Source organism: Algoriphagus oliviformis, from assembly GCF_017254915.1.
Taxonomy (GTDB): domain Bacteria; phylum Bacteroidota; class Bacteroidia; order Cytophagales; family Cyclobacteriaceae; genus Algoriphagus; species Algoriphagus oliviformis.
On record NZ_JAFKCT010000013.1, the window covers coordinates 1 to 57,671 of the forward strand.

Annotated in this window: 46 protein-coding genes (1 of these 46 running past the window's edge); 33 read left to right on the plus strand and 13 right to left on the minus strand. The window is 45.2% G+C overall.

All coding sequences use genetic code 11. The features are described 5' to 3' along the window. Nucleotides 1–701 precede the first annotated feature (701 nt). The 3 genes from J0A68_RS20800 (at nt 702) to J0A68_RS20810 (ending at nt 2,639) form a co-directional block, all read left to right on the plus strand. Nucleotides 702–1,250, plus strand: a complete 549-nt coding sequence (locus J0A68_RS20800; protein ID WP_206580183.1) for a TIR domain-containing protein — start codon at nt 702–704, stop codon at nt 1,248–1,250. A gap of 129 nt (nt 1,251–1,379) precedes the next feature. Continuing rightward, nucleotides 1,380–1,994, plus strand: coding sequence for a Crp/Fnr family transcriptional regulator (locus J0A68_RS20805; RefSeq protein WP_236025701.1), 615 nt, complete (start codon nt 1,380–1,382; stop codon nt 1,992–1,994). A gap of 57 nt (nt 1,995–2,051) precedes the next feature. After that, nucleotides 2,052–2,639: a DinB family protein gene (locus J0A68_RS20810; protein ID WP_206580184.1), complete on the plus strand. Its 588-nt coding sequence runs from the start codon at nt 2,052–2,054 to the stop codon at nt 2,637–2,639. A gap of 207 nt (nt 2,640–2,846) precedes the next feature. Here J0A68_RS20810 and J0A68_RS20815 read toward each other — a convergent pair whose 3' ends face one another. After that, nucleotides 2,847–3,251 (minus strand): hypothetical protein, encoded by a 405-nt coding sequence (locus J0A68_RS20815; protein WP_206580185.1) that lies wholly within the window; start codon nt 3,249–3,251, stop codon nt 2,847–2,849. A 271-nt stretch (nt 3,252–3,522) separates the two neighbouring features. Continuing rightward, nucleotides 3,523–4,518, minus strand: a complete 996-nt coding sequence (locus J0A68_RS20820) for a tyrosine-protein phosphatase (RefSeq protein WP_317195139.1) — start codon at nt 4,516–4,518, stop codon at nt 3,523–3,525. Nucleotides 4,519–4,788: 270 nt separating this feature from the next. On the opposite strand from J0A68_RS20820, the gene J0A68_RS20825 reads away from it, so the two are divergent. From J0A68_RS20825 to J0A68_RS20835, 3 genes are read left to right on the plus strand one after another with little or no spacing between them, the layout of a single operon-like run. Further along, nucleotides 4,789–5,958, plus strand: coding sequence for an HD domain-containing protein (locus J0A68_RS20825; RefSeq protein ID WP_206580187.1), 1,170 nt, complete (start codon nt 4,789–4,791; stop codon nt 5,956–5,958). Continuing rightward, complete coding sequence (locus J0A68_RS20830) at nt 5,955–6,755, plus strand: glycosyltransferase family protein (protein ID WP_206580188.1); 801 nt, start codon at nt 5,955–5,957, stop codon at nt 6,753–6,755. Before J0A68_RS20825 ends, J0A68_RS20830 begins: the two co-directional genes overlap by 4 nt. Nucleotides 6,756–6,782: 27 nt before the next feature. Continuing rightward, the gene (locus J0A68_RS20835) at nt 6,783–7,556 is read left to right on the plus strand and encodes a hypothetical protein (protein WP_206580189.1); all 774 of its coding nucleotides are present in this window, start codon (nt 6,783–6,785) and stop codon (nt 7,554–7,556) included. A gap of 113 nt (nt 7,557–7,669) precedes the next feature. On the opposite strand, the gene J0A68_RS20840 is transcribed toward J0A68_RS20835, so the two are convergent. The 4 genes from J0A68_RS20840 to J0A68_RS20855 all read right to left on the minus strand — a co-directional run bounded on the left by J0A68_RS20840 (nt 7,670) and on the right by J0A68_RS20855 (nt 13,157). Then, nucleotides 7,670–8,593 (minus strand): AEC family transporter, encoded by a 924-nt coding sequence (locus J0A68_RS20840; RefSeq protein WP_206580190.1) that lies wholly within the window; start codon nt 8,591–8,593, stop codon nt 7,670–7,672. Beyond that, nucleotides 8,577–10,100 (minus strand): FAD/NAD(P)-binding protein, encoded by a 1,524-nt coding sequence (locus tag J0A68_RS20845; RefSeq protein WP_206580191.1) that lies wholly within the window; start codon nt 10,098–10,100, stop codon nt 8,577–8,579. The genes J0A68_RS20840 and J0A68_RS20845 overlap by 17 nt, the downstream gene beginning before the upstream one ends. Nucleotides 10,101–10,352: 252 nt before the next feature. Beyond that, nucleotides 10,353–10,682: a carboxymuconolactone decarboxylase family protein gene (locus tag J0A68_RS20850; protein ID WP_206580192.1), complete on the minus strand. Its 330-nt coding sequence runs from the start codon at nt 10,680–10,682 to the stop codon at nt 10,353–10,355. Between the two features lie 156 nt (nt 10,683–10,838). After that, nucleotides 10,839–13,157, minus strand: a complete 2,319-nt coding sequence (locus tag J0A68_RS20855) for a type IA DNA topoisomerase (protein WP_206580193.1) — start codon at nt 13,155–13,157, stop codon at nt 10,839–10,841. A gap of 560 nt (nt 13,158–13,717) precedes the next feature. On the opposite strand from J0A68_RS20855, the gene J0A68_RS20860 reads away from it, so the two are divergent. From J0A68_RS20860 to J0A68_RS20900, 9 genes are all read left to right on the plus strand, one after another. After that, nucleotides 13,718–14,089 (plus strand): endonuclease domain-containing protein, encoded by a 372-nt coding sequence (locus J0A68_RS20860; RefSeq protein WP_206580194.1) that lies wholly within the window; start codon nt 13,718–13,720, stop codon nt 14,087–14,089. Between the two features lie 348 nt (nt 14,090–14,437). Further along, the gene (locus J0A68_RS20865; protein ID WP_206580195.1) at nt 14,438–16,819 is read left to right on the plus strand and encodes a hypothetical protein; all 2,382 of its coding nucleotides are present in this window, start codon (nt 14,438–14,440) and stop codon (nt 16,817–16,819) included. A gap of 16 nt (nt 16,820–16,835) precedes the next feature. Further along, nucleotides 16,836–17,405: a hypothetical protein gene (locus tag J0A68_RS20870; protein ID WP_206580196.1), complete on the plus strand. Its 570-nt coding sequence runs from the start codon at nt 16,836–16,838 to the stop codon at nt 17,403–17,405. Nucleotides 17,406–17,526: 121 nt separating this feature from the next. Further along, entirely contained in the window at nt 17,527–18,387 is an 861-nt protein-coding gene (locus J0A68_RS20875; RefSeq protein WP_206580197.1) for a DUF4007 family protein, read from the plus strand. Continuing rightward, the gene (locus J0A68_RS20880; protein WP_206580198.1) at nt 18,380–21,604 is read left to right on the plus strand and encodes a hypothetical protein; all 3,225 of its coding nucleotides are present in this window, start codon (nt 18,380–18,382) and stop codon (nt 21,602–21,604) included. Before J0A68_RS20875 ends, J0A68_RS20880 begins: the two co-directional genes overlap by 8 nt. Beyond that, nucleotides 21,605–22,726, plus strand: a complete 1,122-nt coding sequence (locus J0A68_RS20885) for a phosphoadenosine phosphosulfate reductase family protein (RefSeq protein ID WP_206580199.1) — start codon at nt 21,605–21,607, stop codon at nt 22,724–22,726. Between the two features lies 1 nt (nt 22,727). Continuing rightward, nucleotides 22,728–24,368, plus strand: coding sequence for a hypothetical protein (locus J0A68_RS20890; protein ID WP_206580200.1), 1,641 nt, complete (start codon nt 22,728–22,730; stop codon nt 24,366–24,368). 3 nt (nt 24,369–24,371) lie between these two features. After that, a complete protein-coding gene (locus J0A68_RS20895) occupies nt 24,372–25,484 on the plus strand; it encodes a hypothetical protein (RefSeq protein ID WP_206580201.1) in 1,113 nt (370 codons plus the stop codon). A 3-nt stretch (nt 25,485–25,487) separates the two neighbouring features. Then, entirely contained in the window at nt 25,488–26,402 is a 915-nt protein-coding gene (locus J0A68_RS20900) for a hypothetical protein (protein WP_206580202.1), read from the plus strand. Here the strand turns inward: J0A68_RS20900 and J0A68_RS20905 are convergent. The 4 genes from J0A68_RS20905 to J0A68_RS20920 all read right to left on the minus strand — a co-directional run bounded on the left by J0A68_RS20905 (nt 26,399) and on the right by J0A68_RS20920 (nt 29,309). Next, nucleotides 26,399–27,532 carry a cysteine desulfurase family protein gene (locus J0A68_RS20905; RefSeq protein ID WP_206580203.1) on the minus strand — a complete coding sequence of 378 codons (1,134 nt, stop codon included), beginning with the start codon at nt 27,530–27,532 and terminating at the stop codon, nt 26,399–26,401. The genes J0A68_RS20900 and J0A68_RS20905 overlap by 4 nt on opposite strands. A gap of 335 nt (nt 27,533–27,867) precedes the next feature. Further along, the gene (locus tag J0A68_RS20910) at nt 27,868–28,518 is read right to left on the minus strand and encodes a hypothetical protein (protein ID WP_206580204.1); all 651 of its coding nucleotides are present in this window, start codon (nt 28,516–28,518) and stop codon (nt 27,868–27,870) included. Nucleotides 28,519–28,547: 29 nt separating this feature from the next. After that, complete coding sequence (locus tag J0A68_RS20915; RefSeq protein WP_206580205.1) at nt 28,548–28,724, minus strand: hypothetical protein; 177 nt, start codon at nt 28,722–28,724, stop codon at nt 28,548–28,550. A 372-nt stretch (nt 28,725–29,096) separates the two neighbouring features. Further along, nucleotides 29,097–29,309 carry a helix-turn-helix domain-containing protein gene (locus J0A68_RS20920; RefSeq protein WP_317195140.1) on the minus strand — a complete coding sequence of 71 codons (213 nt, stop codon included), beginning with the start codon at nt 29,307–29,309 and terminating at the stop codon, nt 29,097–29,099. A gap of 1,409 nt (nt 29,310–30,718) precedes the next feature. Between J0A68_RS20920 and J0A68_RS20925 the strand changes: the two genes are divergently transcribed. The 3 genes from J0A68_RS20925 (at nt 30,719) to J0A68_RS20935 (ending at nt 36,854) form a co-directional block, all read left to right on the plus strand. After that, nucleotides 30,719–32,233, plus strand: coding sequence for a TlpA family protein disulfide reductase (locus J0A68_RS20925; RefSeq protein WP_206580207.1), 1,515 nt, complete (start codon nt 30,719–30,721; stop codon nt 32,231–32,233). Then, on the plus strand, nt 32,230–35,415 hold the full coding sequence (locus tag J0A68_RS20930) for a SusC/RagA family TonB-linked outer membrane protein (protein ID WP_206580208.1): 3,186 nt from the start codon (nt 32,230–32,232) through the stop codon (nt 35,413–35,415). Before J0A68_RS20925 ends, J0A68_RS20930 begins: the two co-directional genes overlap by 4 nt. Before the next feature lie 122 nt (nt 35,416–35,537). Beyond that, nucleotides 35,538–36,854, plus strand: coding sequence for a RagB/SusD family nutrient uptake outer membrane protein (locus tag J0A68_RS20935; protein ID WP_206580209.1), 1,317 nt, complete (start codon nt 35,538–35,540; stop codon nt 36,852–36,854). A 57-nt stretch (nt 36,855–36,911) separates the two neighbouring features. Here J0A68_RS20935 and J0A68_RS20940 read toward each other — a convergent pair whose 3' ends face one another. Both J0A68_RS20940 and J0A68_RS20945 read right to left on the minus strand, forming a co-directional pair. Next, nucleotides 36,912–37,172 carry a DUF6520 family protein gene (locus J0A68_RS20940; protein ID WP_206580210.1) on the minus strand — a complete coding sequence of 87 codons (261 nt, stop codon included), beginning with the start codon at nt 37,170–37,172 and terminating at the stop codon, nt 36,912–36,914. An 818-nt stretch (nt 37,173–37,990) separates the two neighbouring features. Then, entirely contained in the window at nt 37,991–38,467 is a 477-nt protein-coding gene (locus J0A68_RS20945) for a MauE/DoxX family redox-associated membrane protein (RefSeq protein WP_206580211.1), read from the minus strand. A gap of 926 nt (nt 38,468–39,393) precedes the next feature. Here J0A68_RS20945 and J0A68_RS20950 point away from each other — a divergent pair. Together J0A68_RS20950 and J0A68_RS20955 are read left to right on the plus strand one after the other, a co-directional pair. Then, nucleotides 39,394–40,521: a histidine kinase gene (locus tag J0A68_RS20950; protein ID WP_206580212.1), complete on the plus strand. Its 1,128-nt coding sequence runs from the start codon at nt 39,394–39,396 to the stop codon at nt 40,519–40,521. Nucleotides 40,522–40,718: 197 nt separating this feature from the next. Then, nucleotides 40,719–41,444 carry a LytR/AlgR family response regulator transcription factor gene (locus tag J0A68_RS20955; RefSeq protein WP_206580213.1) on the plus strand — a complete coding sequence of 242 codons (726 nt, stop codon included), beginning with the start codon at nt 40,719–40,721 and terminating at the stop codon, nt 41,442–41,444. Between the two features lie 245 nt (nt 41,445–41,689). On the opposite strand, the gene J0A68_RS20960 is transcribed toward J0A68_RS20955, so the two are convergent. Then, the gene (locus J0A68_RS20960; RefSeq protein ID WP_206580214.1) at nt 41,690–44,260 is read right to left on the minus strand and encodes a thiopeptide-type bacteriocin biosynthesis protein; all 2,571 of its coding nucleotides are present in this window, start codon (nt 44,258–44,260) and stop codon (nt 41,690–41,692) included. A 1,888-nt stretch (nt 44,261–46,148) separates the two neighbouring features. Between J0A68_RS20960 and J0A68_RS20965 the strand changes: the two genes are divergently transcribed. The 13 genes from J0A68_RS20965 to J0A68_RS21025 all read left to right on the plus strand — a co-directional run. Further along, nucleotides 46,149–46,895, plus strand: a complete 747-nt coding sequence (locus tag J0A68_RS20965; RefSeq protein ID WP_206580215.1) for a hypothetical protein — start codon at nt 46,149–46,151, stop codon at nt 46,893–46,895. A 1-nt stretch (nt 46,896) separates the two neighbouring features. Further along, on the plus strand, nt 46,897–47,343 hold the full coding sequence (locus tag J0A68_RS20970) for a DUF5675 family protein (RefSeq protein ID WP_206580216.1): 447 nt from the start codon (nt 46,897–46,899) through the stop codon (nt 47,341–47,343). Then, a complete protein-coding gene (locus tag J0A68_RS20975) occupies nt 47,343–47,549 on the plus strand; it encodes a hypothetical protein (protein WP_206580217.1) in 207 nt (68 codons plus the stop codon). The genes J0A68_RS20970 and J0A68_RS20975 overlap by 1 nt, the downstream gene beginning before the upstream one ends. A 102-nt stretch (nt 47,550–47,651) precedes the next feature. Next, a complete protein-coding gene (locus J0A68_RS20980; RefSeq protein WP_206580218.1) occupies nt 47,652–47,903 on the plus strand; it encodes a hypothetical protein in 252 nt (83 codons plus the stop codon). A gap of 660 nt (nt 47,904–48,563) precedes the next feature. Then, nucleotides 48,564–49,682: a GDP-mannose 4,6-dehydratase gene (gene gmd / locus J0A68_RS20985; protein ID WP_206580219.1), complete on the plus strand. Its 1,119-nt coding sequence runs from the start codon at nt 48,564–48,566 to the stop codon at nt 49,680–49,682. Between the two features lie 148 nt (nt 49,683–49,830). After that, nucleotides 49,831–51,366 carry an MATE family efflux transporter gene (locus J0A68_RS23040; protein ID WP_206580220.1) on the plus strand — a complete coding sequence of 512 codons (1,536 nt, stop codon included), beginning with the start codon at nt 49,831–49,833 and terminating at the stop codon, nt 51,364–51,366. A gap of 27 nt (nt 51,367–51,393) precedes the next feature. Beyond that, the gene (locus tag J0A68_RS20995; protein ID WP_206580221.1) at nt 51,394–52,290 is read left to right on the plus strand and encodes a polysaccharide pyruvyl transferase family protein; all 897 of its coding nucleotides are present in this window, start codon (nt 51,394–51,396) and stop codon (nt 52,288–52,290) included. Further along, complete coding sequence (locus J0A68_RS21000; protein WP_206580222.1) at nt 52,283–53,863, plus strand: hypothetical protein; 1,581 nt, start codon at nt 52,283–52,285, stop codon at nt 53,861–53,863. Before J0A68_RS20995 ends, J0A68_RS21000 begins: the two co-directional genes overlap by 8 nt. 7 nt (nt 53,864–53,870) lie before the next feature. Beyond that, nucleotides 53,871–55,004 (plus strand): glycosyltransferase family 4 protein, encoded by a 1,134-nt coding sequence (locus tag J0A68_RS21005; protein WP_236025702.1) that lies wholly within the window; start codon nt 53,871–53,873, stop codon nt 55,002–55,004. Beyond that, entirely contained in the window at nt 55,001–55,666 is a 666-nt protein-coding gene (locus J0A68_RS21010) for an acyltransferase (protein ID WP_206580223.1), read from the plus strand. Before J0A68_RS21005 ends, J0A68_RS21010 begins: the two co-directional genes overlap by 4 nt. Nucleotides 55,667–55,700: 34 nt before the next feature. Continuing rightward, nucleotides 55,701–56,861 carry a glycosyltransferase gene (locus J0A68_RS21015; protein WP_236025703.1) on the plus strand — a complete coding sequence of 387 codons (1,161 nt, stop codon included), beginning with the start codon at nt 55,701–55,703 and terminating at the stop codon, nt 56,859–56,861. Then, nucleotides 56,845–57,399 carry a WcaF family extracellular polysaccharide biosynthesis acetyltransferase gene (locus J0A68_RS21020; protein WP_206580225.1) on the plus strand — a complete coding sequence of 185 codons (555 nt, stop codon included), beginning with the start codon at nt 56,845–56,847 and terminating at the stop codon, nt 57,397–57,399. Before J0A68_RS21015 ends, J0A68_RS21020 begins: the two co-directional genes overlap by 17 nt. Nucleotides 57,400–57,415: 16 nt before the next feature. Then, a protein-coding gene (locus J0A68_RS21025; protein WP_206580226.1) for a capsule assembly Wzi family protein crosses the window boundary here: on the plus strand, nt 57,416–57,671 show its start. It continues 1,355 nt past the right edge of the window; the window shows 256 of its 1,611 coding nt (coding positions 1–256); its start codon is at nt 57,416–57,418; its stop codon lies beyond the right edge, outside the window.

The window sequence follows — 57,671 nt, forward strand, 5'->3', positions numbered from 1 at the left end:
TCCCACATTCCCACACTTCTTGAAAATCTAAATAGGGATTTTCAGGTGTGGAAATATGGAAAACTCACGCCCTTCCTGTATACTTGACCTCAAACCATTCCTGTCCTAAAGATTGGGGAATGCTCAGTCCACGATGTAGATCTTGGCATTCAACGGCATTAAAAATCAAGAGACGGTTGCACTTTCTTCGCTCTGGATGGGTACTTGTTTAAAACGTATTAGTTTTAAATTAAGTAAGTTGCCGTTATTTAGCAATTGTTTTTAGTCCGTCTGGTCGTTGTAAACTTTTTGTAGTTTGTATGTTGGCATCCGTATGTACTCCCCTTGAAGTTTGAGATGCAGAATTGGGTTGTTGAAACTGGGAAAAGGGTATTCGAACCGGATATGGCTTGAGCTGCTTGGTTTTTTTTCGTAGTTGGATTGTCTGAAAACTTTTTTTGTATCGAGTATGGGAACCCAATTCTAGAGCTTGGATGCCCAAACCAATACATGAAGACATTGCCGCTCCCCCAAAAAGGCCAGACTTTTGGATAGTCTGTAGAAATAGATTGGAGCCGGTTTGCGGTTGGTTGAAAAATACAGTCGCTGTGTATGTCTCAAACCGCCGGAGAAACTTGGGATGCGGGGTGGGAACTCCTCCTTGCCGGGGTTGGCAGTCGCTTCGTTTTTTCGTATTTTCAGAGCCTTTAAATGGGACAGCGATGGTCAAGCAGGCAACAAGAAGGAATTTTTTCGTTTCCTACCACCATAGATCCAATTTTCAATTTCTGATGGATCTTCGGGGCACGTTACAGGATAGCCACATGAGGGATTACGGCTTTAGGGATCTAGACTTGTCCGAAAGCTCCAAGTACGGCATTTCCAGGCAGATCCAACACCGGATTTGGTCTTCGTCGGTTACCTTGGTCCTGGTGGGAGAGAAGACTGGGGGGAGTGATTGGGTGGATTGGGAGATTTGGTATTCTTTGCAAAAAGTCAAGGCCTCGGGGCCTGCACGAAGGGTGTCCAACCCCAAGGGGCTTGTCGCGCTTTTCCTGCCGGTGGGCCAGCACCACGTACCCAAAAGACTCCTGGAAAACCTGGATTCTGGCTATGCGGTAAGGCTGGATTGGAAGGATATCGCGGAACGATTTTATCCAAGCTTGGAGCAAGCCTATAAAAATCGGACGTCGTTCCATTTGATCAGAAATATCCAAAAGCCGAAAATCAATCCGCAAGGACTTTTGGGGAGGATCATTGAATGGTTTTAGGGAAAGGTACTTTTTTGGAAATTAGGGGCAACCTTTCCAAGCCTTGGGGCGATTATACTAAGGTTGTTTGGCGTGTTCGGAACCAAAGCTGAAGAATTTTGAACGACACGTTTTTATCGCAGGTGGAGTATGGGGTTCACCCAGTGCCTTTTGACCCTGTCGGAGAGCAGCGAGGTGACAGGTTTCAAATCAGAGACAGATTTCAATATGGATGCGATTAAAATTCTCTTTGACCATATCGAAAATGGGGGTTTCTGGGACAAAAGTCTTACGCTTAAAAGAAGCGACTATCTAAAGACTGCCGGTACTGTTGAGACAAACCTTTTCTATATTGTCTCCGGCAGTATGAAGATATCGATATTGGATGATTGCGAGGAGCATGTCGTTCGGTTTGGATACAGGGGTAATTTCATAGCTTCATTGGACAGCTTTATCTCGGAAAAACCATCCGATTTTTATATCCAGGCTATCAAATCCACCACGCTGAAAGTCATATCAAAACGCAATTTTCTTAGCCTGCTTGGGCAATCGGTAGAATTGACCAGGCTTTGGAACGATTTGCTGCAACAGCTTATCTTGCATCAGATCGAACGTGAAAAGGATATATTGATCAGCTCGCCAAAGGAGCGATACGCTAGGGTCTTGCAGAGAAGTCCCCAACTGTTCCAGGAGATACCCAACAAACATATCGCGTCCTACCTGAGAATGTCCCCGGAGACGCTTTCCAGGCTCAAGAAAACTTGATCTGGATCAATGTTTCAACCTGGCGGAGGGTGTTTCTTTGCATCAAAACTTGATATTATGAAGACAGCGGACTTGATCGACGAATTAAAGGGATACACCAGCCAGCATATCAACGATGCATTGTTTTTTCTATCCCTTCCCTTGGAACAGCTGCGCCATAAGGACCACGCGGAAAGTTGGAGTGTTTTGGAGTGCATAGAGCACCTGAACCGCTACGGAGATTTTTATATACCCGAGATCAGACGCCGATTGGAAAGGTCCCCGTACCCAAAGTCCGAAGATTTCCAAAGCGGCCTATTGGGAGGTTATTTCGCAAGCATGATGCTTCCCAAAGAAAGGCTGAACAAAATGAAGACTTTTCGGTCCATGAACCCCTTGAATTCCGACTTGGATGTTAGGGTTTTGGACAGGTTCATCAGGCAGCAAAAAGAGATTTTGGAGCTGCTGGAAAAGTCAAAATACACCGACTTGGTGAAGGTGAAAACCTCCATTTCCATTTCCAAATGGATTAGGCTTAGGCTGGGAGATACCTTCAAAGTTGTCGTGTATCACAACCTCAGACATATCAGGCAGGCAAAGAATAACCTAACCGAGACGCCAATTCATAGTCCGCAATTCCGTGGGTTGGAATCCACGGTCGGGTAGCGTATGGTTTCCGGGAATACCTTACTTACCCGAATGGTCAAGCAGCCATGTGCTGTATATAGGAAGGCTATTCTTGGATTGCTTACTTTGTGGTATCGGCAATGCAGGCTTCGATGAAAATTTGCTTTTCCCTTAGCTGTACAAAGACCAAGCTTGGTTGCGTAAATGGAACACCAATCCGTTAGTCATCCGGATTTCCGAAAACGATCAGCTGGAAATCCTTCCGACCAACCTGACAAAGTTGTGGACGCTGGGTTTATAGGCCTTTTTGTATTCCTCCAGCGCGGCCATGATGTCTTCGAAGACATCCTTGGACTCCTCCATGAATCCCCTTACCAGCAGTGGGTCAGCATTCAGGTCGATAAACTGCATGGGTGACTTTTCCTTGCCACCCGTTTCTTCGACAAGGTCGAAAACAACTATCCACCTCCCGAATGCACTGATCAAATGGCTTTGGTCTTGTCCCGCCAATCGTTCAAAATAAACCTCCTTTCTTTTGGAAGCTATTTCCGACAGGTTGAAGACTATGCTTTCGTTTTTTTCCGCAATCGCGAACATCTGGTCCATCGTGATAAAATCGACCTTTAACTGAACCTCCTGGAGGGTTTTCATGGATAGGTTAAATGGGTAGGCTGTTGTTTCGCTTTGGCTGGCCTAAATAGGTTTGTCTTTAGGTTTTTGAGGTATCAAACCAGCAAAAGGAATGGCGGTTATTGGATTAATGCCAATACATCACTACAATGTACAGTTAAATTCACAGATTATATAGTTTTTATAACATTGTTTAGGTTAAGATGTTCATTATCATGACTTGCCTCTACGAATTTTTCGCTTTGTCCTTCTTTGGGTTTGCCGTATCCGCCTGCCAGGCATTGGGTATAGTTTAAGCTGCTGCAAGCTTCTTTTTCAGAGCGGAGATTTTCCCGGAATCCATGCCACAAAACAACAGGTAGTTTTCTATTCCCCCTTTTGCCGCCAGGATACGCAGTGCCACCTCCAGGTTTTCTGTTTTGGTGTCCATTCCGGATGCGAGAAAGTCCGCGTGGATCATATCCCTGTCTGCCCCGGATAGCAGGTGGATAAGGGCGGCAAGAAAACCGGTTCTGTCCTTTCCGGAGTGGCAATGCACCACACACGCCCCTTCCGCGTCCAAAATCCCCTCCAGGGCAGTTCTGACGGCTACGGCGGCACACAGCGCAAAGAACCGATAGACCTCTTTGGAATCGGCTTCGCGTTTGTCGATTTTCATGATCCCTGCCGAGAAAGCCAAATGGTCGATTGGGGCTTCGATTCGCTTGACAAGCCGGAGACTGTCGGCCGAATAGCATTTTTCAACTGCCTCACGCGTGGACCTCAGATCAACCACGGTTTTGATTTTGGTATCCAACAACATTTTGTTAAAGAACGACTCTTTTTGAACCAGGGTGAGGGTGGCGCTTCGATACAGTATTCCGGGCTTGATCAACGGATTGAAAAGACTGAAATCCCTAAAATTCCAAAGTCTGTCCCTCTTGAATATGGCCTCACATTCTTGTTTGGTCTCTGCCAAAAGCGGATCCGAAAGAAAATCCGCGGCGGAAGAAAAAAAGAACTCAAGTAATCTTCTTTTTTCGCCGTTGGCCTTGTGAAGATCTATGGGGCCATCCAGGGGCAGCGGCCCACGGCCATAGGCTGGGGGATGCGATGGAGCATGGGAATCCAAGTGCCTGCCGGTAGCGAGGCATCGCATCGCATTGGCAAACCGAATGGCCTCGTTGTACTTCTGCCGGTATAATTCCGGGTCACCTTTCCGGTGGTGTTCGGAACAGGCATGGAAACAGGCCATAAAACGATCCGTGATTTCCGATGGTGACCAGCTCTCGGGATATTGGTTTTTCATGCGCAGCCTATAGCCAAACAATGGGGTTTGGATAATTTTGGTATCATTAAAAGTATCGAATAAATGCAAAAAAAAGTAAATTGAATTGAGTCCCCACACGGGTGATCAATTCCTCTGTCCCCCAAAACAAACCGAATGGCTGCCAGCAAATCTGTCATTGAATGGGTTGGCACGGGCCTACGGCTCGCTGCCGAGACAAACCGCCGGACTAGGCCGCAAGAGCTGCCGGGTAAGGGGCCCGAAAGGGGAGAACCCTGTTTTCGGGCGTTGGTGGCCCAAGCCTTTCTGCTCAGCCATCTCCCGGCCATGCACGGGGAGTTTGCCAGGATTTCCCCCCTGGAGTCGATGGCTACACCTATCTCGACAATCGGGACGCTGACCAAGGTGTCCTTTCGCAATATCCGTCGGTTTTTGCACCCGGACTCCGACCGGGTGAGTCTTCGGGAGCTTCGTGGCAGATATTTGACCGCGTCTGTTTACATGGATGTAGCTACCTCCTTTCTGGTGGACAGGCTGGAAATACCCAGAGCAAACCGCGTGTTTTGGGGTTTGGGGGGCGGAATGTTCCTGATTCCCCGCCACTTTCGGCAAAAATTGCACGATGGCCTTCTTGAATTCAACAAAATACACGGAATACCGGAAATCGGATTTGAACTGCATATCGACCATGGTGATGTGGAAGGCCAGGCAAGGGAAACCTCCGAATCCCAAACCGGCCTTGAACAGCGAAAGCATTCCAAGGATAAACTGGCTGGATGGAAAGGCTTCAGTGGGAACTCCGGCGAGGCTGAGTCCGATTACGTCGTACGGTTTGCTCGGGGACTGGCGAATTCCGACTTCTGGAGTTTTCAGTACGGGGGGCGAAATCTCGCCAACCGGAAAAGCGGACTCGAATCAGCCCTCGAAAGCCTGCCTTTTTGGGTCTATCCCGCCTCCCGATACCCAGACGGGGAGAGCGTTCCGCGGGGCAGCTATCTTGCGGACTTGGGTGGGGACTGCCCTTTGATGGATACTTCCCTCGTCGATCTCGCTTCGGGGCAGGGGAATGCCATGGTCACCTATTTCCGCTTGGATGTATCCGGGATGAGCGGTGTTCTGCGACGGGCGGCAATGGAAGGCGTAGGCGAAGTGTATGGATTATGCCGAAGAATGGAGCTCTTTTTTAGGGAGACCATTCCGGAGATCTGCCGGGATTTCAACGCCAACCCGCAGCAGGGGCTGTCGGTAGCACTGTTGCACGCCACCTGTGACGATGCCATACTGGTGGCCAGGGGTGAAAATCCCAACCCCCTGGCAGAAAGGCTGGTCGGAGCTTGTAGGGAAAGGACGGGACAAAAGCTAGTCTACGGAGGGATACAACTACGGCCGGGACATACTTCCAGTGACCTGAGCCATGGGGCGATGCTCCGGCTGGCAGCTAACAAACAGCTCCAAAAATGACCGACCCGAGCCGACGCATGTACTGCACCGTCACCAATGACGCCTTTGTTCCAGGTACCTTGGTGATGCTCCATTCCCTGGCCAAACATGTCGCCGCATTCGGGAAGAGCCGTTTGAAGGTTTTTTTCAACCGTACCTTCAGCAGCCTGAGTGCCGATTACCGCAGGGATATCCTGGAAATCTGTCCCCATGCGGAATTGGAAGAGGTATTTCAGCCCCGGTATGAACTGGGACGGCTGGAAGACGAGTTTCACCGTCCGGCATTTTTGACCCTGGAGGCATTTCGACAGACGGAAGCAGACCAGGTGGTATTTTTCGATTCGGATATGATGTGCCTCAGGGATTTTTCGGAAGTGCTGACTATAGGCTTCGATTTCGCGGCAACCCGGTGCAGGAGCAACGGAGGAGTTTGGCTCAACACCGGGTTTTTCGTTCTCAACAGACGGCTCATCGGGATGGAAGTTTACGGCGAATTGCTCGAAAGGCTGCCCCTGGACCACGGGCATATGGTGGATCAGCCATTGATCAACCAATACATCTCCGAGATGAACATGGAGGTCCTTGAATTGGAGCGATTTTACAACTACCTGTATGTCGGTGGACATCCTGAGATTCCCGATGACAGCAGATATCTGGAGGACCTGCCCGAAATACGCATACTCCACTGGGCGGGGAGGGTCGGTAGAAGGATCAAGCCGTGGGATGGATCCGCACCCGATTTTCCCTCGCTTCGCAGTTGGAGAAGGGAGGAAGCCGAAATGCTGGGACGGTTCGGTCGCATGCGGCTGGAGTCCTGAAACAATCGACAAACAGACTTTGTGCAAATGCTGACAACGAAGATTTTCACTTTTTGGCTCGGGCCGATGCCCGCATACATCAGGATGTGCCTTCAGACCTTCTCGAAGTCCGGGTACGATTGGGTGCTGTTGGACCACTCCAATATGAACGAATTCATACCGCGGGATGAACTGCCGGTGGAGAGGCTGATGGCCTTTCCACCGGCTGCGCAGGGAGACATCGTGGCAGTTTACATGATGAACCGGTATCGGGGCTATTTCATCGATGCTGATACGGTGTTTTTCGGCAGCATTCGCTACCTGGAGGAACTGTTGGACAGCCACGAACTGGTGATGGTCGGAGATGAGAACGTGCCGTTCTGCCATGCGGCGTTTATCCTGGGTAGGGGCGACAGCCTGATTCTCCGGGAATGGAAAAAAAGGATCGACGAACTGTTGGCGGTTTTTGAAAATCCAGGGACTCTGGGCTTTGACGGGATGTATTCCGGTGGGGTAAAACCCACCAGTTTTGGCAATCCACTATTGGCGCCGCTGATCCGCAAGTGGACGGATCGTGTGAAAATACTGGACAAGGATGTTTTTCTTCCCGAAAACCTGGGTTTGGTGGATGTTTCGCCGGAAGGCAGAAAGCGAGCCTATGTAGAATATTATTTCAGCGAAAACTCCCAAAAAAAGCCAAATACCCATTTTTTGGTTTTGCACAACTCCTGGACACCGGACTGGTATAAGCTATTCCGTACCGAGGACATCCAAAAGGACGGGTGTTTTTTGAGCAGGCTTTTGGCTCAAGCTATCCGCTGAAAATGGCAGCCCTTCCGTTTGAGGCCTGCCGCTTGTCGTTGTTTTTTTAGGGATTGAGGCGCCGCTTGCGGTCCGTCTCAGTCACCTCTTTTTGCCGATGGCTCCTGCCGGCCTTAGCTTGGAGAAGGGATAAACTGCGCCACCACAGGCACCACGGCCAAAGACAGCAGGATGGAAAAGAAGACCACCAGGGAAAAGCACTCTTCCTCCGTTTCCAAAAAGGAAGCGAACAGGGAGATGTTGGAGGCGACCGGAAGAAAGGGGAGAAGGGCCAATATCAGATAGTCCTCCATATCCAGGCTTTCCCATAGCAGGTATTCTCCGCCGATGACCAAAAAGGTGAAAAGGGCCGCCGAAAGCATCCTGAAACCCAACAGTTTTCCGAAGTAGGCGATCTTGGTGTTTTTGAAGTCCACCTGGTCCAGATGCACTCCCACGATCATCATCCCCAGTGCGGAAACCACCCAGCCCACTACGTCCATGACGGGGGAGAAGCTGTCCGGTATTTCCAGCCCCCAGATCTTGATGGCTATAGCCACGATGAAAACATAGATAAAAGGCACTTTGAGGATTTCCTTCACAGCTTCCTTGGTGGACAGCTTGGTCTTGGCTACCTGGAAGAAACCGATGATGTCGCCATACACGGCCGTGCCCAGGTACACGCAGATCAGTATGCTCGTAGCCTCCTTGCCAAACAGGGCCGAGACCACGGGCAGTCCAAAAAACAGGACGTTGAAGAACGTGAATGAGGATTTCAGAAGGTTGGTGTCTTCCCGCTTGGCAAGCGTTTTCTTCGCCAACAGCGCAGGGAGGTTCATGGCCAGGGAAACCATAAACGAAAGCACGGGGATGAGGGCGATTTTGGATGAGTCTGCCTCCGAGACATTGTACACCACCAAAACGGGGATGAGTACAAAAACCAAGGGGGTAGAAACAAGGGCAGGGTTGATGCCAAGCCGCTTTCTGAGAAACCAGCCCACTCCGATAAAAGCCAATACCGGCAGGAGGTTTTGGAACAGCTCAATCAGTACCTCCATGCGCCAGCTTTTTGGTGATGTGCTTACAAAGCGTGGCAATACACCGGACATTAAACCAAACGGCGTTTACGTCCAGTAAAACCCCATTGCAGATATGCCCCACGGCATAGAGGTTCCCATGGGATTGGTGCTTGCCGATCACCTCCATCCGGTCGGGATCCACCCGGATTCCCCACACCGGATAGGCTTCCACGACTCCGCTTTTCAGCAGGTTTTGCATCAGGGTGGATTTCATTTTCCCGACCTCTGTCGCGGGGCCGGTCGCGTTGATCAGATACGAGCCCTCATGGCGCTGCCCGTTGCCGTATTCCAGCACAAATTTTTCCCTCTCCCCGTCATAGCTTACCCGATGCATGGGGAAGTTGACTTCCAACCTTCCGCTTTTGAAAAGCCCACTTAACCGTTCGGCATTGACCAGGGGCATTGCATGGCGTGTGACCGTCCAATACGGTCCCAGCCATTGCTTAAACCTCTGTTTTTCGGAAATCGACAGCCACTCCCACATCTGGGAGGATTCATAGCGCAGGTCATACAGGATGTTGATGAAAGCATCCCCACCCTCCAGGGCAATGCGGATGTCCCTTTCGAGCAGCTGGTCGGCGGGGAGCCCCACACGTCCGGTGGCCTTCCAGTCGATGGGCCCGCCTTGGTAGTGCTCCGCTTCCTGCTGAAACAGCCGAAACAATTCCTTGACCTTGGGTTCTCTCCAATCCGTACGTCGAATCCGGTGTACGCGGGAAAGCGTCAGAAATTTTCGCCGATAGGCGGCTTCTTCCTTCGGCTGTACCCGGGGCAGCAATCCATCCAGGGAGAAAAGGCGGATCTTACCCCGGTGGCCGCTGTCTGTCAACGTCATGATCGTGTCGATTGCGCTCAGGCTGGATCCAAGCACGCATACCTCCGTGTCCTTTGGGATGCCATTGACAATGGGTTCACTCGGCCAGGGGAAATCAAAAAAAGAGCTCAGTCCTTCAAATTCAGGGAAGTCGTTTGGCTTGGGGGTTCCGGGGACGAGGATGACGTGGTCTGCAATCCTGGCTGGCCCAGTCGCCAAATGTATGCGCCAGCGGGCATCCTTGGGAATCAGGTCTATGGCCTCTTCGTGGAGGACGGTCACGTCCAGTCCGATTTTCCCGGCTTCCTGGAGGTAGTGAAGGGCCTGCTCTTTGATATACTCCCCATAGAGACGGCGCGTGGTGTAGGAATCGTCGAGAGTAGCTCCGCCTTTCACTTCCCCTGAACTGTCCTTTCGATGCTTTTTGAGCCAACGGGAAAAATGGTCGGGTTCAAAGGAATGGATGCCCATCAAGTCTGCCTGGGTATTCAGCAGGTGGCCCGGTTGATCGGTGCCAAACGCCAGCCCTTGCCCAACTTCTTTCCTCTTTTCGATCAGGAGGATCTGGGTGTCGCGATGCCGGTCGGCGATTTTCAACTGTACCATCAGCTCTGCCAGGGCGGCAACACCGCAAGCTCCACCGCCGATTATGGCAACCGTAGTCTTTTCCATGCTTTTGGTTTAGATTTTCTTAACTGTCTTTTTCGGCTTGGGGTTTGCCATGATGGCCGGTTTATGGAGGTTCAAATGGGATCGTCGTAGATTCCATGCCTCATCCTCCCGCTCTTGGATGGAAGAGGGGGATAAACCCCTGTTTTTTGATCGCAGGGCTGCTTGGACATTAGTTCAGGTAGGACTGCCCCAGACAAGTGGCGACAAAATTTCCCGTCCTTTTACCGCAAAGCCAGCGTAGCTTCCGCGGTTTCAAACCTCGTCAAAAATGCGCATCGCCAGAAGCCCGTTTCCCACGGCACCGCCAGCCCGGATGGCGGAGGCGATGAATACCGCTTCCGCGATTTCCTCTTTGGTGGCCCCGGCCTTTTTCGCGTTTTGGATGTGGGATTCCATGCAATAGGCGCACTGGGTAGTCAATGCCACTGCTACGGACATCAGTTCCCGGTATTTGACCGGGATCAGTCCGTCGGCCCGCTCCGCGGTGTGCTTGAGGTTCATAAAAGCTGCCGACTCCTTAGGGGCGGATTCCAGTAGTTCCCTGGTGTAGCGTCGGTCTTTTGGGTTTTGGTATTCGTCCATTTGCTTGTGGATTAGTGGTTTGAGCGTTTATTATAACCAAAACCCAGTCAAATAGCCACCTTCAAATGACGGGACTGCCCACCTTTTCCATTAAGGCTACCCATAGCCTAAATGGCATGGTCTCTATGGTTTTGCCCAAGCCGGGAGGACAGGGGCCTAGCCCGCCACGCTCTCCTTCAACAGGGAGATAACCAGCTCTTTGCTTAGCGGCTTGCCTTTCGCCTTTTCCCGAAGGGTGTCAAAGGGGTATCTGAAGCCGCAGCCTTCCTTGTAGGCGCTGCATCCATAGGCCGTTTTCCCCCGGATGATGTCGCCTTTCTGGCATTGTGGACAGGGAATAGCAGGCGGCGTGTTTTTTGGCTCCTGCGGAATCGCTGTTTTCTTTTCCTCCAGCACCAGTTGGAACTGACTATCCAACCGCAGCAATCCCTCTTTGTCGCCCGACTGGGTTTTGAATCCCTTCAGGTTGACCGTAGACCCTTTTTGCAGTAAGCGCAGGTACTGGTTCTCCGAGATTTTCTTTCCTTCGAAAGCAAAAGGCAATAGGAAGTCACATCCCTTTTTGTAGGCACTGCATCCGTAGCTGGATTTGCCTTTCAGCAGCGAGCCTTCCTGGCATTTGGGGCAGGCATATCCGACCAGGGCAGCCGCCGTCTTCTCTTTTTCTGGGGGCTTCCCCTTATCGGCGGCTTTCGCTTCCGACGGAGGGGCGATGATCGTTTGCCTGTTCTCCCGAATCACCTCATAGACCAGATGCTCCACCATGACCTTCATGTTTTTCACAAAAGAGCCCGCATGGTAATTCCCCTTTTCTATTTCCCTCAGTTGCTTCTCCCATTGCCCGGTGAGCTCTGCTGAGGTCAGTAGGTTGTTGCTGATGATATCGATCAGCTGAATCCCGGTTTCCGTCGGCAGGATCAGCTTTTTGTTCCGCTCGATATACTGCCGCTTGAAAAGCGTCTCGATGATGCTCGCTCGCGTGGAAGGTCGACCGATGCCGTTTTCCTTCATCAGTTCCCGCATCTCCTCGTCGTCCACCTGCTTTCCGGCAGTCTCCATCGCCCGCAATAGGGTCGCTTCCGTGTAGTGCTTGGGGGGATTGGTTTCTTTCTGGAGAAAGGAAGGCTCATGCGGCCCTTTCTCGCCTTTGGTGAAAAGAGGAAGCTCGTCTTTCTCCTTCTTCTCTTTTTCCAGGGATTCAAAGACCACCCGCCAGCCCTTGTCCAGGATTACCTTTCCGGTGGTCTTAAAGGGAACGGTATCGACCTTTCCATGGACGATGGTATTGGCTACCAAGCAATCCTCATAAAAAACCGCGATGAAGCGTCTGGCGATGATGTCATATACTCTAAGGTGGTTCCCGTGCAAGCTCCCCTGCACGCCAGTGGGGATGATGGCATGGTGGTCGGTTATCTTTTTGTCGTCGAATACCTTGGCAGACTTTTTTAGTTTCTTGCCTAGGATAGGTCGGGTCAAGTCCTCGTATTGGCTAAGCTTCTCCAGTATGCCGCCTGCTTTGGGGTAGATGTCGTTGGGTAGAAATGTGGTGTCCACCCTGGGGTAGGTGATCACTTTCTGTTCGTAGAGCTGCTGGGCGATTTTGAGCGTTTCGTCGGCGGAAAGCCCAAACTTGGTATTGCAGTACACCTGCAAGCCGGTCAGGTCAAACAGCTTCGGCGGGGATTCCCTGCCTTTTTTCTTTTCGACGGAGACCACTTCAAAGTCATGCGCTTTCACCTGGTTGGCAAAAGCTTCACCGTCTTCCTTTCTTTGGAATTTCCCTTCCTCGCAATTGAAGGTGGTCTCCCGATAGACGGTCTGGAGTTCCCAATAGGGCTGGGGCTGGAAATTCTGGATTTCCTTATACCGGTTTACGATCATCGCCAGGGTAGGCGTTTGGACCCGGCCTATGGAGAGCACCTGTCCATAGCCTCCATACTTGACGGTGTAGAGGCGGGTGGCATTGATGCCCAGCAGCCAGTCGCCTATAGCCCTGGAATAGCCTGCGTAGTAGAGGTTGTCGTACTTGGAGGAGGCTTGCAGTTTTTCGAAGCCTTCCCTGATGGCCTCCGTAGTCAGGGATGAGATCCATAGCCGCTTGACTTCTCCCTTGTACCCGGCCTGCTCGATGACCCATCGCTGGATCAGTTCCCCCTCCTGACCGGCATCACCACAGTTGATCACCTCGGTGGCAGTTTCGAAGAGCTTTTTGACGATGTGGAACTGCTTCTGTATCCCGGCATTGTCCACCACCTTGGTTTTAAATTTTTCGGGCAGCATGGGCAAGTGGCTGAGGCTCCAGCTCTTCCAAAAGGGCTCGTAGTCATTGGGCTCCAAGAGCGTGCAAAAGTGGCCAAACGTGTAGGTGACGATGTAGCCGTTTCCTTCGAAGTACCCGTCCCGCTTGGAGTTCGCCCCGAGGACGGTGGCAATTTCACGGGCGACGCTTGGTTTTTCAGCAATGCAAACTTTCATCTGACGCGAAACTACCCAAAATCACCTAAGCCCACCAAGATGCCGGGGCCGTTAGGGGATTGGAAATGACTGATCCGCTGTGCGCCAAGGGGATAGAGATTGCTAAAATGAATACGGAACTGGGTCTCAAATGTCTTTTTCTGGTCAAAATACCCTGTATAGGAGGACAAACCGTTAAGAAACAGCCCGGTGGGCTGTTTTAGGTTTGGGCCAGTCCCGACCACTGTACGGGGGCAGGATAGGAAATGTCAACTAACTATATTTTCTTAGCCTTACCAGCTCACTACCACGGATTTGCAACCCATTTGTCCACCCGTTGATCCCTGCATTCCGGTTTATTGGTTGTAGTCTATAACCTGCATGGACTCGGCGGAAATGAAAACTTCGTTCTATTGCTTCACAAACTCCCTCTCTTTTAGGAGAGGGTTGGGGTGAGGTAGAATCCCGAAGAGCGCAGCGATATCGGGAAGGGCTGGGGTGAGGTAGTATAGAGGGCATCATTTAGCAATAGATTTATTGTCAAATTGTTTAACAACAGATTTTTTGTCACTTCCTAGACCATGACATATTCCGATAACCTTTTCTACGGAGCATCATCCCTGACTCACCAAAGGGCAAGGGAGTTGAGAAAGGTTCTCACACCTGCAGAAAGGCTACTCTGGGAAGTCCTCAAAAACAGGCAATTGGGTGAATACAAGTTCCGTCGCCAGCATCCAATCTACCGATATATTACCGATTTCTACTGCCACGAGCTCCGTCTAGTGATCGAGCTCGATGGCGGAGTGCATGATGGGGTAGAGCAGCAAGAGCATGACTTTTATAGAGACCAAATTATCCAAGAATTTGGGATTCGGGTCTTAAGATTCAAAAACGAGGAAGTGGTGGATGGGCTACAGAAGGTATTGGAGAAAATAAGGGCGGTTCTGCCTTGATTTACCCCACCCTAACCCTCCCCTTAAAGGGAGGGGACTAGATCCGTGTTGCATGGAATAACCTTCTCCAATTTTCTTATCTCTTGTGAGATACTTCGATTTCTGTGATCTTCTAGCTCGACTTTTAGCAGAATTGATCGCCCTCTCCATGTGGAGAGGGAGGGGTGAGGTTGTAAAAATACCCAGTACTGGGTATTTTCCGTTTTTTATTTTTTCGTTTCTTAGCCCTACCAACTCACTACCACCGTTCTGCAACCCATTTATTTACCCGATCCCTGCATTCTGGTCTTGCCGACTCTTCTTGAATCGTTTGTAACCGGTATGCTGGACTAGGAGCTAGTAACAACAATGTCCCAAAATCTATTCTTAGAGCTTTTCAAAGCTGGAACCGAGTCCGAAGTAGACTTGGTGATTTCCAAATATCCGAACGTCTTTCAAAATGAAAATTGGAAACCCATCGGAGGCTTGGAGTCCAATTTTAGTATCATCGAAAATCAGCAGTCAAACCCTATCGCCGCTTTGGTGGAGAAGGTGACCAATTCCATCGATGCCATTTTGATGAAAAAATGCTACGAGAATGGCATTGCACCAAAAAACCAAGATGCGCCTAAGACGATGGATGACGCAATAGATCTTTTTTTTGGAAATGCGTCGAAGTCTTGGGATTTAACAACAAATAGAAAGAAACAGGCGGAGGAAATTCAAATTCTTGCTGACGGGCCTACCAGGGAAAGTGCTGTGATTATTTATGACAACGGTGAAGGCCAGCATCCTCAAGACTTTGAAAATACTTTTTTGTCGCTTGTAAGAGGCAATAAGAATGAAATCCAATTTGTACAAGGCAAATACAATATGGGAGGTAGTGGAGCGATTGTATTCTGCGGAAAAAAGGGGTACCACTTGATAGGATCAAAGCGGTATGACAAAACGGGAGAGTTCGGATTTACCTTGATTAGGGAGCATCCACTTTCTAAGGAGGAACAAGTTTATAAAAAGAACACCTGGTATGAGTACCTATTGATCAAAGATCTGATCCCTTCCTTTCCGATTGAAAAGCTTGACCTGAATCTTTACAATAGGACATTTGAGACAGGGACAATAATCAAGCTGTACTCCTATCAAATGAAGGGAGTCTCTGGTTTTGCCCAGGATTTGAGTCAAAATCTCAATGAATTTTTGTTCAAGCCTGTACTTCCGGTATTGGCTGTAGATAGGAAGGAGCGTTATCCTAACAACAAAGTTCTTGAATCGTCGGTTTTCGGATTGCAGCGCCGCTTGGAAGACGAGAATGACTATGTCGAGGACAAGTTCTCAGAGATTTACAGTGACAGTGTCTTTGGGAAGATGAAGGTGACATGCTATGTTTTCAAAGCAAAGCGTGGTGACCGCACGGTTAAGCAAACAAAAGAGGATATCGCTAGGAACTTCTTCAAAAATGGAATGTCCGTACTTTTTTCTATGAACGGGCAAGTACATGGCTACTACACGACCGAATTTATAACCAGAAGTTTGAAGTTTAATTTGCTTAAGGACTACCTGCTTATCAATGTCGATTGCAGTCAGTTGAATTTTGATTTCAGAAAGGAACTTTTCATGGCTTCTAGGGACAGACTGAGACAAGGAGAAGAGTCTAACAAACTGAGGGAGTTTTTGAAGAACAATTTGGTGAAATCCAAACTTCTTGAGATTAACAAAAAGAGGAAGGATTCTATTGGATTGGAATCTGAGGATACCACAGAGCTTGTGAAATCATTCGCCAAAAATCTTCCCAAAGATGGCGAGTTGTTTAAACTCCTCCAGAATACGCTTAGGCTAGAAGATCGAAACAAGGCTGTAAAGCCGTCTACAAATCATTCCCAAAAAACGCAGAAAGTAGAAAAGGACTTTAAGCCCGAACGATTCCCGAGCTTTTTTAGACTTTACAATAAAAAGGACTCAGACCAGGTCTTCAATGTGCCTATAGGTGGAGAAAAAGCCTTAAAGTTCGAAACAGACGTAGAGGATCATTATTTCGACCGAGTCGAAGAAGCAGGGGATCTGCAGGTTTCGGTGCTCAACTTTAAAAGGAAAGACAACAACTCAACCGGAGGGACAGCAGCCGGAAAGGGGCAATTGGAAACTACTGACCTATTGAATATCGCTGTGTCAAGCCCAAACAAGGGTACAATCAAAATTACGGTCAATCCGAATACAGAACTTCGTCAAGGTGATGAAGTGGAATTGAAGGCTTCTCTCAAAGGTCCGGGAGAAAGCTATCAGGATGAGATTGTTTTCCTGAAAATCGTTGCTCCTGAAGGTACGTCCAAGTCCAAGGTCGAAGAGCCCAAGGAAGATTTTGAAAGTTTGGGGCTTCCGGAATTGGTGAAGGTGAAGGAGAACGAGTGGGGGAGTCTTGAAATGGATCGCAAAACAGTAATAAATCTGTTAGCTGAAGGAGACAAGTTGGAAAAAATTTACATCAATCTCGATAGTGCAGTCTTTCTAAACTACAGAAAGAAACTCACCAATGCCGAGCAGATCGAGGTGGCTCAGCGCAAGTATTTGGCGGCCGTATATTTCCACGTCCTTTTCTTATACATGACCACAAAGAGTAGGGGAGTAAGTCTTCTAAATGAAGATGGGAAGGACTTGCAGGTTGACGAGTACGTCAAGGACATTTTTGATAGTTACTACTCTGACTTCTTGTTGAATTTTGGTATGGAAAATCTCATCTCAGTTCTAGAAGACTAAGATTCAATATTTCGCAATGGGAGAAATAGAGGCCTACATAGAACAGTATCTCGCTAGCAAAACTAAAAATCCAGACACATGGATTCTCCATTGTTCTAGACAAAGCGATTTAACCAAAGCCGTTTACTATGCGGCTTTAGCAGAAAATCATCTCGGGAAAAGACATCCGCACCAATATAGAAGAAGCAAACGTACCTTGGAAGATTTCTCACAGTCGATTATTCTACAAGCTGATAGTTTGGAAAAGGCGGTTTCCTTTGATGAAATTTATCGATTGGTGGAAGCAAGCAAGGTTTACGATGTGGGTCCACTAACGATCTATGATACAGCGCAACGGATTGGGGCCTTTGTACAAGTGTTCCCGGATAGGATCTACCTTCATTCCGGGACAAAATTAGGTGCTGAAAAGATACTGGGACGGCGCTTGAAGCGAGCAACTATGGACCGCGCCGAACTTCCTAAGGCTTTTCAGGATCCAAGGCTTACATGTGCTGACCTCGAGGATATTTTGTGTCATTTGAAAGAGAATTTCTTTTTGGAAAGGACGCGGATTTCTGTTAAAAACAGCGGTAGAAAAGGGTGCTGAATTGCAAAGAGTTGATAGTAAGCTTTTCACATATTGTATTTCGATAAAAAGAAGGTTTTCCAATATTTTCACTCTGCTTTCCTTTATTTTGTAGGCACTTACAGCAGACTTAGAACCTCCAATGCAGCCCGAAAAACTCACTTTTACCGGTCATGATACCTTCCATTGCCGAAGCTTTTGGCTCAAAAAAGGGGTTGATTTTCTGGAAGATAGCGGGGATTTCGGTGCCGATGAGGCGGTTTCGCGTTTGGGTGTTGGGAAAAACATGGTTGCCTCTATCCACTTTTGGCTCAAGGCTTTTGGGGTGAAAGACGAAAACGGAGACGTGTCTGAGTTGGCCAATTTTATGCTTTCGGAGGGTGGCTGGGATGAGTTCTTGGAAAACCCCGGAAGTCTTTGGGTTTGGCAATATCACTTGGTGAGTTTGGGAAAGGCAAGTATCTACCAACTGTTCTTCAAGGAATTCCGAAAACTCCAGCGAAGAAATCAGTTTCAGAAATCTCAACTGGAAAAATTCCTTCTTCGAAAAACAGACGGTAAGGTCTCCGGCAAGACGCTGGAAAGCGATGTGAAGGTCTTTGTTAAGATGTACCTAGTCGAGGAGAAGTCTGGAAAGGGAATTGAGGACGATTTATCATCCATGTTCGTCGAGCTGAATTTGCTTTCAGAGATTCCAGCACCTGGCAAAGAAAAGACTTTCCAGCTCCGCGTCGATGCCAAAAAGGAAATACCGGCTCGGGTTTTTCTTTATTGCGTTTTGGATGCTTTTCCAGGGCGCGAGTCCATTTCCGTTGAGGAGATCATCGATGCCGTTGGGGATGCTTTGGTATGTACCAATGAAGGAGTGGAACGACATATAGGACTGCTATGTGATTTATATCCAAAGGAAATCACTTTCAAGGAAGACGCAGGAAGGAGAGAAGTACAAATTGATCCCACCCTCGACAAGTGGGAAGTTTTAATAGCGTATTACAATGGCTGAATTTTCAGTTTCCACCAATATCATTCGGGATCAGAACAGGGATATCCATTACATTCCCACGCCAAACGCCAAAAATGTATTCGAGCGTATAGCAAACAATTTCCGGACAGGGCACAGGGCTTTCAATATCGTAGGGTCTTATGGTACAGGTAAATCCAGTTTCCTGTGGGCATTGGAGCAAAACTTGGGTGGTAAAACTGATGCCTATTTTGGCGCAATGAATGGCCATTTCAACGGGATCAAGTCATTTGATTTTATCAATTTGATCGGGGAGAGTCGTTCCTTCAAAGAGGCCTTTGCCGAAAAAGTAGAAGCGAAAGAAGATTCAACGAAGTCTATTTTGCTTGGCTTGGATCAGAAGACATCCGATGACTCCTGCACAATGATTGTGGTGGATGAGTTTGGGAAATACCTGGAGTATGCCGTGGCTCACGATCCCGGATCGGAGCTTTACTTTATCCAAGAGCTTGCCGAGTTTGCCAATAGCCCGGATCGAAATGTCGTGCTGATCACCGCGCTTCACCAGAATTTCGGTTCCTATTTCTATAGCCTCAAGGCTGCTGAAAGAAATGAGTGGGAAAAAGTACGGGGCAGATTGCTGGACATCAGCTTCAACGAACCTATAGAACAGCTACTTTTCCTTGCCGCTGAGCGCCAATCTGAGAAGGGTTACCGAGTGCTGGATGAAGCGAACTTCGCTGCGTTAAAAGACCTGATCCAAAAATCCAATTTGATCAACAATACCGGAATATTGGATACAGATTTGGCGAGAAAGTTATATCCCTTGGATTACCTGTCTGCCTATGTTTTGGTGAATGCCCTCACGAGATATGGGCAAAACGAGCGCTCTCTGTTTACTTTTCTGTCCTCCAACGAAAAAGTTGGTCTAAGGGGCTGGAATCCCGATTCCGGTCAGGGGTTTCACTTAGGTAAGGTCTACGATTACCTCTACACGACACTTTCACCTTTTCTTCTCGATAGAAAGTTTAACCAGGATAAAGCATCTTGGGAAGGAGCGTTTTTGGCTTTTGAAAAAGTCAATTCCTTCTCCACTAAAGAGGGGGAATTTGAGGACATGGAAAACCTCCTCAAGACGGTTTTGTTGGTCAACTTGTTTGCCAGGGATTTCGGCACTTGGGATGGGGACATTTTGTCCGAGTACGCTAAGTTGACGATGGGGATTTCAAATCCCAAAAAGTTGATCCAAACCCTAAAAAATCAACGGGTAATCTCATTCTCCTACGCATCCAACAAGTTTCGGTTTTCCACCGGAACCACCCTCAATATCGAGGAAGCAATTGAGAATGCGGGCAAAGACCTGAACCAGAATATTGCGGTTACGCAACTTCTCAGGCAATATATTGAGCTGCCTGTGGTACAGGCAAAGGCCTATCAGTATAAATACGGTACTCCCCGCCTTTTCCAATACCGATTCGTGGAGGAGCTGGATTTCACAGAACCGGTGGCGGAGTTGGACGGCTATGTGAATATTCTGTTTACAGAGGAGGACATCAAAAGTAAACTGCTGGAGATTTCGGAGGGACTGAAATACCCGCAGTTTTTTGTAGTGGTCAATGCTTTGGGAAAGATCCGGGAGCTTCTTTTAGAAATCGAAAAGATAAAGAAGGTCATCGAGACTGAAGCCAAGGATGACGATGTGGCCCGAGAGATGCTTTTTGAGGAGCTGAGTTTTCTCGAAAACGGGGTTACCGAATTGATCGGTACCTATCTCTTTACCAGTTCTCCCGACAGCTATTGGCTGTATGGGGGAGATGAGATCACTATAGACTCCAAGACCAGCTTCAACAAAATGCTTTCGGCTGTTTGTGAGGCAAAATACGGATTGGCTCCCCGATTCAGAAATGAAATGGCCAATCGGGAGCACCTAAGTTCACCGATCATGACCGCTAGAAAGGCGCTCCTAGTGGATCTATTAGAGCGTGCACACATGGAGGATTTGGGTTACGATCAAGACCGCTTCCCGCCCCAAAAGACCATCTACCTCTCCCTTTTGAAAGACACGGGAATTCACAGGGAAGGAGTAGGCGGAGTCTTTGAATTGGGCGAGCCGTCGGACGTAAGTTACTTGCCTCTCTGGAAGCAGAGTTTGGAGTTTCTGGATTCTGCTGTGTTTTCCAGGCGAAATATTGACGATTTCTATACCGGACTTAGGACGGGGTCCCTCAAACTCAAAAAAGGATTTGTGGAATTTTGGGTGCCAATCTTCCTGATCAGCACGCGGGAGGACTTTGCATTGTTTCACAACGAGCGTGGCTATGTGCCTTATATAGACTCGGATGTGCTGGATCTAATTCACAAGAAGCCTTCCGATTTCAGTATCAAGTCGTATCGGGTCGAGGGATTGAAGCTCGATCTTTTCCATCAATACAAGGAGATCACCGCGGTCTCCGACGGGGTAGGACAAGGAAGTAGTTTTATCAGGATTTTCAGCGCCTTTGTGCGATTTTACAGAAACCTTCCTGCTTATACCGTCCAAACTGACAAGCTGACGCAGCAGGCGAAAGCATTTCGAAAGGCCATCAACAAAGCCGAAGATCCCGCAGCAGCCTTGTTTGAATCCATCCCTGTTGCATTGGGATATGGTAAGATCAGTTTCGAAGAAGATAGTAATACGCTAAAAGGCTTTGTGGATCAATTGAATGGAGCGATCTATGAGCTGCGTACCGCCTATGACGAACTTCTCAACCGAATAGAGTCTCGACTTTTGGAAATTGTTGGTGCTGAGGGTCGGGTGTTTGCGGAATACAAACCTCAGATTCAGAAGCGGTACCGGGCTGTCAAATCCCATCTGTTGATTCCGAAATTCAAAGTATTTCATACCCGCTTGATGTCGGCGCTTGACGATCGCGACAGCTGGCTGAAATCCCTGGCTGATCAGCTGTTGGGCAAATCCATCGACCAGATCAACGACCAAGAGGAGCATATTCTGATGGACAGATTTGAGGAGGCTTTTGCAGGCTTGGACAAGGTTTTGCTGGTTCACGATTATCTGGGAAACCAGGAGGAAAACGAGGCCTATTCCATTGACTTGATGGATAAAACCGGAAAAATCCTTCACGTTAAAATCAGGCTTTCGACCGAAGAACAACAACAGGCCGAGGAACTTTCCAGCGCTTTGGCTAAGTTGATTGACAAGAAGGAAAACCGCTTGCTTGGTAAAGCGGCGTTAATTAAATTGTTAAAAGATTTTTTATAAATGGCTCAAGTAAGACATGTGTTAGGGATCTCCGGTGGTAAGGATTCTGCCGCATTGGCACTCTACCTTCGGGATCGCCATCCCGGCTTGGACATCGAATACTATACCAGTGACACAGGACGGGAGCTTGACGAGACTTACGCTCTCATCGACCGCTTGGAAAGTGCTTTAGGAAAACAAATCAAGCGTATAGATCCCATCAAAGAAAATCACACCAATGCGCCTAGTAATTTTGACCATTTTCTGGAGCTTTACGGTGGCTATCTGCCTAGCTCCATGGCACGCTGGTGTACCAAAAAATTGAAGCTCGAGCCTTTTGAGGAATACATTGGAGAGGAGCCTACCATATCCTACGTGGGCATCCGGGGAGACGAAGACCGGGAGGGATACATCTCCAAGAAACCCAATGTGCAATCCATCTTTCCCTTCCGGGAAAATATCTGGAGTGAGGACGTGACCAAAAAGGTACTTTCCAATTCCAATATTGAGCAGCTCTTGGATTATTATCGAGAGCTATTTCCCACGGAGGAGTTTGAGATGGCAAAGTCTACCATTGCCAAGCGTATTGCCCCGGATTTTACACAAAAGCAAAAGCTCGAGACGCTACTTCGTTTGGGGATTAAGGAGTACAATCAAGCGGTATTCCGATATCTGAAGACGACCGACTATCCCGTGGGACAGCTGCATGAATTCCCGTTGCTTGATAATGAAGAGGTGATCAAACTCGCTGATGTTTTCAGGATCTTGGACGAAAGTGGAGTAGGCGCTCCCGGCTATTATAGACAGCTGAAGTACGAGGTGGAGATAGACGGAGAGATCAAGCAGGGAGTTTACTCCCGTAGCCGTTCGGGATGTTTCTTCTGCTTCTATCAGCAGAAGATCGAGTGGGTATGGCTACTTGAGCAGCACCCGGATTTGTTTGCGAAGGCCATGAGCTATGAGCAGGAAGGCTATACTTGGATGGAGGAGACACTTGAGGCGCTTGCCCAACCCGAGCGAGTTGCTGCCATCAAAAAAGAACATTATTTAAGAACTCACCGCGAGCAAAGAAAATCTTCTGGTAGTTGGCAAGATGCTATCTTGGAAGCGGAAGGTGTAGGGTGTGCTAGCTGTTTTATTTGAAATGCAGGAAGTTTTTGAACATTATTTTAAGTTTTGTAATAGTGCATGGATACATGAGGATAAATTGGTGTTTGAATATGGCCAATATTGCATTTATTATTTATTTGAAAGAAACGAGGAGCTAGAAGAAGATTTAGAAGAAGAATATTGGGACGATTACTATTCTTTTTTTTATATTGATACTAGTAAAGATTTTGAAAGAATTTTGTCCGGAAATTTGAGTTTCTCATCGTTTTCGGTAAGAAGAATTGAATTTTTAGGAGATAGAGAATATAGTGATGATGCGAGGTCAATTACAAATGAACTTTATATATGTTTAAAAAAAATTATATCATTTTTTCCTAATATTATACACAGTACTTTGGTTGACGTAGATTATGGGGATTCAATGTGTGAAAGTCCAGGAAACTACTATTTTTCTATAGAAATTAAAGAAGAGAAGTGGTGGGATTTGGATTTTGGAAAGTTCTTTACGGGTGTTTTGTTGGAGTATGAAACCTCTTTCAAGGTGCCAAGTTTTTATGTTTCCTTTTTTAATAGAAATCAATTAATTAGGGATGATAAGAATATATCAATTATTTCAACAAATACAAAGGTTAGGAGATTAGGGTATTTTAAAGTGTTGTCATGGTTTGTTGGTGAGTACGGTCGGGTTCCAGTGTTTTCAATGAACAAAAAATTTGAAAATTTTTGTTTGTCCTATCAATCTTCTTTAGATATAAATAAATATAGAAGAGGCTTAGTTGTTGAGAGTAGGACGGGAGTGTCGGCAAAACCATACATTGATGTAGCTGTGAATATGGGGCTATTGACAAAGATTAATAACTTATATCATGTTGGTAAAAATTTCAAGGTATATCAGGCCGTTCAAAATCAGTTTTCAGTTAAAGAGAATGTTTTTGTACTAGATGATTTTGATAGATTGTATTTTCTAGAAAGGATTTTAAAAAGTGATTATTTATATTTTAGTAATCTTTTGGAATTGATATTTATAGAAGAAGAAATTGAGTATTCAAGATTGTTGGATTTGTTCCAAGGTAAGTTATTGTCCCGTTTAAGTGAATTTAAAGAAAGTTTGTATGGCTATGATATAAAAGTGTCTAGAGAGATAGCTCACTTAATTACTAGAATTAAAAGTTGGGATAAACCACGAGTATATCTAGAACATGTTTTGATGCCTAGGTTAAATTGGATGCTGGATCTAGGGCTGATATCTAATTCATTTAAGACTAGATATGTTTTGACAAATGCTGGTAGAAAAGTTTTTTCCCATTTTGCTATTTGGAATGATCTAAATAAATCGAACATTGTTTCCCCTGATTTTTTTATCGACAAGTTTATAGTTCATTTGTATGATGATTGTTTCAATAACGGAGAGATTGTAAATCCTGTAGATTTTGGGTTTATTGAAAATATGATATTTAAATATGTAGATGATAGTTTTGAATTGTTTAGGACATTAGCTCCCAATAGAGTTACGATTTCACAAGCTGCAAATTATGCGAAATACATGTTGTATTTTTCTGATAAGATTTTGGTTGGATATGAATTTGTTTTAAGGGTGTTGAAAAGTAATAGTAGGGGTTTTGTATTTAAATATCAAGAACAATACAAAGATGGATATATTCAAAAAGGTTTTTAAATTATGACTGATTTTACACAGAAATTTAAGCTTAAAACTAATCCTTTTAGACTGACCCCTGCTACAAATCCAAATGAATTGGTCTGGGCAGGTTTCGTTGATATAAAAAGCAAGTTTGAAAGAAGGATAGAGAGGAGTATAAGAATTCCTAATTCTACTCTTGTTCTCAATTGGGGAGAGTATGGAAGCGGTAAGACTCACGCGGCTAGATATTTTTCTAAGTTGGATGTTTTGCAGGATTTAGCAAGTAAAGCAGATAGGGCAGTCCCATATTCTTTCGTGTTTTCATTGCCAAAAGGAAAGGAGCCTGTTTATAGTGTTTTCATCTCTATTATAGATAAGCTCGATATTGATCATATAAGAGCTTCCTTTCAGCATATATTGCCAAGGCTGAATGATTTTATAGATTCGATTACTGCAAATATTCATATTCGTAGTGTTATTAAGGCTGTTTTTGAATCCTCAGTTCCGTTCTTAGATATTAAGAAATATTTGTACGGTACTATGAATTCCTCCGAATTGAAGAGTTTGAATTCCGTTGGAATATTAAGATTATTAAAGGATGATACAGATTATGCATCTGTTATTTCTTTGTTGTTTTCTTGTTTGACATTCAATAAAGAGGTTTTTTCTTGTATTGTCGTTTGGATAGATGAATTTGAAGACATTGCTGTTTTAAACAATACAAACATTGATAAAATCAATAATTTTATTCGTGAGATTCTAGATAACGTTCCTAATAATTTGTTGTTGTTTTTGAATTTAACTCAATCGGCTTTGATTTCAGTGGAGGATCTCGGACAATATGTTTATGATAGTGTTAGATCAAGGATAAAGGAGAGGATTAGTTTTGATTTGCCTTCTAAGGATGTGTTGAAGTTATATTTAAAAGATTTATTGAGTTTTTTTAGAGTTGGTGAAGATGTAAATTTATTTTTTCCATTTGATGAGAATGTTGTAGATAGAATTATTTCGGAGCAAGGAAATGTTTCGATACGGCAGTTTAATGAGTCGCTTTCTTTGCTTATTGAATTGGCTGATATGGATGATAGATCACCGATTACTATGGAGGTGTTTAGAGAATATGAGACTGATATTATTTGGCATAAAGATTAATTCATGGGTAATATTTGTTGTTTATTGGATGCATGTACAGTTATTAGTTTGATTTATATTGATAGTGATGGTAGCCTTTTGAAAAGAATGAAGAAGGTTGAAATAAAAATTAATGATTTTGTTTTTTCTGAGATTAAAGACAATGTATATATCAATTTAAATAGTCAATTTAATTCAAAATATATTAATAGAAATGCGTTAGATAATTTTAGGAAGGAGATTGATCAACGACTTACTTTTTTTAGAAGTTTGAAAAATGATAATGAGGAACTTCTTAGAGATGTTGGTGATGACTATTTTGATAGGATTTCTTGCTATACTGCTTATTCAAAAAAAAGAAACGGCGAATTATGCTCTGCCGCATATGCACTCTACTTGAGTAGGGTGTTTGAGAAAAAGGTTTTTTTTTATACGGAGGATTATCCTGCTAGAATGTTTTTCTCTCGTTTTTTTAATTTTCAACAAATTGGCCATATTAAGGATACGGTTGATTTTTTGATATTGTTATATTGGCTAGATGAGAGTTTTTCTCGTAGAATGCTTGAAAATTATTTGAGTGAGCTATACTCTCATAAGATATTGCCAGTTGTAGGTTTTAAGCAAGTACTTAGGGAATTTCAGTCAACTAAAGTAGATGGGAGATTTGCGAGAGAAAATAGAAGTTTGGTTGGGAATATAAAGGAGTTGGTAATTAAGTTGGATAATTTGGATTTTCGTTCTATAAATGGACATTTAGATTATTTTAAAAGCGTAAGGAAAAAGCATGGCGTTTTTTTTAACTCGATTGAGAAATTTTTTCCGATATTTGAATTGGAAGTTGGGGGAGATTCTCCTTCACTTTTGGAAAAGATAACACATGTTAATGATGAAATTAAAAAGAATCAAATTTTTAAGTGGAAAGATATATTTCCTGCTTAATTAAATAACTTAAAAAGTTTTTTGTTGATAAAGTCTTTTGCAATGTGCGGCGATCCGAAACTTAATCTAAGCGAATTCTCGCCTTCTTTATCTCCTAACCCCATCGCCTTCAAAACATGCGAAGGCTGAACAAGTGCGGAATTACAAGCTGATCCTTGCGCTACTGCGATTTTGTTTCTGTTCCGAAGGATAAAGGATTCTGCTTCTTCATTTAGTAATTGGAAGTTACTGAAGTGGGGAAGTCTGGGAGCATTCTTTCCGTTGACTTTGATTTTTCTAGCTTTTTCCATTTCGGTTTCAAAGTCATCCCGTAGCTTCCTTAAGCGGGTACTTACCTCTTCCATTTCCTCCAAACACAGCTGGGTCGCTTTGGCCAAGCCTAGGATTCCGGGAACATTGAGTGTCCCTGATCGTAGCCCAAACTCATGACCACCTCCATGGATTTGTGGGGTAAGCTGTATTCCTTTTTTAACATAAAGTCCTCCAATTCCTTTAGGGCCATAGATTTTGTGCGCACTGAAGCAAAGCATATCTACAGATTGATCCAATACATTCAAAGGGATTTTGCCATAGGCTTGGGTTGCATCAGTAAAGAACATAACTCCTTTGGATTTGCATATTTCTCCAATGCTCTTGATATCCTGCAGGACTCCCGTTTCATTATTCGCGGCCATGACGCTGACCAAGAGGGTGTCTTTTCGAATGCTTGAATTCAGTTCATCTAGGTCAACTAGGCCTTCGGAATCGACGGGGAGATAGGTGACTTCTGCTCCGACCTCTTCCAAATAGCCACAGGTGTCCAAGACGGCCTTGTGTTCCGTCTGCACAGTGATAATATGTGGTTTGGATTGCCCAAAGGCAAAGTAGGCGCCTTTAAGTGCCAGGTTGATAGCCTCTGTTGCCCCGGATGTAAAATGGATCTCGTCGGCTTGGGCGTTGATCGCGTCAGCGATGGTTTGGCGTGATTCCTTCACTGCTCTTGCGGCACGCTCTCCGAAGATATGGGTTGTGCTTGCCGCGTTTCCATAATCCTCCAAGAAATAGGGAGTCATTGCGTCGAAGACTCTGGAATCTAGGGGAGTGGTGGAGGCATTGTCTAGGTAAAGCGGTAAGTCAACTGATTTTGGCATCCGGAAATTGGAGTAATTTTGGCTGAAACGAATAAGCCGAAATCACTAATCGAATACACGATTTTCGTGTACTTTGGCATTCGGCATGCAAATTATTCTCAGCCAAATTTGCTAAAAATTTGCGTCAAATAGGCCGAAATGTGCCTTCATTTGCCAAAAATGATAGAAGTCTATCACTTGGCTTTAGTGTGTTGGAATATGCGAAAATTGAATGTGTGGCAGGGGGGCTAGCGTCTTCCTCGTTCAAATGTCTAATTTTGGCTTCGGTGTCCCAATCCTCCCGAACTAATTCAACGTTTTGTTAATCGATATAAATCGTCACAATCGTTACAGGGCTAAAGGCCATCCTGCTTTTGAGGGAATATTACTTCCTCCCTGGGAATGAAAAATCCCTTGATACAATTTGGATTCCGTACACAAACCTGAATATGGCTTTTCTCGAAAAGTCCGGCTCCCTCGAAAGCAGGGCCACCTTCGGTAAATACGCCTCTGGTAGTATCAAAATTTCGAATGGAACTATTTCCATCTTTTTCAGTTTCCTTTTTCCAGTTTTCGAAAATTTGCTGGTGCATATGTTCAATGACCGCACAATCCAGATTTCTCAAAAGCATATCCCTATTGGGATCACTTGGGACATCTTTATTTTTCGGAAGGTCATCTCCTAAAATTTCAGAACGATCCTTTAAGGAGGTATAATAATATTGGATTAACTGAATGTACTTGGAGTCCAGAAAATCACAGCAATAGCCTAAGTGGATGACTGCACCAAGGACTGAAGGTTTTTTTATGCTGCCATTTCGTCTTTTCTCTTCAGCCCAAAGCAGAGCTCTGGTATAATTGTTTTCCCAGAAATACATGCCGTGCCCGAGCCAGTCATACGGCTTCGTAGAGAATATCAGTTCATTGGGACTTGATAAAAGTTTGTTTCTTGTTGTTTCCTCACACCCATGAAATCCGATGATAAAATTAGGTCTTACATCATACATCAAAAAAAATGATTACATCAAGAATTGCCCTATTTCCGCTTTGAGTGAGCCTTTAATGCAGGGTAGTTTTTAGTGAATTCCCCTTTTTTCGTAACAATCCCCGCCCGATTCAAGGAAGCTATCGCTTCTTTTTTGGACATGGTCTTTGCCGCCTCGATGCTTTCCTTGGCAATCTCCATCAATTTTGCAAAATCCTTATCACTCATTTTTACCTCCTTTTCTATTGCAATTCAATCTAGCAAAAACTGGTTCAATTTTTACGATTTACGGCTAATATTCCAAGCGACCCATTCGTTGCATCAAATATTCCTACTCAGGCACTACCCAACCCTATACACATACACCGTCCCTTCCCACTCGCATCTTTCCTCGCCAAAACTTTTTTTGCCAGCCTATATCCCCTCCGGCACCTCCATCCCCCCAAAAAACTTCGCCACCGTCATTTCACGATAGCATAGGATAATCCAGACAAGTGTAGAGACCTGCAAATCTGATTTGCCATTCTCGTATTTGACGTACTGGCTGCGATTGATCCCTTTGTAAAAAGCAAAGACTTCGTGATTTATGTATTCTCCCCCTCACTTCAAATCCTGGCACACATACTCCAGCAGCTTGCACGGATCCTCGTCTATTGCCTTGGCGATCAGGTAAAGCTCCGCAGCGGTGAGTTTGGTGGCTGGGTTATTAGTAAGCTGTCCAATTCTTGAATCGCTTAGTCCAGTTTTCCTGGCTACTTCAGCTTTATTGATTGATCGACGATTGAAAACTTCTCCGAGTCTGGTCATTTCCATTTTTTCTATACTCTAAGGTATAAATTCTACAGATAATTGTTAAAAATCTTCATGTCTTTGTTTTGATATGTAGAAAATCTACATATATTTACCTAAAATCTACATGAAAGAAGAGCGAAACAGAGGAGATACACAGGAATCTGTAAAATCAATCCTGATCCCACGAGACCAAGCCTTTCGGTTTAGGGATTCCTTATTGAGGATTCTGCAGCTGGTTGAACTTGAGGAAAGCGATAGGGTACAGCAGGAAGACATAAAGAATGTCTTTCAGCTGTTGGAATGCATTATTGAAAACGAAAAGAAATGAATCAATCCAGTCCAAGAATACTGAGTATGCTTGCAGAGGGAGATCACTCCAAGAAGGGGAGTGGCTGGACTGGATCGCTTGCCCCTTGGGCAAGGATGGAAAATTTTTGCTTGGCTTGTCGGGGTGCTTTCGATTTTGATCGCCTCTATCCCCTGAAGCCCAAGAATCCGATCTGATCGCCAGATTCGAACTTAACACTTTTTCTCCCCGATTGCTCCCGTGCGGACCTTGTACACTCCGACGGGACTACCTCTACTAATCCGGGAGTGACGAAAGCGGCTGTCGACTGTGGTCCGTCGACTGTCGACCAATGATAAGCTCTTTCCACTGCAGAGGAATCTTCGCTTATCGCAAATTCACTTATTTCTTAACCTGAAGCCCTGTGGTGAGCTTGTCGAACCATGGCCGTTTGGAGGCAGGGTGGGAGGACTATGTCTTGGCTATTCGTCATTGCGCCTGGCCGCTGTGGCGGGAGGATAGAAACTCGACGATCGGAGAGGGTCTATCCGCGGCAATCTCCTCAAAGGGAGCAGTATTCTTAAGAATGGGACTGCCGCGTCGCCCTCACCGGCTTCTCGCACCTGTCCCGAGGGATTTCGGGAGTGACGTGCTCCGCTGTGGACCGTTGACTACATCGGACATCGGACATCGGTCATCTATCATCCAGCTTCAAAAACAACCATTAAAGCATATGAAAAAAACACTACTCATTTGCTTACTGGGATACCTATGTCTTCCCATAAGCACTGCCACAGCAAAAGTTGCTGATCCACCCGGGGCCGATCTTCTTCATAGGTTCAGCGGCCCCAGCGTCTCCCCACATTCAGGAGATACCCATCGGGGCGGAGATTTCCGTCCCGATACTTTCCTCCGAAGTACACCACATGAAATCGACGGCGGTCCGTGGTCGGTGAATCCAAGCTCACCGAGCTCCTGCCCAGAGGTCACCGAACCGGTCGAGGTGTCGAATCCGTGGACTGTGGATCGTGGACAATTTAAAGAGACTACCACGTCGGCCCAAAAGCCTCCTCGCAGTGACGTGCACGAAACGGCTTTGGACTGTGGTCTATGGACCGTTGGCTCTCAACATAGGGAATTTAGTTTGATTGATACGACGGATTCCGCGGGGCAGGGGGGAGCGCTCTACATTGAAGTGTCCAACGAAATGGCATCCGACTCGCTCAGCCTCCGCTTTTGGGACCACTTGGTCAGCGGGCGGATGAACGTCACCCCAGGAGTAGCGGCCAAGGCAGCCGGTACCGAAGGTAATATGTTTGAAGGCAGCCGGAATTTCCGGGTCTTCGAGGCAGCTTTTCCCCCAGTCGCAAGGCGTGGTTTTTTTGACCTGAGTATGGGCGGGAGCAGGTTGGTTCGACAGTGGATATACCTCCCGGGGGACAGCCTCAGGTTGCGTGTAGACCACAGCTCCGGCACTTTTCTCTTCGGCGGCCCCGATGCGGCGTTTTACAGACTGCAAGATGAGGTAGACCGGATTTTCAAAGAAGAGCGGTTCAACACGGATCCCGTCCTGTTTTCCGCAGACCGGGAATTCTACCGGTCTGATTCGATTACCGAAAGCCTTTGGAACAGATCTCGCACCCGTCCTGAGAACCTCTATGTGCGGATGCAGCTGATCGGGGATGCGGAAGAGGCTTGGACGGAGACACTTCGATACATTTCCTCCCACGGCTTGGACCATCCCGCCTTCACCATCCTACACCGGCATCGTGATGTGCTGCCAGCCCCACGCCTAGCGCTCGTCGAAGCAGCGATAAAGGGTCAAATCCTTTACAACGGCATCCAAAAGTCCGAACTCGCCTGGCATGCGATCAAGCAGGATCCCGCCAAGCTGGCCAAGCTCCGGGATTGGGTGGATACCTTTGGTCTGGCCACCCAGGAGATTTCCCACCCGCTCTTGGCTCAGGGTTTTTACCATTTTGCCCTGATGGAATCCCATGCCCGGCAGATTCCCATCGAGCAGGTCTATGCTCCTCTTCCCAACCCGCTGAGAGAAGAGGTGATCGCCTTCTACATCTTGGACAATTTCAATCGCATGGAAGACCGCCTGCCGGAAGTCATCGCCCAAAACCTGCCCCTGGTTGAATCCGATTGGATCAAACGGAGGTTTTACGGTCTCCTGGCCAATGCAGCTGGCACCTTCTCGGCCGAAGGGATCTACTTGCCGGATGGAAGCAAGCTGGACCCGGCCTCGCTCCAGGGGAAGACGGTGTTGATCCATTATTGGATCTCGGGATGCGTGTTTTGTGTCGAGGAGCACCGGCGTTTGATGGCCGGACTCAGTGAGCGGTATAGCGATAGTGATCAGATACTCATACTGACCGTCAATGGGGATGCCAACGCTGAAAACTGGAGGAGAAGTCTTGCCTCCGGTAAATATGCCTCAGAAAGCTCCCTCAACGCCTGGGTGCCTCGGGGCACGGGCGTCCTCAAGACCTATTCGATCAATTCCTACCCCCAAAAAATGATCGTCTCCAAAGAAGGCAAGATCCTGCTGCAATCCATCCTGCTCATGGAGCCGGAAGACCTGATCCGACGCCTGGAGCAGGATGCCGATCCCATGACCTTTTTATCGCCCACGAAACCCACCCAGCCATGAATAGATTTCTTGTTTGCCTGTTGATTGTATTTTCCCTGAGCCTGTCGGCACGGTCCCAGAGCGTGGAGCTCAAAGGGCTGGTATGGGATGAAAGCGGCTTGCCTCTGCCGGGGGCCTTTGTCCGGCTCTTGGACACCGAGTACACGGCGATCTGCGACGAAACGGGAAGTTTCTCCCTCGATGTCCCTGTCGGCAGGTACAGAATGTCCGTTTCCTACATCGGGATGGAAACCCACGAGCAGGAGCTCGAGATTCCCGTGGCCGAGCCCTTGGAAATCCGTTTGCTTGCCCAGTCGATTGACCTATCGGCGGTGGACGTGGTTTCCACCGGGTACCAGCAGATACCCAAGGAACGTGCGACGGGTTCTTTCGCCCATCTCGACCGGGAGCTCGTCCAGCGCAGGGTAGGGGCAAACGTGCTGGACCGCCTGGAGGACGTGACTTCCGGCCTCCTGTTCAACCACGGTCCCCAGGCGGCCAATGATCCCATCACCATCCGGGGACGGAGCACCATCTTCTCCGATACCCAGCCTCTAATCATTGTGGACAACTTCCCCTATGACGGTCCCATGGAAAACATCAACCCCAACGACGTGGCCAGTATCACCGTCCTCAAAGATGCCGCCGCATCCTCCATCTGGGGAGCCCGGGCGGGCAACGGCGTGATTGTCATCACTACCTATCGGGGTAGCGAAGACCAAGCCATGCAGGTGAGCCTCAATTCCAACCTGACCGCTACCGAGGCACGGGACTTGTTTTATATGCCTCAGATGTCCATTCCGGATTTTATAGGGATAGAGCAGCAGCTTTTTGCGAACAATTTCTATCGGGCCTTGGAAAACAACGCCAACAAGCCCAAGCTTTCCCCGGTAGTGGAGACGCTCATCGCCCAGCGGGACGGGAAGATCACTTCCGTCGAGGCAGAGGCCCGCTTGCAGCAATACCGCGCTTCAGACATACGAAGCGATCTCGAAGACCACTACCTCCAGTCCTCCATCAGCCAGCAATATGCCCTGTCGCTCAGGGGAGGAGGGAAGCGGCACGGATATCATCTGTCCTTGGGCTATGACCAATCCGCCGCAGACCTGCGGGACAACGGAAAAAGCCGATGGACACTTGCGGGCGGCAACCAATGGTCTTTGCTGCGGGACAAACTGGAGGCCGGGATCGACCTCAATTTTGCCCGACAGCGCTCCGACACCCGCACGGTTCTACCCAATGGCTATGCCTATGAGTCCCTGACGGATGCCTCCGGAAATCCGGCCTGGGTCACCCATACCTACAGCACCCGATACATCGAATCCGTGGAAGGCAAGGGACTGCTGGATTGGCGCTACTTTCCCCTGGACGAGATCGGTAGACTGGACTCCAGGAACGAGGCCCACGATTTCAGGATTTCCCCGTCCCTCAGATGGAACATCACCCCGGATCTGGATTTGGGAGTCTATTACCAGTATTGGTCCAATCTGGCCTCGGGGAGAGACCGAAACAGCCAGGAGCTCTTTTACACCCGTGACCTGATCAACAAGTACAGCCAGACCGAAGATGACGGGAACCTGAGCTATCCGGTTCCTTTGGGGGACGTGCTGAATGTCAGCGAAAACAAATCCCACTCCCATACCTTCCGCCCCCAGTTGACCTACTCAAAGGATATGGGCGGGATACATTTTCTGAATGTGCTGGCTGGAGCGGAAGTCCGCGACCGACAGGGCTTGGGGTATACCGACCGTTTTTACGGATACCGGGATGATATGGGCAGCAGTGTGTTGGTGGATTGGGTGAGCCGTTTTCCCATGTATTACAATCCTGGTTCCCAAGTAAGCATTCTTTCTGCCCAGTCCCATTCGGGCACTACGGACCGTTTTGTTTCTTACTATGGAAATGTGGGCTACGACTACCGACACCGGTATTTCCTGACGCTGAGCGCCAGAAAAGACCAGTCCAATATATTCGGGGTGGAAGCCAATAAGCGGGGAGTACCGCTTTGGTCAATGGGAGGGGCTTGGATTCTGTCCGAAGAGAGTTTTCTCGACGGTGCCCGTATGCCCTTCCTGAAATTGCGGGCTACCTATGGCTACAGCGGCAACGTGGACAAAAGCTTGTCCTCTGACGTGACCGCCCGCTATGTGAACTTTCTCTTTTACGATGTACTGCCCCAGATGCGCGCTGCGGTGCTGGTGAATCCACCGAATCCAGACCTCCGATGGGAAAAGATCCGTATGGCCAATCTAGCCCTAGACTGGGAAACAGAGAGCGGGTTTTTTGCGGGTTCTTTGGAATACTACGACAAACAATCCAGCGATTTGCTGGGAGAGTACTCAGTTCCGGCCTCATCGGGGCAAATGAGCTTTACAGGTAATTTTGCCGAAACCCAGACTAGGGGTGTTGACCTCAATATGAACGTGCGCTGGTTTCGAAAATCCATCCAATGGAGCACCAATCTTTTGTTTAGCCAGCTCCGTGAAAAAGTGAAGGACTTCGAAAAACTGCCGACGGTTGCCAATCTCCTGGGTACGGCCTTTTCTGCCGCACCGCAGCCGATCGTCGGCAGACCCCTATATGGAATCTATACCTACGAATGGGCCGGACTCTCTCCGGACAAGGGCAACCCTATGGGATACCTGGATGGCGAAGCCAGCGAAGATTACCTGGCGATCTCCCGGGCAGCGACCATCGACAACCTGCAATACCACGGCCCAGCCCGGCCCACGGTGTTTGGGGCTTTGCGCAATGATTTATCCTATCGTGGCTTCAGCCTCTCGGTCAACGTTTCCTATCGCTTCGGTTACTATTACAAGCGCCGGTCCATCGATTACTTCACCCTGCTCAGGGGGGAGATCGGTCATGGGGATTTTGACCGCAGGTGGAAGCAGCCCGGAGACGAGGAGTTTACCCAGATCCCATCCCTGCCTCCGACGGCGGACTCCCGCAGAAATGCCTTTTATGCTAACTCGGGGATTTTGGTGGAGAAGGGCGACCATATCCGGCTCAACGATGTAAGGCTGGCCTACACCTTCTCCCAAGATCGGCAGTCCTGGCTCCCTTTCCGCTCTGCCCAGTTGTATGCGTATGCCCATAATCTGGGCATCATCTGGAAGGCATCCGACGATGCGTTGGATCCGGATTACCAGACCTCCAAACCCCTGACGTCTGCGTCCTTCGGAGTGCAGCTCGATTTCTAAATATAAAAACGGGGTAAAAGGAGGGGGTGATTTCTCATAAAGGTTAGTTGATATAAACCCAAAACTCTCCCGGTCAGCGGCGCTGACCACCCTTTTTTTTCTCACCGCTAAACGTTAACGAAATGAAAAATATCAAATACCTATGCCTGTTGCTGGGGCCTCTGGCGGGATTGTTTTCCTGCCAGGGATACCTTGACGAAAAACCCGAGAAATCCATTCTGGTACCATCCACAGTAGAAGATGTCCGCGCCCTGCTGGATTACTATACCACGATCAACGAAAATGCGCTGATCGACTTTATCCAAGCGGACGACTGGGTGACCGATGATCCAAACTGGCAGCGACTGGCACCTTGGGAACAGAATGCCTATCTCTGGCAGGAGCAGGTTTTTGAACCTGTGGAGCGCTCTACAGATTACTCCAGGCTTTATCGAAAAATCTTAACGGTAAATGTTTCCTTGGATGTTCTGCAAGATCTGGAAAGTTCGGATGAAGTCCGGCATCTGAAAGGGGAGGCCCTCTTTGTTCGCGCCTTGGCCTATTTTCAACTGGCTCAGCTTTTTCTGCCTTCTCCTGTACTGGATGACGGCGAAATCAAAATTCCGGTCAAGCTTACTCCGGATATGAATCAATCACCGCAATGGTGGACTGTTTCGGAAGTTTTGGTTCAGGTGGAGCAGGATCTTCTGGATTCATATGGGCTGATTTCTCCCGGATCTCTGTCCCAAAACAGACCCAACAAGAAAGTGGCTCAGGCAGTCTTGGCCAGGCTTTACCTGTACACCGGACGCTGGGAGGAGGCTCTGGAGTCCGCAGAGTATGTGTTGGATCAGAACACGGGAAGCCTGCTGGACTATCATGAGCAGGACAGCCTAGCCCCCTATCCCTTTGCCCTTTTCAATTCGGAGGTACTCTATTACGGAATCACCAGCAGTTTTTCGGTAACGGCGAGTGCAGCGACTTATGTCAATATGGATTTGACCGAAAAGTATGGCAAGGGGGACCTGAGGTCTGCCTTATTTTTTACCAAGGGAACCAATGGAAACCTATTCAAAGGCTCCTACAACGGAGACTACAACCTTTTTACGGGAATCGCTCTTCCGGAAATGTATTTGACGGGAGCGGAGGCTTTGGTCAGGCTGGGAAGGACGCAGGAGGGGCTGAGTCTGCTGGGAGTCCTGGCAGGGAACAGGTACCAAAGGCCGGAGGACTGGGAAGAGAATCTTTCGAAAAATCCGCTGGATTTGGTGCTTGAGGAGAGGCAGAAGGAGCAGGTTTTTCGCGGTACCCGCTGGATGGATATAAAGCGCCTCTCAGCCATGGGAGAATTGGGAGAGTCTCCGATACGTGAGATTGGAGGCAAGGCCTACCATATGCCCAACCCGAACCGATTGTATCTGGAATTGCCTAATATCGAGCTGGATCTGGAATTCCAATGAGTTTTATAAAAAGCCCGGGACTCATTTGTCCCGGGCTTACAGAACAGGCTTGGGGGCTTACTTCAGCGGAGCGATCCCCCTGTTGACAAACATTTTGTTCTCACCAGGATTGAGCGGATTCCCGTTGGGAGCGTCGTAGAGGCAGTGTTCGGACACGGCTGCATCACAGGTATAGGTCGTGGGACCGGGAGTCACCCCGGTCACATTGATCCACTGCGTGGAATCGTGGCCGTACTGGTTACTGTCCTCACCCTTGGGTGAAAAAGCGAAAGCTATTGTTGCCGCCAGCACAAAGGCCAGCAGCGGTAATCGTTTCATTAAATTATTCATCGTTTTGCCCTGTTTTTTAACCCATCAAAAACAGGGAAACCGTTTCTGGTTGTTTGCCTACTCTATCCAGGGGTTTTCGGCTTCGCCCCGTCCTTTGCCAGATGTCGGCGGTGCTCCGGATCTACCGCCGGTCGGAGCGGCAAAGGATACCCTTATTTTTTCGTCCAACGGTCGGGGGACCGGCAGGCTTGTCTGTTGGTTCCCAGACTATATTTCGCGGGGCAGGGCTGGGCTTTCCCTGCCCTTTTTTTGTTGTGGATTTGGCCGGCACATGTTATTTTCGACCCAAGGGAATTGGCATTTTTGGTTGGTACCCGGTGCGAAACACCCAGTCCTCCCGATATCGGTTTGGTTTAACATTGCTTTTTCCTGATTACTTACACTTTTGGCGCAACAGTTTCCAGACTGTTGGACTGCGGGCGGTGGGAATAACCCACCGCCTTCTGTTTTTCTTGGAAAGCGCGTCGGTAGGCCTATAGGCTTGGCCTATTCCTATTTCTTGGATATATTGACTTTGGATAAGACATCATTTTGATTCAATCTTCCTAAAAGCCGGAGTTGTTAGCTTCGGCCTTTTTATTGCCTTGAAGCCAAAGGCCGAGGGCGGATAGCCCTAGCTGGTCGGGATTTGCAATCACGACCGGTTACCGTAGGATTTGCAATCCGAATCAAAATCTGCTCCTCCTCGGCACTGCTCTTACTTTTCTCAGAATATTCCTGCGCCGAGGTGGAGCCGATGGTCGACTTTCCGCCCGGGGCTAAAGCCCCCGGCTACCAAGCTGTCGCTCCTACGGAGCTTGGTTTGTCTACTGCACCGGCGCCCTCTCCTCAAGGAGAGGGCGGGGGGTGAGGTTTTTCTCTGCAACCCGTGTCCCATAAACTGAAATCCCAATCAAGCTTAAGTTTAGCCAGAAGTGTTCCGCCCAGCCGAGGCTTTCCATGATTCCCGCACAGCCACAGGGCACCCTGGGAAAAGCTCCCACCCAGATCAGTCCCACGTAGGTGGTAAACACCGTCAGCAGCAGGAGGCTGCCCAAGTATCCCCACCATCTGGTGGCTGAAAAGAGCAGGAGCAGGGCGAGTAGCAACTCTACTCCAGGCACTAGGTAACTCAGCGCTTCGGCAAGGTCGGGGGGAAAAGTCTGGTTGTGAAAGGCATTTCGGCTGGTGCTAAACCGGATTAGTTTATCAAGTCCGGCATATCCAAAAACAAGTATTAAAACTGAACTAAATGCTTTATCCCGTCCCTTCATATCTCCTTGAATTAGTTTGTCAAATTTCAAGAAGCGAAAAGGATATAAACAATTCTCAGCCACAGAAACCCCTCCAAAGGGTACGAAGACTCAAAATAGGGGTATGAACCAACTTTCTTATTCCGTTCCTCGCCACCTGCACCGATTCTTCGCCAGATTCCTGTCGGGATGAAATTCCGAGGTCCCACAGTAAAAATTGCAATCCAACTTCCAACACTCATGGTGGGCAGACCCAAACCATCCAACCTCCTAACCTCATGTTCTATCCACCAAGAAAAAATAGTAAAATTATTTTTTTATTAATATAACTTAATTACATTGAGTTACTTGACGCTTTATTGCTGTACATTTTCAGGCCTGTAATTGGTGGGTGGGCTTTTTTTTGGGCTCGCCTTGGAAGTATCCTTAGTAATTCAATGCTGACTAATAGAAAAACGATCTATGCTCAGGATATAATGATATTCACCGGTCGAAGTAGATCTTATGCTTATAAGATTTTAAAGCAAGTGAGAGAGAGTGTGGGTAAAATGAAGCATCACCTGGTTACCATTCAGGAATTCGCCGATTTTCATCATATCACAGTCACTGAAATAGAAGAAGTGATCTTCTATAAACCCCAAAAATGAAAAGGACCTGCCTTTGAATTTGACAGATCCTTTGATTTGGAGGTTATCTCCGCCGGACTGACGATCCGGATTGTATGGCCTTTGTTCGGCTAAGTGTTAAGAAGTAAATACCAGGCTCCCAAGCATCCCCTTTTCGCACATTCAAGATGCTCGATTAGCCTTACTGGATACTCGTAATAGTTGTTGTAGGACACTCGCTGGTAATGCTGGTCATCAGTATTTTTCCTTGAGTCCTTTCCTTGTTCAACTTCCTGATTCTAAATTTCTTGATTGCTTCCATGCAATCGTTTCTTTCCTTCCGTGTTAGCATAGATCCTTGATTTGGTATGCATGAAAACTATTTTTAATCACCTTGAAAATCAAATTGAGGGTACAGAACCCCTTCCTGAGGGTATAGCCCAACTCAATCAGGGTACGGAACGCATCTTTACGCTGATGAAAAATAGACCCAGCCTGGTCATTTGGTGGATCTGGATGGTTATTACAGGTGTTGATTTGATTATCAGATTTATAGGAGCAATCCCCTTGGCTTCTTTGCCTGTAATCTTGGTCAATTTTGCCGGTGGCGTGGCAATTAGCCAATTCCTGTTTTTTCATTTCATGCCTCAGGTATTTCTAAAAAAAAAGTGGCTTCTGGAATTTGTTCAGCTTATACTAATCCTGGTTGTATATATGCTGGCAAAGTTTTTCATCCTGATGCCAGGGCTTGTTGATGTGCCTTCTATCAGAATTTTTTTCGGGAATGAGGCAACCCGGTTTTTTCATTTTACTGTCTATATTATAGTCATTTGGTTCTTTTATATAGACGGTAAAAGACAGGAGCTTCATAAGAAAATGGAAGTCGAACACCTCAGACTGGAGACAGAACACAGATCATCTCAGCTAAGCCAACATTTTGTTCTCAATTGGATCAGCACATTCTTGATTGACATGAAAAATGTTTCCCCTGACCTGGCCCATAAGCTTTCCAAGTTTACTGAGGTACTGTCTTACAGTTACAAGGATCCAAATCATCCCAATTCCCTTGGTCAGGAAATCCGCGTGGTCAAAAGTTATCTAGAAAGCCAACAGTTTCGCTTCAAAGAAAAACTTAACCTCAAATTTTCCATCAATCTAAGGGATATAGATCCGGGTGAATTTCAGCTCCCGAAATGGATCTTGATGACTTTGGTGGAAAATGTCTTCAAACATGGCAATTGCCTAAAATCCCAACATCCATGTTTGATTTCCATGGATATGTTTCCGGCTGAATACAAGAGCTATTCTTTTGCCATTTCCATTTCAAATGACTTAAATAGGGCCGATCCGGTGAGTCCATCCGGATTCGGAATCAAAACTGTACGGCGGATTCTCAATTACTATTTCCAAGATCGATTTCAACTTTTTACTTCTAAATCCGAAGCTGAATTCAACCTTTTCCTTCAAATTCATTACGGTCAAAACCATGCCGGTGTGTAGGGAGATTTGCGCTGCTTGTTTTATGTATAAGGATTCAATAAGAGGGTCTCCAGATAATTTTCATTGACCTTGTTGATCAATTCTTTAACCCGTTTTATGTTGTAGGAACCATTGTAGTCTGTCCCGTCTGCCGCAGCGGATTGGCTCGTATCAGGAATGCTCTTGCATTTTGCGGGTTTTACTTAACCCAGCTCAATATGTCGGATAAAATATATAAACTCGGAATCATCGATGATGAAGACTCTAGCCGGGAAATTCTGGCTGGCATTCTTTCCTTTATCCCTGGATATGAAATTTCATTCTCTATAGGCGATCCATTCCAAGCGCTGGATAACATCGAAAAACACAAAATCGATATCCTGTTTTTGGATATGGAAATGAAAGGGTTTGGTGGTTTGGAAATAGCCAAACGCATAGAAAATAAAAATATACCGATAATCGCCTGCTCTGCCTATGCTAAATACGGAGTTCCAAGCTTCAGATATAATGTCGTTTATTTCATACTAAAAATTGCCAACGACTATGAAGTTTCCTACGGTTTGGATAAAGCTAAAAAAATGCTCGAAGGTACCTGCTATAAAAAAGATTTTTCCTTTAATGACAATGTGGTTTTTGTGAAAGTCATTGGTGAACCTAGTCTCCTTTCTGTCAATACGCTCAACATAAAATACATAGAACAAAAAAGGAAAGTGTCTTTTGTTTACATGGAGTCCGATGAAATTCTTCGGATCCCAAACCCTTTATATCAGACTTTGGAAACATTCAATCGACCTTTTCTTTGTAAAATCCACCGCTCTTTTGCGGTTAACTACCTTAAAATCAAATCGGTATTTTCCAATCACTGTCTTCTGGAAAATGGTATTAAAATCCCAATAGGGGAGGACTATCACCAATCATTCTTTGAATTTATCAAAAAAAACTGATTGGCTTGAGCCCTCAAGATGGTGACCCTACTGGCACTGGGTATTTACACTGAAAATCCGCATCGAGACGACCTATTGGTAGCCAGGGGTTTCAACCCCAGGATAGATGGCCCAGGCATTTCCCCCTCGCTGGCGCAGAGAGATAGTTTAGAAACGGAATCGAACTGCCGGCGAAACGGAGACAGAATTCTCCGCCGGGACGAATTTGCAGTCCGACCTCATTATTTTCTGTCCTCAAACATCCGTCATCGACCTCCCTTCCCAAAAATCCTTCTCCCCATTTCCTTATACAACAAAAAATAAACCCAGTCCTCCATGATTTTTCTGTCCAAAGAATAAAATCGGTTAACCTGCATATGGAGATGATTACTGATGATTTGCCATTTCATATGCTCTTCCTCCCAATGATTTAAATGGGTCATCAATTTTTCCTTGTAGTCCTTTTTCCAGGCCAGTGGCAGTCTTCTGAATCGGTTTTTTTCATTCGGTTCTGCAGAAAATCGTCGCTTTGCCCCATGCGAAATCTTTTTAACCCGAGTTCTAAGCATCTTAAAACCATAGGTTTTCATTCCGGTTGAAAGAATCAAATCTGTCCAAAAATGACTCAGACACTCAGTGGAAATTGTACTCGACCCACTCAGACGAACCGTCTTTCGGATAATTTCACTGACCAAAGAGGATTCCATCCAAAACAAACTCTCAGAAATCAGATAGGTAGTATTCCCGTATTTTTTTGCCTCTGGGTAGTAAGGGCGTAGCTCAAATCGCAGCCGCTGAATGTTATTGACTAGGCGATAAAGTATTTCTTCTCTTTCTTCCTTCGAATTGGGGCAAAACCTCAATCTTACCTGTATCTGCTCCCCGTCCGGATAAACCAAAAAATACCAAAGAACCCGTTTCCTTTTAAGGAAATCAATCAGATAAAATGAGAAAAGTAAAAGCATGGAATCCTCAAAATCCTCCTCGGAAACCCAAAATACCAAATATAGCCACTTTGGATCTTCATGGTCAATTGAATTCAAAAATCCGGTCCAGGGCTTTTCTTTTATCTCTTTCCGATGGCTTATTACGAGTTGTGGATAGATTGCTTTTCCCTTGGATGAGGCATAGGGACTTTTGCCTTTCCAGATAACTTCGCTGAGTACACACTTGGAGTACTTCCTTAGTTCAAGCCATAAAATCTCTAATCCATCCTCACTTTCCCAATTGACAAGCAATTCACGGTCGTAAATACCCACCAGAATATTGGATGGCAAGGCCTGCTCAACCAGCCATTTTTTTAACTCGTTTTGCAATTCAAATTGATGGAAATTAATGACCCATCTCCTTGATTGCATGATGATTTTTCCCCAACAAAGTCTTGGGGTATAGGTTTTTGATGAAAAAAGCGGAGCATGGTAATGGGCCAAATTGAATGACTTCTGATGCTCAAGCTCCCAAAGAAGACGGATCAATGGATGGCTTATTTCTTTGCCATTCAGAGGGTGGGTAATGATCGGAATAATTCTTTTTCCCGATTGATTGTGAACAAGAAAAAACTCACCGTCGTGCAATCCCATCTCGATCTCTTCGAGAGGGATACAATTAGGATCCCCTTGATTAAAGGGACTGATATATTTCTCAAAAACCGGCCGGGTGGCACAAATTCCCTGAACTACATGGGTTTCAAAAATGCGAACCTCAGCATAGATTATGTCATCATTTGGATACACTAATGACTTGATTTCTTTTTCAAATGCATAGATCTCTTCATTTCTGTTAAATCGACCTATCAAAACAAAAGGCCGGTTGCACAGTGCATTGTCCACGACAATACTGTTGTCGTCTAGGATCTTGACTACCAGATCCACATGGTAAATCTGAGACGGTAAAGGAGCATCCTTTACAATTTTTTTTAAATCCACCTCCTCGCACCCCCAAAGGGAATCTGGGATTTCCAAGGATTCTTTTTGACTTAGTCCATTTGGAATTAGCTCCAGAAAATCTGAACTCGTGAACTCCTGATAGTTTAGCAGAAAGGGTAGAGGGATAAATCGATCATCGAATTTAACATGAAACCATTTTTTGAACCCCTCTAGGTAGTCCGAGGATACTTCGCCAAAAAGATTTCCAGCGGTTTGAAAAAAATCATCAAGGATGTTCTTGATCTCATCTTGAATCCCCAACTGATCTTTGACAACAACATCCGTATAGACCGAAGGGCTTATTAGGGTTTTTAGCCAGTCCTCGCTGTGATACAAAATTCCCATCTTGATCAATTCCCTCCAAATCTCTTCAATGTAGTGTTGGCTCCCTTCCTTAAACCACGATCGAAACTCGGCAAAACATATCTTCAAATGTGTTTTACAATGATTCTCCAATAGGCTGATTACCTTGTTATGTGGAATACTTAGTAGAGCCCAACGTTCTTCCTTGACTAGATAACTTAAAAATACCCTTCGGTTAAACTGGCTAAGACTACTTACACTAAGGCGCCAATGCTCGTAGGAGGATTCCGGGTTTTCGATAGTGCAATCTGATCGAAGCTCGTCTGCTTGACTCAGATCAATCGAGAATTTTTGTTGCATATCGGTGCCCAAACCAACTCCCGCAAGTTTGCCAAAAGGTGTGGAGCGGTATCGGCCTCTCAAAATGTACTTTTTCACTTTTAGCTTAACTGGTTTGGCTAAGTCCTCGTATCCCTTATTTCGGATTTCACGCGCAAGACTTGGGGAGGAAATGGAGATGGCTTCAATGATTTTTTGCCAGTTTTCTCGGATTTCAGATTCATTGTCTGGATCAAAATCAAACAGAGGGGTTCGAAATAAAAACTTCATGGCTTTTTATTTCGATTCTAAATCACAGGGCGTTAAAGGTCAAAAAAAGGCTATATAAGCACCATTTTAGGGTACGTACACCTGCTTTTGGGATACAAACTCGATTTTTTTTTCGGTTGTCTTGCTTCTCCGTTCCTCGGCATCGGCTTTCCGACTCCCACGTTATTCCTGGGCCGAGGTCAACGGTCTTTATTCTTTTTCACCGTGGGTTACAGCCTTCGTACCTCAGGCCTCACCCACGGCTTTTCACAGTTGACCCCTTCAGGGTCAGACTCCAAACCCCCGGCCTTTGGCGGACGCAAATCCCAGTTCGGATAGGCGCGGTCGGGCCGACGCAAAAGCGGGCCGGCGTTCGGCCATGTGCGGTGGAAGCTTTTTTGCGTCTTGACCTTTTGGTCCTTTTGGGTCAAGCCAAAAGGACGAAGAGAAAGAAACCATCGAGGTTTCTAAGTCCTCACCCAAGCCCTGTCGTACTTCAATGCAGGGCTATTTGCCAATCAACCACCAACTCCGTATCTCGGCATCGGCTTCTCGATCCTCACACTATTCCTGCGCCGAGGTCAATGGCTTTTATCCTTTTATACCGGGCATTCCATCCTTCGTGCCTCAGGATCCCATACCCGGCTACAAAGCTGTCGCTCCTACGGAGCTGTTTCCCGCTGTCCTGCTTCACTCACGATTTTTTGCGGGACCGGACTCCGTTGCAATGTCCCGTCTCCGTACACCTGTACTGAGCTCGATTGGTGAGTTGGTCGAACCATATCGAAGTATCGGCATCAGCTTTCCAATTCTCACCTTATCACTGCGCCGAGGTCAACGGTCTTTATTCTTTTTTACCGTGGGTTCCGCTGCGCTCAACAATAGCCTAATACAAGTCAGGCCCCCAGCCTTATTTCCTCTCGGGAAATGGGATAATTATTTGAAAAGCAAATTCTCAAATCATTCCGTCGTTAACTCCCCTCTCTTTAAGGAGAGGGGCTGGGGGTGAGGTAGATCACCTCCTCGGCATCGGCTTCTCGATCCTCACACTATTCCTGCGCAGAGGTCAACGGTCTTTATTCTTTTTTACCGTGGGTTCCGCTGCGCTCAACAATAGCCTAATACAAGTCAGGCCCCCAGCCTTATTTCCTCTCGGGAAATGGGATAATTATTTGAAAAGCAAATTCTCAAATCATTCCGTCGTTAACTCCCCTCTCTTTAAGGAGAGGGGCTGGGGGTGAGGTAGATCACCTCCTCGGCATTGGCTTCTCGATCCTCACACTATTCCTGCGCCGAGGTCAATGGCTTTTATCCTTTTATACCGGGCATTCCATCCTTCGTGCCTCAGGATTCCATGCCCGGCTACAAAGCTGTCGCTCCTATGGAGCTTTTTTCCAGTTGGCCTGCTTCATCAGACGCCGAAGGGTCAAACTTCTCAATAACCGCGGGTGAAACCCGAGGCAATTCCCAAGGAAACTAAATCCCGACCCCGTAGGGAGTCGAACTATTTCCCGCTGTCCTGCTCCTCCCACGACTTTTAGCGGGGCTGCACTATTTACCAATCGACCGTCCTCCAACTTCCAACACCGGACATCGGTCACCCGACATCCAACCTCCAAAACCAGACACCAGACACCGGACATCGGTCACCCGACATCCAACCTCCAACCTCCCTACTTCCAACACAAAGGCATGATACCCTCTAGATACCCGCATGATATCCCCTAGATAAAGGCACCATACTTGGGGTTTTGCCCTTATTTTCCATAAAATCCAAATTTTCCACAAAGTCTATGAAATCCACAGTTTCTTTAGAATCCACAGAATCCACGGTTTCTACTTTTGTTTTGATATCCAGATAGATACCTTCAGATTTTGGCCATGTTTCACATTTAAAACAACTGAACACATGGCAAAACAAGCTGGTTATATCAAACTCGAGGGCACCATCGGTGACCTTTCATTCTATAAAAACCGGGACGGGAACTTCATCGCCCGGCGCAAAGGTGGAGTCACCAAGAAAAGACTCCTCACGGATCCCAAATTCCAGAGAACAAGGGAGAATATGCAGGAATTTTCAAGGGCGGCCACCGCTGCCAAATTCCTCAAAAACGCTTTTCGTGAGATCGAGATCAAATCCAATGGGGGCAAGCTCCACAACCGGCTCTACTCCCAATCCATGAAGGTGATCAAGTCCGATCTCACCAGCGCAAGAGGGGAAAGAAAGTTCGAGCTGGGAGATATGTCCATCCTTAAGGGCTTCCAATTTTCAGAGAATGCGGTATTTGACCGGGTATTTAAAAAGCAGTTGACTATTGTCGACGATCCCGCGTCCGTGACCGTCACCATACCCGAAATGGTGCCATCCAAATACCTGGTCTATGCCCAAGGGTCGACTCACTTCCGCTTTTCCCTGATCCGGGCGGCGGTGAATGCAGTCGCCGGAACCTTCTACACCGAGATCAGTGCCTCTGCTCCATCGTTGATCAATTCCCAATCCCACCCGGAACTGGTCTTATCCCTGCCCAAACCGGCAATAGCTGGAGAAAAATACTTCTTCGCAGTGTCACTGGAATTCCTCATGGACGTCAATGGGGGACAATACGATTCCTTTGACGTTTCTCTGAATCCGGCAGTAATCCTTGTTGTCGTCTGAGATGGATCTGTTGCTCACACGTGAGTACTGGCCCGGAGGTACCAACGGCCGGCTTTACTGGCGAGGAGAGTTCCTTTCCCTGACCATCGAGCCGCCGGCAAGCCATTTTCGGCCGCACTCACGCTGTATCCCAGAAGGAAAGTATGGAGTGGAACTAGATCAAAACAATGATCTCTCCATCCACCAACTTTTATCCGCTTTGGAAGTGGGAAATCCGCCGGTCTCAAGGATTGCCGGATTGGGGATGGAAACCGGAATGCCGCATATCGTCTTGGCATCTGCAATTACCGGAGAGGGCAAAGGAGTGCCTGATTACCAGGCACTACGGAGGCTCAAAATCCGGATAGGGCAGGCGCTCGGGAAAGGGGAAAAGAGCCTGCTGGAGATAAGGAGCTGTCCAGAACAGGCCCTCAACCTGACCTACCATCAGATCGCATGGATGGATTGATGTGGCAAACCCTAACGGGAGGAGTCATCGCGCTCCTCCTTTCTGTCATCGCTTATTTTCTCAAGCTCCTGATACAGGATTTTAAGCTGATGGGTACCGAGCTTGCTCGGTTGAAGGAGTCGGTGGTCAGGCTGGAGGCCGAGCAGGCCCTCATCAAGTCTCTGTTGGAAAAGTATCGCATCCAACTCAAAAACATGCGCTTCTGACAGTCACTTGGCGCTTTCAACCACCGCCTCAATGGTCTATGGCCTCTCAGCTACAGACCGTAATGAATCAATAACTATTTAGCAATAACTAAATAAAAGCACATGAATCTAATCTCGGAAGTAAAAAGCAGGGCTTTAGCCCCAACTCCACCATTCTTTCAGCTGCTGAAGAAGGTAGGACTGATTATCGCAGCGGTCGGTACAACTGTCCTGGCTGCACCGGGGCATGTACCTGAAATCCTCTTGGACTATGCTGCCCACGCGGTCACTGCCGGTACCATTCTGGTGGGGATCTGCCAACTGACCGTGGATGAGGCGAAGCTGGAGGAGAAATTGCTGGGTTCGATGGAGTGACCCACCTATTCTTTTGTTTTTTATCCGGGTGGTGTATGCCACCCGGATTTTAGGTTTTATACCATCTAAACCAATTTTCCCATGATTCGTTTAAATCCTCCCCGTTTTGGGTATTCTGCCCTCAATATGTTTGAATAGAAGGCTCAGTAAAGCAGCTATTTAACGAAATGGTGCTTTATTTGCTTAGTCGCACAAAAATTCAATGTTCTTATAGAGGGAGAAATATTCGGGCTGCTGCCGGAAATAGGCCTAAAAAAGTTTTCGAAAATGAGTACAAAAACTACTCATCTCCCTATATTTGCTAAAGGAATTGCCGTCAATTGGGTTAATATTTTATGTTTTCTTATTGATTTGCGGTTTTTTTTGAAAAATCGGTAATTCGAGATATTTAGCGTTTTAAGTGAAGACTAAAGGTGAAGGCAGCTTTTTCGTCTTCCAATTGGAGAGTTTGCGTCCGGTTTGGCCAATCGGAAATGTGACTGAAAGGGCGAAGCTGTAACCCATGCAAATTTTGGGCTTGTGTAGCTTATGCAGTAGGATTTTAAGAGTCGTGAATTGATTTCGGAATAATTTTTCTCCGATTTAGCAGAGTGTAATAGAAAATTTGTAAACCAATAAAGTCCGAAAAATTCTTGGACGATATTGCCAACCCCCAGAACTATGAACAATAAAGTGGCATTGATTACCGGTATCACCGGCCAAGACGGCTCTTACCTAGCCGAACTTTTACTTGAAAAGGGATACATGGTCCATGGGATCAAGCGTAGAGCTTCCTCCTTCAACACCGCGAGAATTGACCACCTCTACATGGACCAGCATGAGAAACATGTCAATTTCAAGCTGCACTACGGTGACTTGACCGATTCTACCAATATTATCCGCATCATCCAGGAGGTGCAGCCCGATGAGATCTACAACCTCGGTGCGATGAGCCATGTCAAGGTTTCCTTTGACTCTCCCGAATACGTGGCCAACGTGGACGGCATGGGGACCCTGAGGATTTTGGAAGCCGTGCGGATTCTTGGTTTGATCAACAAGACTCGGATTTATCAAGCTTCTACTTCCGAGCTTTATGGAGGCCTGGAGGAAAACAAAAACGAAAAGGGTTTTTATGATGAGAATTCTCCCTTTTACCCGCGTTCCCCTTATGGGGTAGCAAAAATCTACGGTTTCTGGATCACCAAAAACTACAGAGAGGCCTATGGCATGTATGCCTGCAACGGTATCCTGTTCAACCACGAATCCCCTAGAAGAGGGGAAACCTTTGTGACGCGCAAGATCACCATGGCCACGGCGGCCATCGCCCTGGGCAAGCAGGATTGCCTGTATCTGGGTAACCTCAACGCGCTTCGTGACTGGGGACATGCCAAAGACTATGTGGAAGCTATGTGGAGGATATTGCAGCAGGATAAGCCGGAGGACTTTGTCATTGCGACTGGTGTGACCACCACCGTGCGGGATTTTGTCCGACTGGCATTTTCAGAGGTAGGAGTAGAGCTGGCTTTTGAGGGAGAGGGAGAGCATGAGGTGGCCAAGGTGGTATCCGCATCCAATCCGGACTTCAAATTGGAAAAAGGGAAGACAGTCGTTCAGATTGACCCGAGATATTACAGACCTACTGAGGTGGACCTGCTGCTCGGCGATCCCACCAAATCCAAGACCAAACTGGGCTGGAAGCCTCAGTACGACTTAGCTGGGCTGGTAAAGGAAATGGTGGCCTCCGATGTGGAGATTGTGAAGAACAACTACAATGCTCAGTGGGAGCATATGGTGGGATGATTTCTTTTTTTATAGTATTTTCTACAAAAAGCATTCAGTTGCGGTATTTTAACTATATGATTATATGATAAAGTCGATAGGTTGAGTCTTTTATACTTAATTTAGAGAAAAATTTATGTGGTGTTGATAAGAAGTAAATTTTAAAATCGTGGTTAGAACTGATGATAAGGTAGTTGTAAAAAACAGTGTGTTTCTTTTTTTGAGAATGCTGTTTAATTTGCTAATTACTTTCTACTCTTCACGTATAGTGTTAAACTCTCTAGGGATAAATGATTTTGGGATTTACAGTGTCGTTGGTGGACTTGTAGCGATGTTTGGGGTTTTGAATGGTTCGATGGCAACTACGACTTCAAGATTCTTTGCTTTCGAAATTGGAGATGGCAACCTTAGTAAATTAAGAAAGACATTTTCGGGGTCATTAATAGTGAATCTATTTATTGCCTTAATAGTATTAATCTTCAGTGAGACTATAGGTTTATGGTGGGTTGAGAATAAACTCAATATTCCTCCAGATCGATTGAATTCTGCTACATATGTGTATCATTTTTCAGTTTTAACATTGTTAGTGACGATAGTGCAAGTTCCTTTTAATGCTATTGTTCTAGCGTATGAGAAGATGAAAATGTTTTCTTATATTGAAATAGTTACAAGCTTTTTGAAATTCTCTGGAGCATTACTTCTATTGGTTGATATTAAAAGTGATAATTTAGTATTTTATTCTTCAACATTTTTTGTTGCTTCATTTATTATGTTGTTGGTAAGTGTATTTCTGTGTTATAGGATTTTTTATCCTATAATCAATCTTAATTCTTTTGATGCTAATGTGGTTAAGCCGATTTTGAATTTTTCATTTTGGGATCTATTTGGAAATATAGCTAATATGGCGAGAATTCAAGGTAGTAATATTTTGTTAAATCTTCAATTTGGACTTTCTGTCAACGCTGCCTACAGTATTTCCAATCAGATTTATGGCGCCACGGGGCAATTGGTGAACAGTTTTCAATTTGCAATTAATCCTAGAATAATCAAGAGCTATGCAACAGGTGATACGGGGCAATTTAGGAAATATGTTTTCTACGGAAGTAGGTTTTCTTTCTATATAGTTCTTTTTGCGATTATACCAATTATTTACAATGTTGACTATGTTTTAACTTTATGGTTGTCAAATCCGCCCTCGTACGCTAACGTGTTTACAAAGCTAATATTGATAGATACTTTAATAAACTGTCTTTCTGGGTCGCTAGTGGTTGCAGCAAAAGCTCCCCAAAAGATAAAATACTATCAAATTGTTGTAAGTTTTCTTCTTTTTATTAATATACCTCTTAGTTACGTGTTTTTTAATTTTGGATATGAACCCGAAATACTTTTTATCATACGAATTGCTCTCTCTTTATTAGCTTTTATATACAGGATAGCCTATGTTAGACATATCGTTGAGTTTACGTGGAAACAATATTTTAATGAAGTTGTATCCAAGGTGTTGGTCTTGAGTTTGCTTGTAACAATATTTTTAATTTTAGTTGAATATTTTTATGGTCTTGCTAACAGCTTTCCTGTTTTTGTGTTTCAAACTTTGTTATTGGAATTTTTTTTGGCGGTCTCTGTTTTTTGTTTCGGACTTCTGAAAAAAGAGAAGATGTTTGTTTTTGCTAAGGTAAAGGCATATGTTTATGCATACCTTTAAATCAATTTGTATTTGTAATATTTTGTTATGAAAAATATATATCAGTTGTTAGTTAACAAATTCGTTCTTTTTACTAAGATTGAACTTATAAGAACTCGTGGGAGATTCTCTGCAAAGCTTTTGACGGATTTTTCGGAAAATAGAAAATCTGTACATTTTGTCCACAGATGTAATACCATTAATACAGGAGATTTACAATGTGGTTATTATAAGTACTTTTTAACTAGGTTTTCTAATTTTAATTGTTATGTTCATGACTTAAATTCTGTTGACTACTCAATTATAAGATATAATGATGTTGTTTTAGTTGGCGGGGGTGGTCTGTTAAATAATCTGTCTACCTGGAATTATACTATAAATAGATTGGGTCGGATTTCCAAGACCGCTGTTATTTGGTCTGCTGGTTTTAATATGCATGTTGATAGAAAGGTAAAGTATGAAATAGATTTTCGCAATTTTAGATTGATTGCTATAAGAGATTTTGGTCATAGTTCTGGTTTTGAATACGTGCCTTGTGCGACTTGCATGATGCCAGAGTTGTTATTAGACTATGATATTAAGAGAAAAATCGGTGTTGTTTCTCACGGAAGTATAGCTTTACCAGAACATTTATTGAGATATGAAAGTATTTCAAACGAGTACTCTGCAAAGGATATGGTTGAGTTTATTGGAAGTTCCGAGATTGTTTTAACAAATAGTTTTCATGTTATATATTGGGCGACGTTGATGCAGAAAAAGTGCATAGTTGTTTCTCCCTTTTCTGAAAAATTTAAGTTTTTGAAATTTCCTCCTGTTTCATATTCTGGCGATTTAGATTTCGATATTTCTCAGACAAAAATTTATCCAGATGCTTTGTCTGATTCCAAGGCGCTAGTAAATGGATTTGTTAACAAATTGATTACGATTATTACATCTGATGTCTAGCCTTAGTAGTAAGATTAGCGAATCAAATCTGTTTTCTCAGTTGAGGTTGTGGACAGGAGTTGTTCTGTTTATTTCCATATCTCTAGAGTTGATTCTTTTTCCATCATTTGAGAATTTTTTAGGATGTTTGATGACGTTCATAGTCTATTGGATTTTTTTGTTTTTTTTAAGGAGAGGTGTTATTCTTAACAATCCTTTTTCATTTTTAGTATACTCTTCTTTTTTTTTAGCAAGGTTTATTCCTTTACCAGCGACTCTTCTTGAGGGAAAGCCTATCACTTATGGATTTGAAGCTCCGTATGACACCTTTTTGTTTGAAACCCTAATGTTTGTTGTTTGCTCAGTTGCTTTTTATTTTTCTACGCATATAAGATTTTCAAATAATACGATTTTACAGAAATTGTTGTTGAAAATGGGTTTTTTTCACGCTTCTCCAACTATATTATGGTTGATGGGGTTTGTGGGAGTTCTAGTTAGAATACAACAATTAATTGTGGCTGGAGACGTAGAGTTTGGAGATGTTAATAATAAATTTTTAGCTGGGATGATTTATTTTCAATACGCACCCATTTTGTTATTATTTCCTTCACTTTCTCGTATAGTATACAAAAAGAAAAATTTGGTGTTATTCTATTTGGCGGCTATATTTATTATAAGTTTTGCTACTAATAGTCGTCAAGCGATGATTTTTCCAATTTTTACTATTTTTCTTCTTTTTTTTCTAACTCTTGTGAAAGATAACTTATCTGTTTTTCATTATATTAAGCCTCAATATGTTATTCTTATTTTCATTTCTTGTTTTTTTTTACTTAATCTCGTTTCAGATATTTCTTTAGCTATGTTAGCTAATAGAGGTTTAAGGGATGATATTAGTAGGCTTGAGCTTTTTTCTAAAACTATAGAGACTCTCCAAGATGATCAAGTAATGAACTCACTTCGACAGGTTAGTATTCTTGATAAGGGTGATATGTCTTCATATTATCAGGGCTGGGATGAAAATTATTTAGATAACTTTATGTTAAATAGATTTGGCAATTTGAGGGTTTCAGATCAGGTATTGTACTATGCAAATGAGATTGGATATGCTAATAGTAAGATGTTAGATAGTTTTTCTGATAAATTTGTTGCTATTTTTCCAACGCCTTTGGCTAATTTATTTGATGACGAAATAGATAAAAATCAGTTGGATTATTCTCCTGGAGATATGATTTATCAATTGGGAAGCCGGTCAACGCGTTTTGTGTTAGGTACCCATAGGGTTTCAAGTCTTGTAGGTGATGGTTTGGCTACTTTCGGTTTTTTGTGTTTTCCACTTTTCTTTTTTCTTTTATTTTTCTCTTTTAAGCTGCTTGATAATTTGGTGTATTTTAAGGATGGAGATGTATTTTTTTCTATATTGTCTCTTATAATTGTATTTGATTTGTTTGGTGTGTTTAGAAATTCAATTGGCTCTATTAATTTATTTTTCTTTTTGTTTAGAGGGTTTTGGCAGTATTTAGTTACTTATTTTGTAGTTTATAAGATTTGTTGGTTTTGCTCAAAAGTCTTTTTTTCTTCAAAAATGTATAATTGATGTGTTTATGAAAATTGTTTTCATAGGGAACTATTTAAAAGATAGACAAGAAAGTATGAAGCGATATACCGATATGTTGTATCGTGAATTTACTGGTTTGGGTTTAAACTGTTCAATATGGAATCCCCCTCTCTTTTTTGGTTCCTTGTACCATACCACTAATTCTGGTTTTGGAAAATGGTTGGGATACATAGATAAGTATATTTTGTTTCCGATCATTATATCGATGCAGCGTTTTATTCTTTTTCTAAGAGGATCAAGAGTTTGTTATCATATAACTGATCATTCAAATGCAATGTATATATACTTTTTGCCAATTAGGGATACTGTAGTAACTTGTCATGACGTCCTTGCGATAAGAGGTGCAATGGGGTTTGAAGATGCTTATTGTCCCGCAAGTCCAACCGGTGTTTTGTTGCAAAAGTTGATTTTAAAAAGTATTTCCAAGGCATCGAAGGTAGTTTGTGTATCTAACTTCACACTGTTGCAATTAAGGGAACTAGCGGGATTTCCCAAACGAGAACATTGGGTTGTAATTCACAACCCTTTTAATGCAAGTTTTTCACCAATGAATTCTTCGGAGGCTTCGTATAGACTTAGTTCGCTTGGAATTGATAGCGAATATATTTTTCACTTAGGTTCCTCATTAGATAGAAAGAATCGGGCGTTGTTAGTTCGGATGGCTAATATATTGGGGGACTCTTGGAATGGTAAAATTGTTTTTGCAGGATTTCCTATAGATTCGACTTTGCAGTCGATTATTGATGAATGTGAGCTTAATGATCGAGTCGTATCAGTTGTTAAGCCCAATCATGAATCTCTTTTAGCATTATATTCAAGTTGTGCTTGTTTTATCTTCCCTTCTTTTTCAGAGGGATTTGGTTGGCCAATTATCGAAGCGCAATCTTGTGGCGCACCAGTATTAGCGAGTTGCATCGAACCTATGCCAGAAGTTGGGGGAGAAGGTGCACTATACGCTGATCCGAATAGTCCTCAGGAATTTTCGGAGAAATTTCATTATCTAAAAAATGAGACTGTAAAGAGTAATATAGTATCCGCTGGTTTTAAAAATGTTAGAAGGTTTTCGTCCAACGAGATTATTCCAAAATATCTTGAAATCTATAGTCAATCAGTAGAATGAGATTTTTATTTAAAGTGCTTGTTATTTTAATGCCTTGGGGTATCAAAAGACTTATCTTGGTAAGGTTTTTCAACTATGAGATTCACTCATCGGCTAAAATTGGTTTATGCTGGTTCTATCCAAAGAAGCTTATAATGGAAGCTAATTCCAAGGTTGCAAATTTTAGTGTAGCTGTCAATTTGGATTTAATTCATATGCAGGAGTACTCTTCTATCGGACGTAGTAACTGGATTACAGGATATCCATCATCCTCTAACGTTCATTTTGCTCACCAATCCGATCGTAGGGCTGAGTTGCTTATAGGTCGTCATTCTGCAATAACAAAAAATCATCATATAGATTGTACAAATTCGGTAGTGATTGGGTCGTTTAGTACGATAGCAGGGTATGGCTCGCAGTTGTTGACTCATTCTATTGATATTTTAGAGTCTAGACAGGATAGTAAGCCTATTGTGATAGGTTCTTACAGTTTCATCGGAACGGATGTGGTAATATTAGGTGGTTCAAGTTTGCCGGATTATTCGATATTGGGAGCTAAGTCTCTTTTGAATAAAAAATTTTTAGACTCTCACAAAGTCTATGCTGGCGTTCCGGCTACCATGAGATCTTCTGTTGATGCTAATGCAAAGTATTTTAATCGATTATCTGGATTTATAAATTGAATTTGCGTTGCTGATACTTAGAGTTATAGTTACGATGAACCCATCTTACGGAGGGCCATGCCAGGGAATAAGAAATAGCATTCCTGCTTTGAGTCGGTTTGGTATAGACAATGAAGTAGTATGTTTTGATGAGGATGATGTCGACTATGGTATTGAAGACTCTTTTTTAATTCATAGGATAGGGAGAGGGGTAGGTCCTTATTCCTTCAACAGCAGACTTGAAAGTTGGAGTGCCAAAAATTTGGGACGTTTTGATATTGTTATTGTACATGGATTATGGTTGCATACGAGTTTTGGTATGTACAAGGCATGGAGCAAGTTCAAGCGTCATAGAACTAAATTCCCATCTTTATACATCATGCCTCACGGGATGCTTGATCCGTATTTTCAGAAGTCTAAAGACCGGAGATTTAAAGCAATTAGAAATTCGATTTTTTGGCACTTGTTTGAGAAGCGTGTTATAAACGGAGTGGATGGAGTGTTGTTTACTTGCGAGATGGAATTGGAGCTTGCCAAACAAGCATTCTTTGGATATAACCCCAAAAAGGCGGTTAATATAGGATACGGTATTCAACGGCCGCCTGCGTTTAATGCTCAGATGGATGGAGAATTCAGAGCTATAAGCGGACTCAAAGAGGACGATCGATATTTTTTGTTTCTAAGTCGTATCCATGAAAAGAAGGGAATTGATTTATTGGTGAAGGCCTATATGAATTTGACTGATTCAGGTATGTTTTCTTCTCTTCCGAAACTTGTAATAGCGGGCCCATTGTTAGGAAGATACGCTGAACTAATGCAAAAAATTGCAAGTCATCAAAATAATATTGTTTTTACTGGGATGTTACAAGGGAATGCCAAATGGGGAGCGCTTTATTCGGCGGAATCATTCATTTTGCCAAGCCATCAAGAAAACTTTGGTATTGCAGTAGTAGAATCACTAGCCTGTGGAACTCCAGTATTGATAACTAACAAAATCAACATCTGGAAAGAAATTGATGAAGGAAAAGGTGGATTGATCGAACAGGACGATGCAGAAGGAGTGCGAAATCTGCTTGTTCGATGGATTGAACTTCAAGACAAAGAAAGGTCTGAATACCGTAAATCGGCTCGAAAAACCTATGAAGAATATTTTACAGTAGAAAGTGCGGCCTCACAGTTTTGTAAACGTTTAGAAATTGATGCACACACGAGTTAAACTGGCCGATTTTGATGCTTCGATCGGTCTCGACCGGGGGGCTACTTTGATCAAAGAATTGTTTTGGTATTTTACTAAAACGTTTTTTTTCCTTTCAGCATTCCCTTTCCCATCTTCATTTAAAGCATTTCTATTGAGGTTGTTTGGTGCAAGGATAGGTTACGGTTTAGTGATTAAGCCTCGGGTAAATATCCACTTTCCTTGGAAGCTGGTTATAGGGGATCACGTTTGGATAGGAGAGGAGGCGTTTCTGTTGAATTTTGAGCCTTTAACAATTGGAAGCAACGTATGTATCAGCCAACGGGCTTTTCTTTGTGGAGGCAATCACGACTTCAGAGATCCGTCCATGCCCTATAGAAATGGCCCCATTACCTTGGAGGACGGTTCTTGGGTGGGAGCATCGGTTTTTGTTGGCCCAAATGTTACAGTTGGAATTGACAGTGTCTTAGCTGCGGGGTCTGTTGTCAGTAAAGATGTTCCAGCAAACGCTATTTTCAGGGGAAATCCAGCAATACAGGTAGGAATTCGTTGGAAATAGTGTTTAAACTTGTTTTATGAAGTTAGGAAAAGTTCTACTTGCGATTTTAGGTTTTCTCTTAGTTTATAATGAGGCTTTTCCTCAATCCCTTCCCGCAGGCTATCCTGTGTTGGTGGAATCGGAAAGGAGAGATCAGCTCAGGACGGCTGACTCTTTGCCTTATTCCTTTTTTTTGCAGAATGATTTCTTATTCAAAGAGACTTTAGAATCTAGAGATTCAGAGTTTGAATATGGTATGGTCCCCGTAAGGTCTTCAATATTCGCGAACACTT

Excerpts from the sequence above, each read along its gene's own strand:
- J0A68_RS20800 (WP_206580183.1), top strand. The coding sequence starts at position 702 with ATGGTCAAGCAGGCAACAAGAAGGAATTTTTTCGTTTCCTACCACCAT.
- J0A68_RS20805 (WP_236025701.1), top strand. The coding sequence starts at position 1,380 with ATGGGGTTCACCCAGTGCCTTTTGACCCTGTCGGAGAGCAGCGAGGTG.
- J0A68_RS20810 (WP_206580184.1), top strand. The coding sequence starts at position 2,052 with ATGAAGACAGCGGACTTGATCGACGAATTAAAGGGATACACCAGCCAG.
- J0A68_RS20815 (WP_206580185.1), bottom strand. The coding sequence starts at position 3,251 with ATGAAAACCCTCCAGGAGGTTCAGTTAAAGGTCGATTTTATCACGATG.
- J0A68_RS20820 (WP_317195139.1), bottom strand. The coding sequence starts at position 4,518 with ATGAAAAACCAATATCCCGAGAGCTGGTCACCATCGGAAATCACGGAT.
- J0A68_RS20830 (WP_206580188.1), top strand. The coding sequence starts at position 5,955 with ATGACCGACCCGAGCCGACGCATGTACTGCACCGTCACCAATGACGCC.
- J0A68_RS20835 (WP_206580189.1), top strand. The coding sequence starts at position 6,783 with ATGCTGACAACGAAGATTTTCACTTTTTGGCTCGGGCCGATGCCCGCA.
- J0A68_RS20840 (WP_206580190.1), bottom strand. The coding sequence starts at position 8,593 with ATGGAGGTACTGATTGAGCTGTTCCAAAACCTCCTGCCGGTATTGGCT.
- J0A68_RS20845 (WP_206580191.1), bottom strand. The coding sequence starts at position 10,100 with ATGGAAAAGACTACGGTTGCCATAATCGGCGGTGGAGCTTGCGGTGTT.
- J0A68_RS20850 (WP_206580192.1), bottom strand. The coding sequence starts at position 10,682 with ATGGACGAATACCAAAACCCAAAAGACCGACGCTACACCAGGGAACTA.
- J0A68_RS20855 (WP_206580193.1), bottom strand. The coding sequence starts at position 13,157 with ATGAAAGTTTGCATTGCTGAAAAACCAAGCGTCGCCCGTGAAATTGCC.
- J0A68_RS20860 (WP_206580194.1), top strand. The coding sequence starts at position 13,718 with ATGACATATTCCGATAACCTTTTCTACGGAGCATCATCCCTGACTCAC.
- J0A68_RS20865 (WP_206580195.1), top strand. The coding sequence starts at position 14,438 with ATGTCCCAAAATCTATTCTTAGAGCTTTTCAAAGCTGGAACCGAGTCC.
- J0A68_RS20870 (WP_206580196.1), top strand. The coding sequence starts at position 16,836 with ATGGGAGAAATAGAGGCCTACATAGAACAGTATCTCGCTAGCAAAACT.
- J0A68_RS20875 (WP_206580197.1), top strand. The coding sequence starts at position 17,527 with ATGCAGCCCGAAAAACTCACTTTTACCGGTCATGATACCTTCCATTGC.
- J0A68_RS20880 (WP_206580198.1), top strand. The coding sequence starts at position 18,380 with ATGGCTGAATTTTCAGTTTCCACCAATATCATTCGGGATCAGAACAGG.
- J0A68_RS20885 (WP_206580199.1), top strand. The coding sequence starts at position 21,605 with ATGGCTCAAGTAAGACATGTGTTAGGGATCTCCGGTGGTAAGGATTCT.
- J0A68_RS20890 (WP_206580200.1), top strand. The coding sequence starts at position 22,728 with ATGCAGGAAGTTTTTGAACATTATTTTAAGTTTTGTAATAGTGCATGG.
- J0A68_RS20895 (WP_206580201.1), top strand. The coding sequence starts at position 24,372 with ATGACTGATTTTACACAGAAATTTAAGCTTAAAACTAATCCTTTTAGA.
- J0A68_RS20900 (WP_206580202.1), top strand. The coding sequence starts at position 25,488 with ATGGGTAATATTTGTTGTTTATTGGATGCATGTACAGTTATTAGTTTG.
- J0A68_RS20905 (WP_206580203.1), bottom strand. The coding sequence starts at position 27,532 with ATGCCAAAATCAGTTGACTTACCGCTTTACCTAGACAATGCCTCCACC.
- J0A68_RS20910 (WP_206580204.1), bottom strand. The coding sequence starts at position 28,518 with ATGTATGATGTAAGACCTAATTTTATCATCGGATTTCATGGGTGTGAG.
- J0A68_RS20915 (WP_206580205.1), bottom strand. The coding sequence starts at position 28,724 with ATGAGTGATAAGGATTTTGCAAAATTGATGGAGATTGCCAAGGAAAGC.
- J0A68_RS20920 (WP_317195140.1), bottom strand. The coding sequence starts at position 29,309 with ATGGAAATGACCAGACTCGGAGAAGTTTTCAATCGTCGATCAATCAAT.
- J0A68_RS20930 (WP_206580208.1), top strand. The coding sequence starts at position 32,230 with ATGAATAGATTTCTTGTTTGCCTGTTGATTGTATTTTCCCTGAGCCTG.
- J0A68_RS20935 (WP_206580209.1), top strand. The coding sequence starts at position 35,538 with ATGAAAAATATCAAATACCTATGCCTGTTGCTGGGGCCTCTGGCGGGA.
- J0A68_RS20940 (WP_206580210.1), bottom strand. The coding sequence starts at position 37,172 with ATGAAACGATTACCGCTGCTGGCCTTTGTGCTGGCGGCAACAATAGCT.
- J0A68_RS20950 (WP_206580212.1), top strand. The coding sequence starts at position 39,394 with ATGAAAACTATTTTTAATCACCTTGAAAATCAAATTGAGGGTACAGAA.
- J0A68_RS20955 (WP_206580213.1), top strand. The coding sequence starts at position 40,719 with ATGTCGGATAAAATATATAAACTCGGAATCATCGATGATGAAGACTCT.
- J0A68_RS20960 (WP_206580214.1), bottom strand. The coding sequence starts at position 44,260 with ATGAAGTTTTTATTTCGAACCCCTCTGTTTGATTTTGATCCAGACAAT.
- J0A68_RS20965 (WP_206580215.1), top strand. The coding sequence starts at position 46,149 with ATGGCAAAACAAGCTGGTTATATCAAACTCGAGGGCACCATCGGTGAC.
- J0A68_RS20970 (WP_206580216.1), top strand. The coding sequence starts at position 46,897 with ATGGATCTGTTGCTCACACGTGAGTACTGGCCCGGAGGTACCAACGGC.
- J0A68_RS20975 (WP_206580217.1), top strand. The coding sequence starts at position 47,343 with ATGTGGCAAACCCTAACGGGAGGAGTCATCGCGCTCCTCCTTTCTGTC.
- J0A68_RS20980 (WP_206580218.1), top strand. The coding sequence starts at position 47,652 with ATGAATCTAATCTCGGAAGTAAAAAGCAGGGCTTTAGCCCCAACTCCA.
- gmd (WP_206580219.1), top strand. The coding sequence starts at position 48,564 with ATGAACAATAAAGTGGCATTGATTACCGGTATCACCGGCCAAGACGGC.
- J0A68_RS20995 (WP_206580221.1), top strand. The coding sequence starts at position 51,394 with ATGAAAAATATATATCAGTTGTTAGTTAACAAATTCGTTCTTTTTACT.
- J0A68_RS21000 (WP_206580222.1), top strand. The coding sequence starts at position 52,283 with ATGTCTAGCCTTAGTAGTAAGATTAGCGAATCAAATCTGTTTTCTCAG.
- J0A68_RS21005 (WP_236025702.1), top strand. The coding sequence starts at position 53,871 with ATGAAAATTGTTTTCATAGGGAACTATTTAAAAGATAGACAAGAAAGT.
- J0A68_RS21010 (WP_206580223.1), top strand. The coding sequence starts at position 55,001 with ATGAGATTTTTATTTAAAGTGCTTGTTATTTTAATGCCTTGGGGTATC.
- J0A68_RS21015 (WP_236025703.1), top strand. The coding sequence starts at position 55,701 with ATGAACCCATCTTACGGAGGGCCATGCCAGGGAATAAGAAATAGCATT.
- J0A68_RS21020 (WP_206580225.1), top strand. The coding sequence starts at position 56,845 with ATGCACACACGAGTTAAACTGGCCGATTTTGATGCTTCGATCGGTCTC.